Annotated in this window: 54 protein-coding genes, 1 pseudogene, 1 riboswitch and 1 other annotated feature (2 of these 57 running past the window's edge); of the genes and pseudogenes, 40 read left to right on the plus strand and 15 right to left on the minus strand. The window is 35.5% G+C overall.

The features are described from left to right. The 6 genes from JFT95_RS00495 to JFT95_RS00520 all read left to right on the plus strand — a co-directional run. A protein-coding gene (locus JFT95_RS00495; RefSeq protein WP_207192321.1) for a non-ribosomal peptide synthetase family protein crosses the window boundary here: on the plus strand, positions 1 to 2,405 show its 3' portion. The gene continues 1,168 nt to the left of window position 1, outside the view; the window shows 2,405 of its 3,573 coding nt (coding positions 1,169-3,573); the start codon falls outside the window, past its left edge; the stop codon is at positions 2,403 to 2,405. A 51-nt stretch (positions 2,406 to 2,456) separates the two neighbouring features. Continuing rightward, positions 2,457 to 2,559: riboswitch (TPP riboswitch) on the plus strand. A 101-nt stretch (positions 2,560 to 2,660) separates the two neighbouring features. After that, entirely contained in the window at positions 2,661 to 2,981 is a 321-nt protein-coding gene (locus tag JFT95_RS00500; RefSeq protein WP_000082898.1) for an MTH1187 family thiamine-binding protein, read from the plus strand. Continuing rightward, positions 2,953 to 3,726 (plus strand): ABC transporter permease, encoded by a 774-nt coding sequence (locus JFT95_RS00505; protein ID WP_002091231.1) that lies wholly within the window; start codon positions 2,953 to 2,955, stop codon positions 3,724 to 3,726. The genes JFT95_RS00500 and JFT95_RS00505 overlap by 29 nt, the downstream gene beginning before the upstream one ends. Then, positions 3,723 to 4,721 carry an ABC transporter substrate-binding protein gene (locus JFT95_RS00510; protein WP_201051115.1) on the plus strand — a complete coding sequence of 333 codons (999 nt, stop codon included), beginning with the start codon at positions 3,723 to 3,725 and terminating at the stop codon, positions 4,719 to 4,721. Before JFT95_RS00505 ends, JFT95_RS00510 begins: the two co-directional genes overlap by 4 nt. Next, positions 4,718 to 5,467, plus strand: a complete 750-nt coding sequence (locus JFT95_RS00515; protein ID WP_002139487.1) for an ABC transporter ATP-binding protein — start codon at positions 4,718 to 4,720, stop codon at positions 5,465 to 5,467. The genes JFT95_RS00510 and JFT95_RS00515 overlap by 4 nt, the downstream gene beginning before the upstream one ends. 445 nt (positions 5,468 to 5,912) lie before the next feature. Further along, positions 5,913 to 7,445, plus strand: coding sequence for an ABC-F family ATP-binding cassette domain-containing protein (locus tag JFT95_RS00520; RefSeq protein WP_002140244.1), 1,533 nt, complete (start codon positions 5,913 to 5,915; stop codon positions 7,443 to 7,445). Between the two features lie 472 nt (positions 7,446 to 7,917). Here JFT95_RS00520 and JFT95_RS00525 read toward each other — a convergent pair whose 3' ends face one another. Next, positions 7,918 to 9,942 (minus strand): glycosyl hydrolase family 18 protein, encoded by a 2,025-nt coding sequence (locus JFT95_RS00525; RefSeq protein WP_088038315.1) that lies wholly within the window; start codon positions 9,940 to 9,942, stop codon positions 7,918 to 7,920. Between the two features lie 372 nt (positions 9,943 to 10,314). Between JFT95_RS00525 and JFT95_RS00530 the strand changes: the two genes are divergently transcribed. The 7 genes and pseudogenes from JFT95_RS00530 to JFT95_RS00560 all read left to right on the plus strand — a co-directional run bounded on the left by JFT95_RS00530 (position 10,315) and on the right by JFT95_RS00560 (position 13,758). Beyond that, positions 10,315 to 10,686 carry a DnaJ family domain-containing protein gene (locus JFT95_RS00530; protein ID WP_088038317.1) on the plus strand — a complete coding sequence of 124 codons (372 nt, stop codon included), beginning with the start codon at positions 10,315 to 10,317 and terminating at the stop codon, positions 10,684 to 10,686. A gap of 10 nt (positions 10,687 to 10,696) precedes the next feature. Further along, the gene (locus tag JFT95_RS00535) at positions 10,697 to 11,011 is read left to right on the plus strand and encodes a thioredoxin family protein (RefSeq protein ID WP_201051116.1); all 315 of its coding nucleotides are present in this window, start codon (positions 10,697 to 10,699) and stop codon (positions 11,009 to 11,011) included. 13 nt (positions 11,012 to 11,024) lie between these two features. Further along, positions 11,025 to 11,276 carry a hypothetical protein gene (locus JFT95_RS00540; RefSeq protein ID WP_002029564.1) on the plus strand — a complete coding sequence of 84 codons (252 nt, stop codon included), beginning with the start codon at positions 11,025 to 11,027 and terminating at the stop codon, positions 11,274 to 11,276. A gap of 129 nt (positions 11,277 to 11,405) precedes the next feature. Further along, positions 11,406 to 11,489: pseudogene (locus JFT95_RS00545) on the plus strand (histidine kinase); the annotation flags it as partial. 79 nt (positions 11,490 to 11,568) lie between these two features. Further along, a complete protein-coding gene (locus JFT95_RS00550; RefSeq protein WP_002124986.1) occupies positions 11,569 to 12,150 on the plus strand; it encodes a TetR/AcrR family transcriptional regulator in 582 nt (193 codons plus the stop codon). 67 nt (positions 12,151 to 12,217) lie between these two features. Then, positions 12,218 to 13,435, plus strand: a complete 1,218-nt coding sequence (locus JFT95_RS00555) for an MFS transporter (protein ID WP_201051118.1) — start codon at positions 12,218 to 12,220, stop codon at positions 13,433 to 13,435. Positions 13,436 to 13,506: 71 nt separating this feature from the next. Further along, entirely contained in the window at positions 13,507 to 13,758 is a 252-nt protein-coding gene (locus JFT95_RS00560) for a helix-turn-helix transcriptional regulator (protein WP_033715363.1), read from the plus strand. Positions 13,759 to 13,782: 24 nt separating this feature from the next. Here JFT95_RS00560 and JFT95_RS00565 read toward each other — a convergent pair whose 3' ends face one another. Further along, positions 13,783 to 15,066, minus strand: coding sequence for an MFS transporter (locus tag JFT95_RS00565; protein ID WP_078204724.1), 1,284 nt, complete (start codon positions 15,064 to 15,066; stop codon positions 13,783 to 13,785). A gap of 108 nt (positions 15,067 to 15,174) precedes the next feature. Continuing rightward, entirely contained in the window at positions 15,175 to 16,488 is a 1,314-nt protein-coding gene (locus JFT95_RS00570; protein ID WP_201051120.1) for an alkaline phosphatase family protein, read from the minus strand. 154 nt (positions 16,489 to 16,642) lie between these two features. Between JFT95_RS00570 and JFT95_RS00575 the strand changes: the two genes are divergently transcribed. Both JFT95_RS00575 and proS read left to right on the plus strand, forming a co-directional pair. Continuing rightward, entirely contained in the window at positions 16,643 to 16,936 is a 294-nt protein-coding gene (locus JFT95_RS00575) for a YesK-like family protein (protein ID WP_002124993.1), read from the plus strand. Positions 16,937 to 17,029: 93 nt separating this feature from the next. Continuing rightward, positions 17,030 to 17,237: a binding site (T-box leader), on the plus strand. A 45-nt stretch (positions 17,238 to 17,282) separates the two neighbouring features. After that, positions 17,283 to 18,713: a proline--tRNA ligase gene (gene proS / locus JFT95_RS00580; protein WP_002124994.1), complete on the plus strand. Its 1,431-nt coding sequence runs from the start codon at positions 17,283 to 17,285 to the stop codon at positions 18,711 to 18,713. A 267-nt stretch (positions 18,714 to 18,980) separates the two neighbouring features. Here the strand turns inward: proS and JFT95_RS29395 are convergent, their stop codons facing one another. Then, on the minus strand, positions 18,981 to 20,090 hold the full coding sequence (locus JFT95_RS29395) for a cell wall anchor protein (RefSeq protein ID WP_242487597.1): 1,110 nt from the start codon (positions 20,088 to 20,090) through the stop codon (positions 18,981 to 18,983). Positions 20,091 to 20,297: 207 nt separating this feature from the next. Between JFT95_RS29395 and JFT95_RS00595 the strand changes: the two genes are divergently transcribed. The 7 genes from JFT95_RS00595 to JFT95_RS00625 all read left to right on the plus strand — a co-directional run bounded on the left by JFT95_RS00595 (position 20,298) and on the right by JFT95_RS00625 (position 26,876). Continuing rightward, entirely contained in the window at positions 20,298 to 21,176 is an 879-nt protein-coding gene (locus JFT95_RS00595; RefSeq protein WP_201051125.1) for an ROK family protein, read from the plus strand. Positions 21,177 to 21,304: 128 nt separating this feature from the next. Then, positions 21,305 to 21,901, plus strand: coding sequence for a TerD family protein (locus JFT95_RS00600; protein ID WP_002029589.1), 597 nt, complete (start codon positions 21,305 to 21,307; stop codon positions 21,899 to 21,901). Between the two features lie 23 nt (positions 21,902 to 21,924). Continuing rightward, entirely contained in the window at positions 21,925 to 22,509 is a 585-nt protein-coding gene (locus tag JFT95_RS00605) for a TerD family protein (protein WP_002124998.1), read from the plus strand. Positions 22,510 to 22,589: 80 nt separating this feature from the next. Further along, on the plus strand, positions 22,590 to 23,168 hold the full coding sequence (locus JFT95_RS00610; RefSeq protein ID WP_002010227.1) for a TerD family protein: 579 nt from the start codon (positions 22,590 to 22,592) through the stop codon (positions 23,166 to 23,168). Between the two features lie 73 nt (positions 23,169 to 23,241). Next, entirely contained in the window at positions 23,242 to 24,033 is a 792-nt protein-coding gene (locus JFT95_RS00615) for a TerC family protein (protein WP_087996684.1), read from the plus strand. A 110-nt stretch (positions 24,034 to 24,143) separates the two neighbouring features. Next, positions 24,144 to 25,775 (plus strand): YceG family protein, encoded by a 1,632-nt coding sequence (locus JFT95_RS00620; RefSeq protein WP_088004531.1) that lies wholly within the window; start codon positions 24,144 to 24,146, stop codon positions 25,773 to 25,775. Between the two features lie 18 nt (positions 25,776 to 25,793). After that, the gene (locus JFT95_RS00625) at positions 25,794 to 26,876 is read left to right on the plus strand and encodes a toxic anion resistance protein (RefSeq protein WP_002029585.1); all 1,083 of its coding nucleotides are present in this window, start codon (positions 25,794 to 25,796) and stop codon (positions 26,874 to 26,876) included. A 34-nt stretch (positions 26,877 to 26,910) separates the two neighbouring features. On the opposite strand, the gene JFT95_RS00630 is transcribed toward JFT95_RS00625, so the two are convergent. Beyond that, the gene (locus tag JFT95_RS00630; RefSeq protein WP_201051126.1) at positions 26,911 to 29,577 is read right to left on the minus strand and encodes a cation-translocating P-type ATPase; all 2,667 of its coding nucleotides are present in this window, start codon (positions 29,575 to 29,577) and stop codon (positions 26,911 to 26,913) included. A gap of 192 nt (positions 29,578 to 29,769) precedes the next feature. Beyond that, positions 29,770 to 29,994 carry a DUF1128 domain-containing protein gene (locus tag JFT95_RS00635; RefSeq protein ID WP_002010236.1) on the minus strand — a complete coding sequence of 75 codons (225 nt, stop codon included), beginning with the start codon at positions 29,992 to 29,994 and terminating at the stop codon, positions 29,770 to 29,772. 149 nt (positions 29,995 to 30,143) lie between these two features. Between JFT95_RS00635 and JFT95_RS00640 the strand changes: the two genes are divergently transcribed. Genes JFT95_RS00640 through JFT95_RS00650 form a run of 3 tightly spaced genes read left to right on the plus strand, consistent with a single transcriptional unit; the run spans position 30,144 to position 32,076 of the window. Further along, a complete protein-coding gene (locus JFT95_RS00640) occupies positions 30,144 to 30,632 on the plus strand; it encodes a low molecular weight protein-tyrosine-phosphatase (RefSeq protein WP_201051127.1) in 489 nt (162 codons plus the stop codon). 53 nt (positions 30,633 to 30,685) lie between these two features. After that, entirely contained in the window at positions 30,686 to 31,201 is a 516-nt protein-coding gene (locus JFT95_RS00645) for a DUF4075 domain-containing protein (RefSeq protein ID WP_002191833.1), read from the plus strand. Positions 31,202 to 31,206: 5 nt separating this feature from the next. Beyond that, a complete protein-coding gene (locus JFT95_RS00650; RefSeq protein WP_002063656.1) occupies positions 31,207 to 32,076 on the plus strand; it encodes a YihY/virulence factor BrkB family protein in 870 nt (289 codons plus the stop codon). 182 nt (positions 32,077 to 32,258) lie between these two features. Here the strand turns inward: JFT95_RS00650 and JFT95_RS00655 are convergent, their stop codons facing one another. Then, entirely contained in the window at positions 32,259 to 34,184 is a 1,926-nt protein-coding gene (locus JFT95_RS00655) for a heavy metal translocating P-type ATPase (protein WP_201051128.1), read from the minus strand. 426 nt (positions 34,185 to 34,610) lie between these two features. Here JFT95_RS00655 and JFT95_RS00660 point away from each other — a divergent pair, with 426 nt between their 5' ends. The 3 genes from JFT95_RS00660 (at position 34,611) to lepB (ending at position 37,189) form a co-directional block, all read left to right on the plus strand. After that, complete coding sequence (locus JFT95_RS00660; RefSeq protein ID WP_201051130.1) at positions 34,611 to 35,561, plus strand: DMT family transporter; 951 nt, start codon at positions 34,611 to 34,613, stop codon at positions 35,559 to 35,561. A gap of 123 nt (positions 35,562 to 35,684) precedes the next feature. Continuing rightward, positions 35,685 to 36,365 (plus strand): lysoplasmalogenase, encoded by a 681-nt coding sequence (locus JFT95_RS00665; RefSeq protein WP_201051132.1) that lies wholly within the window; start codon positions 35,685 to 35,687, stop codon positions 36,363 to 36,365. Between the two features lie 287 nt (positions 36,366 to 36,652). Then, positions 36,653 to 37,189 carry a signal peptidase I gene (gene lepB / locus JFT95_RS00670; protein ID WP_002029576.1) on the plus strand — a complete coding sequence of 179 codons (537 nt, stop codon included), beginning with the start codon at positions 36,653 to 36,655 and terminating at the stop codon, positions 37,187 to 37,189. 43 nt (positions 37,190 to 37,232) lie between these two features. Here the strand turns inward: lepB and JFT95_RS00675 are convergent, their stop codons facing one another. Continuing rightward, on the minus strand, positions 37,233 to 40,016 hold the full coding sequence (locus JFT95_RS00675; protein WP_201051135.1) for a tetratricopeptide repeat protein: 2,784 nt from the start codon (positions 40,014 to 40,016) through the stop codon (positions 37,233 to 37,235). 475 nt (positions 40,017 to 40,491) lie between these two features. Between JFT95_RS00675 and JFT95_RS00680 the strand changes: the two genes are divergently transcribed. Continuing rightward, a complete protein-coding gene (locus JFT95_RS00680; protein WP_002029574.1) occupies positions 40,492 to 41,085 on the plus strand; it encodes a DedA family protein in 594 nt (197 codons plus the stop codon). A 14-nt stretch (positions 41,086 to 41,099) separates the two neighbouring features. On the opposite strand, the gene JFT95_RS00685 is transcribed toward JFT95_RS00680, so the two are convergent. From JFT95_RS00685 to JFT95_RS00695, 3 genes are all read right to left on the minus strand, one after another. Continuing rightward, positions 41,100 to 41,528 (minus strand): EamA family transporter, encoded by a 429-nt coding sequence (locus tag JFT95_RS00685; protein WP_002029573.1) that lies wholly within the window; start codon positions 41,526 to 41,528, stop codon positions 41,100 to 41,102. 107 nt (positions 41,529 to 41,635) lie between these two features. Then, on the minus strand, positions 41,636 to 41,782 hold the full coding sequence (locus JFT95_RS00690; RefSeq protein WP_000817786.1) for a BH0509 family protein: 147 nt from the start codon (positions 41,780 to 41,782) through the stop codon (positions 41,636 to 41,638). A gap of 156 nt (positions 41,783 to 41,938) precedes the next feature. Beyond that, positions 41,939 to 42,355 carry a pyridoxamine 5'-phosphate oxidase family protein gene (locus JFT95_RS00695; RefSeq protein WP_002140268.1) on the minus strand — a complete coding sequence of 139 codons (417 nt, stop codon included), beginning with the start codon at positions 42,353 to 42,355 and terminating at the stop codon, positions 41,939 to 41,941. 179 nt (positions 42,356 to 42,534) lie between these two features. On the opposite strand from JFT95_RS00695, the gene cax reads away from it, so the two are divergent. Together cax and JFT95_RS00705 are read left to right on the plus strand one after the other, a co-directional pair. After that, entirely contained in the window at positions 42,535 to 43,590 is a 1,056-nt protein-coding gene (gene cax / locus JFT95_RS00700; RefSeq protein ID WP_016103262.1) for a calcium/proton exchanger, read from the plus strand. 81 nt (positions 43,591 to 43,671) lie between these two features. After that, entirely contained in the window at positions 43,672 to 44,469 is a 798-nt protein-coding gene (locus JFT95_RS00705) for a YfkD famly protein (protein ID WP_063219476.1), read from the plus strand. A 37-nt stretch (positions 44,470 to 44,506) separates the two neighbouring features. On the opposite strand, the gene yfkAB is transcribed toward JFT95_RS00705, so the two are convergent. After that, the gene (gene yfkAB / locus JFT95_RS00710) at positions 44,507 to 45,634 is read right to left on the minus strand and encodes a radical SAM/CxCxxxxC motif protein YfkAB (protein ID WP_002125019.1); all 1,128 of its coding nucleotides are present in this window, start codon (positions 45,632 to 45,634) and stop codon (positions 44,507 to 44,509) included. Between the two features lie 213 nt (positions 45,635 to 45,847). On the opposite strand from yfkAB, the gene JFT95_RS00715 reads away from it, so the two are divergent. From JFT95_RS00715 to truA, 6 genes are all read left to right on the plus strand, one after another. Continuing rightward, positions 45,848 to 46,030 carry an SE1561 family protein gene (locus JFT95_RS00715; RefSeq protein ID WP_002010264.1) on the plus strand — a complete coding sequence of 61 codons (183 nt, stop codon included), beginning with the start codon at positions 45,848 to 45,850 and terminating at the stop codon, positions 46,028 to 46,030. Between the two features lie 206 nt (positions 46,031 to 46,236). Continuing rightward, on the plus strand, positions 46,237 to 47,760 hold the full coding sequence (gene fumA, locus JFT95_RS00720; RefSeq protein ID WP_087973957.1) for a class I fumarate hydratase: 1,524 nt from the start codon (positions 46,237 to 46,239) through the stop codon (positions 47,758 to 47,760). Between the two features lie 126 nt (positions 47,761 to 47,886). After that, positions 47,887 to 48,669, plus strand: a complete 783-nt coding sequence (pdaA, locus tag JFT95_RS00725; protein ID WP_002029593.1) for a delta-lactam-biosynthetic de-N-acetylase — start codon at positions 47,887 to 47,889, stop codon at positions 48,667 to 48,669. A gap of 59 nt (positions 48,670 to 48,728) precedes the next feature. Beyond that, positions 48,729 to 49,592, plus strand: coding sequence for a DNA-3-methyladenine glycosylase family protein (locus tag JFT95_RS00730; protein ID WP_201051137.1), 864 nt, complete (start codon positions 48,729 to 48,731; stop codon positions 49,590 to 49,592). 10 nt (positions 49,593 to 49,602) lie between these two features. Then, positions 49,603 to 50,982: a 23S rRNA (uracil(1939)-C(5))-methyltransferase RlmD gene (gene rlmD / locus JFT95_RS00735; RefSeq protein ID WP_002029595.1), complete on the plus strand. Its 1,380-nt coding sequence runs from the start codon at positions 49,603 to 49,605 to the stop codon at positions 50,980 to 50,982. 83 nt (positions 50,983 to 51,065) lie between these two features. Next, positions 51,066 to 51,803: a tRNA pseudouridine(38-40) synthase TruA gene (gene truA, locus JFT95_RS00740; RefSeq protein ID WP_002125027.1), complete on the plus strand. Its 738-nt coding sequence runs from the start codon at positions 51,066 to 51,068 to the stop codon at positions 51,801 to 51,803. A 52-nt stretch (positions 51,804 to 51,855) separates the two neighbouring features. Here the strand turns inward: truA and JFT95_RS00745 are convergent, their stop codons facing one another. Both JFT95_RS00745 and JFT95_RS00750 read right to left on the minus strand, forming a co-directional pair. Beyond that, on the minus strand, positions 51,856 to 52,053 hold the full coding sequence (locus tag JFT95_RS00745; RefSeq protein ID WP_002140273.1) for a hypothetical protein: 198 nt from the start codon (positions 52,051 to 52,053) through the stop codon (positions 51,856 to 51,858). A gap of 81 nt (positions 52,054 to 52,134) precedes the next feature. Next, positions 52,135 to 53,538, minus strand: a complete 1,404-nt coding sequence (locus tag JFT95_RS00750) for a sigma-54 interaction domain-containing protein (RefSeq protein ID WP_002186862.1) — start codon at positions 53,536 to 53,538, stop codon at positions 52,135 to 52,137. A 301-nt stretch (positions 53,539 to 53,839) separates the two neighbouring features. Between JFT95_RS00750 and JFT95_RS00755 the strand changes: the two genes are divergently transcribed. From JFT95_RS00755 to JFT95_RS00765, 3 genes are all read left to right on the plus strand, one after another. Beyond that, positions 53,840 to 54,094: a biotin/lipoyl attachment domain-containing protein gene (locus tag JFT95_RS00755; RefSeq protein WP_085308950.1), complete on the plus strand. Its 255-nt coding sequence runs from the start codon at positions 53,840 to 53,842 to the stop codon at positions 54,092 to 54,094. Positions 54,095 to 54,200: 106 nt separating this feature from the next. Further along, a complete protein-coding gene (locus JFT95_RS00760; RefSeq protein ID WP_002125032.1) occupies positions 54,201 to 55,622 on the plus strand; it encodes an amino acid permease in 1,422 nt (473 codons plus the stop codon). A 95-nt stretch (positions 55,623 to 55,717) separates the two neighbouring features. After that, positions 55,718 to 56,992 carry an acetylornithine deacetylase gene (locus tag JFT95_RS00765; protein ID WP_201051139.1) on the plus strand — a complete coding sequence of 425 codons (1,275 nt, stop codon included), beginning with the start codon at positions 55,718 to 55,720 and terminating at the stop codon, positions 56,990 to 56,992. Positions 56,993 to 57,089: 97 nt separating this feature from the next. Here the strand turns inward: JFT95_RS00765 and JFT95_RS00770 are convergent, their stop codons facing one another. Beyond that, on the minus strand, positions 57,090 to 57,671 hold the 3' portion of the coding sequence (locus JFT95_RS00770) for a helix-turn-helix domain-containing protein (RefSeq protein ID WP_002029602.1). 72 nt of this gene lie beyond the right edge of the window; only the last 582 of its 654 coding nucleotides appear in the window; the start codon falls outside the window, past its right edge — the gene reads right to left on this strand; the stop codon is at positions 57,090 to 57,092.

Raw genomic sequence — 57,671 nt, forward strand, 5'->3', positions numbered from 1 at the left:
AAGAAGATATTTTTGCACAGTTCCCATCATTTAGTTTCGATGCGTCTATTTGGGAGTTATTTGCTTCATTGTTCTGTGGTGGAAATGTATATGTTTTATTAGATGAGCAAAGACTTTCAGTCGATGCTTTTGCAAATGCAATTTATAAAGAAAAGGCAACATCTATTTTAGGATTAGCTACAATTTTCTTACAACAAGTAGCAACATACCTTCCAGATGAAAGTAAATATAAGTTGGATTCATTAAAGAGAATTGCAGTTGGTGGAGAAATGCTTACTGCTGAAGTAGTGAAATTATGGCGACAGAGAATTGGTACTCATGTTCAATTGAATAATGCATATGGTCCGACGGAATGTACAATTACAACAACTACTTATCCAATTCCAGAGGAGTTAAATGATAAATTTGCCAGTATTCCAATTGGGAAGCCAGCGGATAATTATAAAGTTTGGATATTAAATGACAATATGAAAGTTTGTCCAATTGGTATTCCGGGAGAATTATATATAGAATCAGTAGGTATCGCGAAAGGTTACTTTAATAAGCCAGAGAAAACAGAAGAAGTGTTTATTCCACACCCCTTAAATTACGATAGTAAGATATATAAAACAGGTGATGTTGTTAAAATATTGGAAGATGGAAATATTGAATTTCTACACCGTAAAGACAATCAAGTGAAAATTAGAGGGCACCGAATTGAACTAGGTGAAATCCAAAATACAATTGCAAAATATGAAATGATAAAAGATGCCGTTGTATTTACGAAGAAAAGTGAAGAAGGTAGTCATTATTTAGTTGCTTTCTATACAACTGTTAATGAAGTTGCTATGGAAACCTTAATACACGATTTAAGAGAACAATTACCAGATTATATGGTGCCATCTAAGTTAATTTATATTAATGAACTGCCACTTACACCAAATAAAAAGGTTGATGTGAAGCGATTAGCACAACTGGAAGAAGAGTATGAGCCAGTTCGTTCACAAGAATATATCGCACCATCTACTGAAGCGGAAGAAAAAATAGCAAAAGCTTGGATTGATGTATTAGGTGTCTCAAAAGTTAGTGTCAATGACGACTTCTTTACAGTTGGTGGGCATTCATTAAAGGTATTACGAGTTTTAACTCTGTTGAAAGAGGATTTTCCGCATTTAACAATTCAAGACTTTTTCCAGGAACGCACAATATATAGGTTATCGCAAATTCAAAGGGAATTAAAAGTAGAGGAAGAAGACGTATTCCGTGAATATAAAGTAATTCATGAACCAGCAACAATTTCACATATAAAAGAAGTGAAAAGCGGTAAAGTTTCAAATATCTTTTTAACAGGAGCTACTGGTTATTTAGGTTCTCACATATTGTATGAATTACTAAAAGATACAACAGCACATATTTATTGCTTAGTAAGACCAACGCAAGATATACAACAAAGAATTGTTAATACATTAACAAATTACTTTAAAAATATAAAAAAAGAATGGCTCCAACGTATAACAGCAGTACCTGGTGATCTTGGGGCAGAGAATCTTGGTATGAGTGAGGAAGAATTTACAGTCATTCGTTCCAAGGTTGATACTGTAATTCATTGTGGTGCAGATGTAAGACACTTTGGAGATGTGGCTCAGTTTGAAAATGTGAATGTGCAAGGAACGGGTCGTATGCTAGCGTTAACTGAAGAAGGAGCGACATTACACTTTGTTTCAACAATTGGTATTCCGATAGAATTAGCGGTGGATCAATGGGATATATATGAAAAAACAGGTGATTTTAACTACGATGTGGTGTTGGAGAATGTGTATTCTAATAGTAAACTACAGGCAGAAAACCTTGTTCGTGAAGCGATAAAAGATGGTGTACGAGGAAATATTTATCGTGCGGGTAACTTAGCTTGTCATTCAAAAACAGGAAGGTTCCAACAAAATATTGAAGGAAATGCATTTTATCGTCTGATTAAAGCGATGTTACTTATTGGACAAGCTCCGAATGTAAAGTGGAAAATTGATTTTACACCAATTGATTTTGCTAGTAAATCGATTGTAAAATATGTACAAGATTCACAAATAGCTGGAGAAATGTTACACATCTGTCACCCATATCAAATTGAATTTGAACATTTTATAAAGCTAATTGAGGAATGTGGATACAATCTTGAAATGGTTCCACTTTCGGAATATGTAAATACCGGGCTTGAATTAGCGAAGGGAAATGAAGTAATAGCAGAGCTAATTGCTTCTCAAGTTGCAGGAGATGGAGCACAGCAATCTGAAATTGTAATGGGTACTCGTAGAACGAATGAATGGATTAAGAAAAAAGAACTGGTAGTGCCAGCGATTAATAAAGAATTTATTCAGCAATTATTAGCTCATGGTGAAGAAGTTGGATATTTTCCGAAAATAATGAAATGATATGTACGCTTTTGTTTGTTCAATAAAATAAATCATGCTACAATGAAAACGAATTAAGAACCGGGGAGCCAATTGGCTGAGAGGATGTAAGTATAACATCGACCCTCAACCTGATCTGGATAATGCCAGCGTAGGGAGTTACTTTAAAGTGATGTAGCATAAGTTATTATAGAATAACTTGTATACAAGGCTTTCCTACATGGTAGGAAAGCCTTTTCTTTTTTTGAAACCATATTTTGTAAGGGGGATTTTATTATGTCACAACAAGTTACAATTTCATTTTCAGTAGTACCACAAGCGAAGAACAAAGATGTGTATTCCGTTGTTGATAAAGCAATTGAAGTTGTACAACAGTCGGGAGTTCGTTATGAAGTAGGGGCAATGGAAACAACGTTGGAAGGAGAATTAGATGTACTTCTTGACGTCATTAAACGCGCGCAACAAGCTTGCGTCGATGCTGGAGCAGAAGAAGTAATCACTTCTATTAAAATTCACTATCGTCCAAGTACAGGCGTAACGATTGACGAAAAAGTTTGGAAGTACCGTGATGAATATGCAAAACCAGAAGCGATCTAAAATAATCACAACAATTTGGCTTATCCTTCTCATTGCTATATGGGAAGGATCTGTTTCATTATTTAAAATTGAGCCGTGGATTTTACCGAAGCCGTCTGCAATTGTGCAAGAGTTAATTGGAATGAAAGATTTACTATTACCGAATACAGTGCAAACGTTACAGGAAGTAATAATTGGGTTGTTTTTTGCAATTTTACTTGGGACGAGTATTGCTATCATTATGGATGTCATCCCTTTATTTCGGATTTTAATGAATCCATTGCTCGTTATTTCGCAAACAATTCCAATCGTTGTGCTCGCACCATTATTTATTATTTGGTTTGGATACGGAATGTTGCCAAAAGTAATGGTTGTTATTCTTGTTTGTTTCTTCCCAATTGCGCTTAGCATTTTAGAAGGTTTCCAAACGGTAGATAAAAATATGCTGAAACTGTTACAAACAATGAAGGCAACGAAATGGCAAGTTTACCAGAAAGTAAAGTTTCCAGCAGTACTCCCATACTTTTTCTCAGGTTTAAAAATTGCTGTTACATATAGTGTGATGGGGGCGATTATTGGGGAATGGCTTGGTGCCAGTGAAGGATTAGGAGTTATGCTTACAAGAGCAACAAAATCCTTTTTAACGGCTCGAGTATTTGGTGTTGCAGCGATTATCGTCATGGTGACATTATGTCTGTACTTTATTGTTGAATTTATGGCAAGAATAACAGCACCATGGATATACAGAAAGGGCGGCAGAAAATGAAAAAAGGTTTAAAAATTATGTTAGCTGCATTATTAGCAGTAACTGTTGCCGGATGTAATCCGGCGAAGAAAGAAGAAAGTTCAAGTAAAGATAAAAAAGTAAAAGTCGTTTTAGATTGGTTTCCAAATACGAATCATACTGGCTTATATGTAGCGCAAACGAAAGATTATTACAAAAAGCAAGGGCTTGATGTAGAAATTATCCAGCCTGGTGATAATGTAACGGCAGAGCAGATGATTGCTTCTGGGAAAGCAGACTTTGCGATAAGCGCACAAGAAAATGTAACATTAGCTCGTGTTGAAGGAATCCCAGTTGTTTCTGTTGGTGCAATTATTCAGCATAATACCTCTGCTTTTGCATCTCTAAAAAAAGATAGTATGACGTCACCGAAAGATTTTGAAGGTAAACGTTATGGCGGCTGGGGGGGACCAGCAGAAGAAGCGACGTTAAAGACGATTATGGAGAAACATCAAGCTGATTTTAATAAAGTTGAAAAAATCATTCTTGGACAAACAGATTTCTTTAAATCAATCGGTCGTGATGCAGACTTTGAATGGATTTATTATGGATGGGATGGAATTGAAGCGAAGCGTCAAGGAAAAGAGTTAAATACAATTATGGTAAAAGACTTAGATCCAGCGCTTGATTTCTATAGTCCTGTTATTATTACAAGTGAAAAACATACGAAGCAAGATAAAGATTTTGTGAAAAAATTTATGACGGCAACGACGGAAGGTTATGATTTTGCAATTAAAGAACCGAAAGAAGCTGCGGATATTTTAATTAAGGCTGTTCCAGATGTGAATAAAGAATTAGTACAAGAAAGCCAAAAGTGGTTAAGTACAAAGTATCAAGATGATGCAAAAGCGTGGGGAGTACAGAAGGAAGAGATTTGGACAAATTACATGAATTTCTTATATGACAACAAAGTTATTAAAAAGAAAATCGATGTAAAAGATGCCTTTACAAATGAATTCCTTCCAAGTGAAAAATGAGTGGATTACAAATAAAAGATATTGTAAAAGCTTTCGATGGAAAGAATGTATTAGCAAATATTAGTGCGTCTATACAAGAGGGAGAGTTTGTCTCTTTTGTAGGTCCGAGTGGTTGTGGAAAAAGTACATTATTAAATATGATTGCAAGTGTTGAAGAGCCAACGAGCGGAGAAGTGTTTTATAACGAGGAGTATGTAAAAAAACAAGATGTTGTTAGTTATATGCCGCAACAAGATTTATTACTACCGTGGCGATCGGCTTTGCAAAATATCGTGCTTCCATTGGAAATCGAAGGGAAGCCTAAAAAACAAAGGCTGACAGAAGGAATGGAAGCATTAAAGCAATTTGAGCTAGATGAATATGCAGATCATTATCCAGATGAATTATCAGGTGGAATGCGTCAAAGAATTAGTTTCCTTCGTACGTATTTATGTGAAAAGCCAATTATGCTGCTGGATGAGCCTTTTGGAAAATTAGATGCATTTACAAAAATGGAAGTACACAGTTGGCTTTTAAATTCTTGGCATCAAGAAAAGCAAACAATTGTTATGGTTACACATGACTTAGATGAGGCAATTTTACTTTCTGATCGCGTATTTATTTTATCTCAAAGACCAGCATCAATAGTTGGCGAGGTCCAAGTGGAATTACCTAGGCCGCGAACGATGGATATGTTAACATCTCTTGAGTTAAAGAAGGATAAGGAAGAAATTTTAAGAGTATTGGCTCCTTACATGAAAAAATAGAAAAAAGTCTTTTAACAGTTTTTTGTATAATTGCTGTTAAGAGGCTTTTTTTTATTGAAGGAGAAAGATGAAATCTATAGGGGAAATAGTGGGTTCATTAACATCGGATAAATTGGAAGAAGGAACAAAAGAAAAAGTAGAGAATAGAATATAACAGAGTGGTTTATACTCTTAATATAACAAATGTTAAAGGAGTGAAAGGATAAAATGACTTTATCAACTGTTCTTCAAATGGTTTTAGCTTGATATGGGAGAAGTCTGCCCATTTTTAACAAATAAGCTAAATTGAAGACAGCAGGTAAAGAACCTTAATCCTTTCTTACGATAATATGTAATGGGTAAGGTGTATTCACCTTACCCATTTTTATATGTATAACTAAATAAGGCTTTATACTGTTGTTCTCTCTATTTAGCTTATGGATCATAAGAAAAGGAGAGAAAAAAGATGAGTATATTAACAGTAGAAAATGTAAGTCATTCATATGGTGAGAAAACCATTTTATATAATGCGTGCTTTCGATTATTAAAGGGCGAACATGTTGGGCTAGTAGGGAAAAATGGAATTGGAAAATCCACATTATTACGCTTGTTAACAGGAGAACTTATACATGATGATGGAAACATTGAATGGTTTCCACATGTGAAGATTGGCTTTTTGCAACAGCATATAGATTTACAAGAAGGCATAACAATTGAAGAATACTTGCAAAGTGCGTTTTCTAACCTGTATGAGTTGGAACGTGACATGTTAAAACTTACAGAAGAGATGGCTGGAGCAGGAGAAGTAGCGAAATTGTTAGTAAGGTATGGAGAGTTACAAACTATATTGGAGAATTCTAATTTTTATCAAATTCATACAGAAATTGAGGAAGTAGCAACAGGCTTAGGCTTGTTTGAAATAGGATTGGAAAAGGATGTTTCAAAGTTAAGTGGTGGTCAGCGGACAAAGTTGTTACTTGGGAAACTCCTTTTAGAAAAAGCGGATGTTTTATTATTAGATGAGCCAACTAACTATTTAGATACAGCACATATAGAATGGTTGCAATCATATTTACAAATGTATGAAAAAGCTTATATTATCATTTCGCATGATGAAATATTTTTGAACAATATTACGAATGTTATTTATCATCTAGAAGAACGAAAGGTTAAGCGCTATGCGGGAGATTATGAAACCTTTTTGCAAAGTTATCAATTACAAAGGAAACAATTACAAGCGGCGTATGCGAAACAACAAAAAGAAATTGCACATTTAGAGGGTTTTATTCAAAAAAATAAAATTCGTAAAGCGAAACAAGCGAAAAGTCGTGAAAAAGTATTAGAGAAAATGAAAAAGGTTGAAAAGGTTAACGATGTACCTCGCGCCCGTTTTGATTTTAATGTTTATACTGAGCCAGTGAGTCGTATATTACAGGTAGAGAAACTGAAAATTGGTTATGGTGAACCGTTATTTCCAGAATTGGATTTTCAAGTGAAAAAAGGGGAAAAGATTGCGATTATTGGTCATAATGGGATTGGAAAAACAACAATGTTAAAAACATTACTAGGACAAATAAAACCGTTAGGCGGCTCAGTTTCTGTTGGGGAACGAGTAAAACCCGCTTATTTTGCACAAGAGGAATTTTCCTCAGAAATAACTGCACTAGAAAGAGTATGGGCAGGGAGACCAGATATGACAAGAAAAGAAATCCGACAAGCATTAGCAAAGTGCGGATTGAAAGAAGAACATGTATTAAAACCTATCCAGTTATTAAGTGGAGGAGAACAAACAAAAGTACGATTATGCGAACTTATCGTAACTAAAAGCAATGTTTTAATTTTAGATGAACCAACTAACCATTTGGATACAGAGACTAAGACGGATTTACAGGAAGCGTTAAAACAATATAAAGGTACAGTTTTAATTGTTTCACATGAGCCCTCTTTCTATGAAGCATGGATAACGAAAATATGGAATATCGAAAAATGGAACGTTTAACAATAATCACAAAGAAAAGGCGTTAGCTTTTATGAGCTAATGCCTTTTCTTTGTGATTAACATGATTTTCGAGAACTCTCAAATGAGAATTGTAAGAAAAAGAACTCTTATGGTGCGCTTATAAGCGCACCATAAGAGTTCTTTTTCTTTGGTTATATTTATAATAATACTAGATGCCTTTCCCTAATAGGCTACTATCTTTTTTATATATACAGATAGTTTGAAATGGAATGGAAATGATTCCTATATGTAAAGGATAATGTGATTAGTATGGGAAGACAATAGAACTTAAAGGAAATTCATGTAAAATTCAGATGAACTTCACGCGAACTTCATATTAGAAACTAAATATAATTATAATAGATTATTATAATATAAATTGTGATTTTTCATAAAATTAAAAGTTTGAATTTAGGATAGAGCACTCAAACCTAAATTCAAACTTTAGTGAAATAATTAATGGAGGTTACGTTTAGTTTTCATTAATGGATGCATTTACAAGTTCGGCGGGATTGCCTGTTCCTGCCCCTCCGATTGTAACTGATCCACCAGGAGGAATTTCACCATTCCATCCTGCATTCGTAATTACGTAATGATTATTTATTTTACTACTAATTTTAGAATCCCAAACTTGTGTTAAATTGCCGTTATAATCAAATTCTAATTTCCAGTTTTTAATAGGGGTCGTTCCGCTATTTTTAATTATAATTGAGAAGTTGTAACCACTTCCCCAATTTGAAGTGACTGAAAAGGTAGCATTGCCATTTCCAACAGGAGGTGTTGTGTTAGCATCATCTGTTTTTATAAGAATAGAAGTAGGTTGTGATTTGTTACCAGCAGCATCTTTTGCTAATACTGAAAATGTGTATTCTGTATTAGGTTTCAAGTTTTTAATTGTAATGCTATTTGTTGTTGTACTCCATTTCTCTTCTCCGGCAGTAATTTCATATTCAGTAACGCCTACGTTATCAGTAGATGCAGTCCAGTTTAATTGAACTGAGTTTGAATTTTTATTTGTAACAGCAATATTTTTTACGTTTGTTGGTGGTTCAGTATCTTTTTGAGTAATAGGTCCACCAAGTAATTCTTTTACTAGCGTATCAAGTAATTTTGGTCCACTACAACTATATTTTGGACTTGTACGGCAATCCCCGCTTAGTTCCCAAAACATTGCGCCACTTAAACCCTTTGTCTTTATATAGTCTGTTTTATATTTCATAGATTCATTGTCATCATAGCTAATAAAGGTTCCTGTAGTCGCATTATATAAATAAGGTACTTTCGCTACATCGTTCCATCCGCGAACAAAACCATTTTTATTCACATAATTAGATGCTAAATCACCATAATCGTACACACCTGTGTCACCGGTAGAATAATCATCCCAAGTGCCTTTAGAAGCGAGCTTTCCGTCACTACCTGGTTTACAAGGTTGGTATTGCCCATTATTTTCTTTTCCGCAACTTTTCCATCCACGTCCGTAAAAAGGTACACCTAATACGAGTTTATCCGCTGGAACCCCTTCATTTGTATAAATGTCTATCGCACCATCTACGTAAAATTTCGTATCCGCTGCGGGGTCATTTGGATCTTTGTATAGTGCAGCATTATGGTTAGAAGTAGCTTCCCACCCACCGTGGAAATCGTATGTCATAATATTAATCCAATCCAGTATTTGAGAAATCTTCTTTAGCTCTGTATGATCCGCATAACGTTGGCTTGCACCTGACGCGATTGTTAGTAAATATTGTTTACCATCTTCTGCACCAGCTTTCGTTAATGCATTTCGAACATCTTGAAGCAGAAGGGTGAAGTTTTGTTTATCTTCAGGACGATAACTACCACCAGGAATCGTTTCAACACCCGGGTATTCCCAGTCTAAATCAACGCCGTCAAATCCATATTCGCGAAGAAAAGCTACTGTAGATTCAGCGAATACTTTTCTGGTTTTTTCATCAGCGGCCATATCAGAAAAGCGGTTAGACCAAGTCCAGCCACCAACTGAAATAATTGTTTTTAAGTGAGGATACTTAGCTTTTAATCGTTTCAGTTCTCCGAAATTTCCACAGCGGGCATATTTATCACAATCTTCCCAAGTTGTACCCGATCCCGGATAAGATTTTGTGACATCAGCCCATGGTTCACCGAGTACGAGAGTGCCATTAGGGACCTCTTTATTTTGCAGTGGTACACCAGATTCTTTACAGTTCCACGTTTGTTTATTTGGATTATCGGGGTGAGTAGAAGGGTTTCCATGTTTTCCATTCCAGCAAATATCAGCGAAAGCATAGTTTAAATGAGTTAGCTTTGATGCATCAATGTCTGCAACTTGATAATTACGTCCGTAAACGCCCCATGAAGGAAAATACCCAACAATTTTTTGACCTTGCTTTGGTGAATCTGCTAATGCGAAATTTGGAGTAATAAAGTTTGTGAGAAAAAGAGGTAAGAAAAGTAGTAGGGATAGTAATAGTAGCGTGAATTTTTTTGATCTCATAGTCATTTCTCCTTTCAAAATAAAAGATATATTTAAAGGCATGCGCCAATAAACCAAAGTGAATCTAGACGTATGAAACGTCTAGATAAAAATGATCAGACATCACGAAGTCTATACAAGGGAGCTGGGGGTGATTAAATCGTAGCAAATGCAAGATTTGGTGTAAACGCTTTATTTGATTCGCAAAGATTTTCTCAATATTAAATGGCTCTAATACAGACTACACATGAAAATAAAATATTGATTAGGGAGGAAAAGGCTCCTTGTAATTAAATTTGAGAAAAAATTGTATAAAGTCAATTTGTAATAGCGTAGCAAGATGAGAAAATATCATGTAAAATAATAGTAAAAATATGTAAAGGAGCGAATGGTGTGGATGTCTTTTTGAACATTGCTGAAGAAAAAATTCGACAAGCAATACGGAATGGTGATCTCGATCATATTCCGGGGAAAGGAAAACCACTACAATTAGAAGACCTTTCAATGGTACCTCCAGAACTTAGAATGAGTTATAAAATCTTGAAAAATGCAGGTATGATTCCACCAGAAATGGAACTACAAAAAGATATATTAAAAATAGAAGACTTAATTGCGTGCTGTTATGATGAAATAGAGAGAAAAGAATTACAAGAAGAGTTAACAGCAAAAGCGCTGCGTTTTCAGCAGGTAATGGAAAAGAGAAAGATTAAAGATTGTTCGGCTTTTCGTATGTATCAGGATAAAGTATTTCGTAAATTACGCTAAGAGGGATAAGATGAATACATTTGAAACGATAGAAGAATTAGCGACATATATTGAAGGACAACAATTGGTACTGCTGTTTATTAAAACGGAAAATTGTGGTGTTTGTGATGTTATGTTAAGAAAAGTAAATTGCGTATTAGAGAATTATGATTACGTAGAGAAAGTAGAAATATTACTACAAGAAATGCAAGAGATTGCGGGGCGATATGCAGTATTTACAGGGCCAACAGTTTTATTATTTTATACTGGAAAAGAGATCCTTCGTGAATCGCGCTTCATTTCACTTGAAAATTTAGAGAGAACCATTCAATTATTCGAAGATTAAGGGAGGCTTTTATATGGAATTTATTATTGTCATACTATTATTTGTTGTAGTTGGAACGATCGCAACAGCAGTTCGATCAAACAAAAAGAAGGTAAATCTTACAAAACAAAATAACATTCATAATTCATCCAACAGCTCATCACCATTATTTTTCTTTGCTGGATCGGATAATGATAGCTCGCACGATGGAGGTTCACATGATTGCGGAGGTTCTTTTGGTGGAGATAGTGGAGGTAGCTGCGGTGGTGGAGGCGGCGGTGATTGATGAGAATACGCCCTATAGGGGGCGTATTTCTTTTTAAACAAACGTTGGATTAGTTGGCTTACATATGCATAAAAACAGTTAAACAAACGTTTGATTAAATATTTTTAACATGCTAGGGGAAATGAAAAGGGAACCGTATTTCTTACTAAATTAGGATTTAAATTTGGAATAATACATATGATTCGAATGTGGTTTGAAAGTACGTTTTCTTAAATAAGGAGTATAGCCTCTTGCGATAGAGGTTTTTATTTGTTATTATTAGACCGAGCGGTCGGTTTAAAGAGGTGTGAATATGAGAAGAAGCGCAGAAGAGATAAAGAAAGAAATTGCCTATAAAGCAGAAAGTCTGTTTTCACAGAAGGGCTATGCAGCTACATCTATGGAAGAGATTTGTGAGATTACAGAGAGAAGTAAAGGAAGCATTTATTATCACTTTAAAAGTAAAGAAGAATTATTTTTATTTGTAGTGAAACAGCATACGTATGATTGGCTTGAAAAATGGAATGAAAAAGAGAAGTTGTATAGTACTAGTACTGAAAAACTATATGGTCTCGCGGAATATTATGTAGAGGACATACAGCAACCCATTTCAAATGCAATAGAGGAATTCTCTATGAGCCAAGTTGTAAGTAAAGAAATTCTAGATGAACTGTTAGCTTTAACTAGAGAATCATATGTTATGGTTGAGAAATTAATTGAAGCAGGTATACAGTCTGGAGAGTTTCAAGAAGATGATACGCGTGATCTTATGTATATTGTGAATGGATTATTATCGGGGCTTGGAGTACTTTACTACGAGTTAGATTATAAAGAGCTGAAACGTATTTATAAAAAGGCAATAGATGTATTGTTAAAAGGAATGGCAGCTGAATAATAGGTCAGTTGCTTTTCTTACAAAATAAATTAGACCGAACGGTCGGTTTATGAAAGGGGGAATGAAAATGAACGCTTTATTTAAAAACCGAGCATTTATGCTCGTTATGGCATCTGATATTTTACAACAATTTGCAATTTGGATCAGAAATATGGCTCTTTTGTATTTCATAATGGAGCGAACGAATAATGATCCGGTTTCAGTTTCTTTATTATCGGTTATGGAATATGCACCAATTTTTATTTTTTCATTCATTGGTGGTGCGTTAGCAGATCGCTGGAATCCGAAGAGAACGATGGTTGCTGGAGATGTATTAAGCGTATTATCTATTATAGGAATTGTCTTTTTGCTAAAGCTTGATTATTGGCAGGCTATATTTTTTGCAACACTCGTTTCCGCAATTGTAGGTCAGTTTTCTCAGCCGTCATCTTCACGTATATTTAAGCGCTATGTAAAAGAAGAACAGGTAGCAAGTGCTATTGCATTTAACCAAACATTACAGTCGTTATTTATGATTTTTGGACCAGTTGTAGGTTCAATTGTGTATACACAACTTGGCTTATTTACCTCACTATATAGCTTGATCATTTTATTTTTGTTATCGGCTATTGTCATTTCGTTTTTACCAAAATGGGTTGAACAAGAGCAAGTGGCGAGAGGTTCATTAAAAAATGATATAAAAGAAGGTTGGAAATACGTTCTTCATACGAAAAATTTACGTATGATTACGATCACTTTCACCATTATGGGCTTAGCTGTTGGACTAACGAATCCATTAGAAGTGTTTCTTGTAATAGAACGGCTTGGAATGGAAAAAGAAGCCGTTCAATATTTAGCCGCAGCTGATGGAATCGGTATGTTAATTGGTGGTATTGTTGCTGCAGTTTTCGCTTCAAAAGTGAATCCGAAAAAGATGTTTGTATTCGGTATGAGCATATTAGCGATGTCATTTTTAGTAGAAGGGTTATCTACATCATTTTGGATTACTAGTTTCATGAGATTTGGAACAGGTATTTGTTTAGCCTGTGTCAATATCGTTGTCGGTACGCTTATGATTCAACTTGTACCAGAAAATATGATTGGCAGAGTAAATGGAACGATTTTACCACTGTTCATGGGGGCAATGTTAATTGGAACTTCACTAGCTGGAGGATTGAAGGAGATGACCTCACTAGTTACTGTATTTTGTATAGCAATGGCACTTATTTTATTAGCAATAGGTCCGGTTTTACGTATGCAAATAAAGAAAGAAGATATTGTGAATCGAGAGGAAATGACGAATTGATTAGTTTCGAAATAGCTATTGTAAGGGAGCAGAATTGCTCCCTTTTCTTGTGGCAATCTTTTGACAATGACATGCCCCAACTATATACTGATGATGTAAAAACGATTTTACAGGTTAGGAGAAACGGTGTGAAAAATCAAATCTATGAATTGCGCACTGCAAATAGTATTTCACAAGGTGCATTAGCGGATAAGTGTAACGTATCAAGACAGACGATAAATGCAATTGAGAATAATAAATATGATCCAAGCTTAGCACTAGCATTCCGGTTAGCAGAAGTATTAGGAACAACTGTCGATAAACTATTTTTGTACAAGCTTTAGAGTTTTTAATTGTAGGGCTTTCTCTTATATTGTTTTAGTTTTCGGATTAGGTGGTGTAACGGACGTATTATTTTCGGGTACTCTAGTTAATAAGAATCCACCGATAATAAATAAGACAATAATACTAAGGACACCAGCGTTTGTTTTTCCTGTTAATTGGGTTGTGACACCAACTAATACCGGACCCATAATTGCCGCGAATTTACCAAAGATATTATAAAATCCGAAGAATTCATTTGCAGATTCTTTCGGTACTAGTTTTGCGAAATAAGAACGGCTAAGTGCTTGAATTCCGCCCTGAGAAGTAGCAACTAACATTGCTAAAATCCAGAAATCAAACGTCGTTTTTAAGAAATAAGCATATGTGCAAATAATGATATAAATGATAATGCCGACATATAGCATTTTTTTACCGGTAAATGTTTCCGATAGTTTTCCATATAATAAAGCAAATGGACAAGCGACAATTTGTGTTACAAATAAGATGATTAATAGATTGGTTGCACTAATACCGAGATCTGTTCCGTAAGCAGTAGACATAGTGATAATTGTATCTACCCCATCAATGTAGAAAAAGTAAGCTATTAGGAACATAAATACAGTTTTATATTCTTTAATATTTTTAAACGTATTAGCAAGGCGCTTGAAGCTCATTGCAATTGGTCTTGGATGACGTTCAATATAGTGTGTTTGCTCTACATTTTTTAGCATTGGTATCGTAAATAGTCCCCACCAAAGAGCTGTTATTGCAAAGGAAATTTGACTAGCAATTCCGACTGATAAGGGGATAGTTCCTTTTTGAGCAAGAATAATAAGAGCAATACAACCGATAAAAGGAATTGTACTCCCAATGTAACCTAATGCAAAACCTCGCGTAGAAATTCGGTCCATTCTATCTCCAGAGGTAACATCTACTAGAAATGCATCATAAAAAATATTTGCTCCAGCAAAGCCAACTAATGCGAGCATATAGCATCCTAGTAATAAGTACCACTGAGATGTTGGAACAACTGCTAGCATACTTGTAAATACGATACCGAGTCCAAAGAAGAATGTGAAAAATCGTTTTTTAAATCCCTTATAATCAGCAACCGTGCCGAGAATAGGAGCGAGTATAGAAATTAAAAGTGTAGCGAACGAGTTTGCATATCCCCAATAGGCTGTTGAAGTTGCACCAGATAGTCCAGCTTCTTTTGCAGCTGCTTTAAAGTAAATTGGAAATAATGCAGTTGTAATGACGAGCGAATATACCGAGTTCGCCCAATCGTACAATATCCAGCTTTTTTCTTGTCTGGACATTTTTTTCATATAATGTTCCCCCTTAAATTTGTTCTACTAACAGTGTACAAAAATAAAAATTATAAAAAGAGAAACAGTGATGATTTTTACATAACTTTTACATATATACACAGTTCTTTACAATTGAAGTAAATCCTCTACAATTGCGCCGTCTGTTTCACCTAAGTGCAAACCGAGTAACCTAGCGATAGTCGGACCTTCATCAATCAGTCTCATATACGGAATTGTAACGCCGCTTTGAATGCCTTTCCCAGCAGCCATAAAAATTGTTTCATAGTTAGGTTTTGTTGGGGAATATCCATGTGTTCCAAATGTATATTTCTTACTAGAATTAACATCTTCTTTATTAACTTCTTTTATGAAATCACCTGTATAATTTTCAATGAAGTAATAACCTTCCATGGCCTCTAGCATAAATAAGCAATTACCATCAGCGCCACGTTCTTTTGCATCTTCATCGTGCAGAATAAATTCAATTCCATTTTGTTTATCCTGAAGAAGCTCTTCAAGAAGAAGTTGAATCTCTTTAATCGTTTCAGTATCATTTTTATCCTTTACATGTACGTAGGCAGATCCATCACAGCTTTGGCAATAAGCTTTCCAATCGTGTATTTTTCCACGTTTATTTACGGATATAAGCCCTTTTTGACAGAATAGGACATTTAATTGGATTGCTTTGTTTTCACTTAAAGCGCTATGGTCACCAAGTGCAATAATTGTACTTTCTTCGTATATACCACTTTCTTTTAATGTATGGATAATTTTTCCGAGGCGTTCGTCGTGTCTGTGGATTGCAGCTACTGTTTCCTCAGACTCGAAGCCATGGTAATGTCTGTGAGTATCTAAATCAGTAAAATGTACAAACATAACATTAGGCTTTTTCGTCTGAATTGTATGTACGGCAGAAGCAAGGACGAAATTATCAAGCTCAGGCTGTGACAATCCATTTCGTATATGGCCGAAACGACGATTTAAATCTAATTGATATAGCGGGCTACCGCTAAATAATGAAACTAAAATTTGATTTTGCCACGGTCTATTTGGAAAAATTTCCGGTAAATTGTAATCGATATTTGCTCTTCCAGTAACAGGCCATAGAAGGGCTGCTGTCGTTAAATTTGCTTTGCGTGCTTCATCATATAAAGTTGTTCCTTTAATGGACTTTCGGTACCAATGCCAATCTGGTGAATCACGTCCTGGTTGAAGTAATGTATTGCTGACAACGCCATGCTTATTAGGATAATTACCGGTTACGATTGTTGAGTGGCTTGGATATGTTACAGAAGGATAAATTGGCTCCACTTTTTTCGCAATCGCGCCCTTTTTTATTAAAGTTTGGAAATTAGGTAGTTTTTGTAATATAGGAAAATCTAAAGCTGATAAGCAGTCGAAAGATAAAATAATGACGTGATTTGTTAATGCTTTATCCATAAAGTTTCCCTCCTGATTATATAAAACCTATTCTTATATATTACTATTAATACCTGGTAATAAAAATATATTTTTGAATAAAATTTCGTTATTTATTTTCAGAAAAATTAAACATATAATAAGTATAAGGGAATGAATGGAAGGAGGGAATACTATGGATTGGCTAGATGGATTTGGTATCTTTTACATCATTGGTGGAGTCACCGTTCTCCTTGTATTTTTTATGTCATATTTACTAAAGAAACGTTTTCCAGATAAACAGTTTGATATTATATTTGCACTTAGTTTAGTACTTCTTTGTTTAGCTTTCTTTCCTGTAACAATGATCGCTATTGGTGGTTGGGAAGGAATGGGATACGGATTTATTTGTTTCTTCGTTTTAATTGGTACACTAATTGGTATGGTTGCTCATCAACTTGTAAAAATAGTTCGGAAAAGTTACGTATAAAACAGTGATAATTGAAAAAAATGTATAAAAATAAGAAAATTGGCTCTTGTTTTGAAATAAAATTTATATTATGATATTCAACAAATTTATTTTGTTATAACGATGAAAAAGGAATAGTACATGTCTTACCTTTTTGCAGAGAGAGAATCCTTTTGGCTGGAAGATTCTTAAAGAGGCGATATGGAACCTACCTTTGAGTTCTGCATATGCAGCGGGAAATTCCCGTTATCAAAAAGAGAGCATACTCAATTTTTTTGTGTATGAATCAGGGTGGTAACGCCGACAAAGCTCGGTCCCTATTTGGGGACGCGGGCTTTTTCTATTTTCTAAAGGAGGAAGAATAACTATGGTAAAAGAACAAGTACAAGCCATTACGAAAATGGAAGAAGACTTTGCTCAGTGGTATACCGATATTGTAAAAAAAGCGGAGCTTGTTGATTATTCAAGTGTGAAAGGTTGTATGATTTTACGTCCATACGGTTATGCATTATGGGAAAATATGCAGAAAGTGATGGATGAAAAATTAAAAGAATCTGGTCATGAAAATGTGTACATGCCAATGTTTATTCCAGAGAGTTTATTACAAAAAGAGAAAGATCATGTTGAAGGATTTGCTCCTGAAGTAGCATGGGTTACTCATGGCGGAGATGAGAAATTGGCGGAAAGACTTTGTATACGTCCTACATCTGAAACTCTATTCTGTGAGCATTTTTCAAAAATTGTTCAATCATATAATGATTTACCAAAGTTATATAACCAGTGGTGTTCAGTAGTTCGTTGGGAGAAGACGACGAGACCATTCCTTCGTACAACTGAATTTTTATGGCAAGAAGGTCATACGATTCATGAAACGGCAGAAGAATCTCAAATTGAAACATTAAATATTTTAAATCTATATGCTGCTTTTTGTGAAGAGTATTTAGCGATTCCGGTTATTAAAGGGCAAAAAACAGAAAAAGAAAAGTTTGCAGGAGCGAAGGCAACTTATACGATTGAAAGTTTAATGCATGATGGAAAAGCACTTCAAACAGGAACATCTCATAACTTTGGAACGAATTTCTCTGAAGCATTTGATATTAAGTTTTTAGACCGTAACGGTAAATGGCAATACGTACATCAAACATCTTGGGGTGTATCAACAAGAATGATAGGTGGACTTATTATGGTTCATAGCGATAATAACGGACTTGTAATGCCACCGAAAGTCGCTCCAGTACAAGTTGTTATCGTTCCTATTGCTCAGCACAAAGAAGGTGTGTTAGAAAAAGCAACAGAGTTGCAAGGACGTATTCAGAAGGTTGCACGTGTAAAAATAGATGCTAGCAATAAAACACCTGGCTGGAAATTTAATGAGTATGAAATGAAGGGTGTTCCAATTAGATTAGAAGTTGGTCCAAAGGATATTGAAAAGAATCAAGTTGTACTTGTAAGGCGAGATACGAAAGAAAAAGAGTTTATATCAATGGATCAATTAGAAGAACGCATTCCAGTACTACTTGAGGAAATTCACCATTCTTTATTTAGCAAAGCAAAAGTATTTCGCGATGAGAATACGTATAGTGTGACGAATTTCGAAGAGATGAAAAAAGCGGCTGATGAAAAGCAAGGTTTTATTAAAGCGATGTGGTGTGGAGAACTAGCTTGTGAAGAAAAATTAAAAGAAGAAGTTGGAGTATCTTCACGTTGTATTCCGTTCGAACAAGAAAGTTTAGCTGACGAATGTATTTGCTGTAGTAAAAAAGCGAAGCAGATGGTGTATTGGGGAAAAGCGTATTAATACTCTTTCTACTAGATGACAAAAAGGACTTTGATTGCATAATAAAATGCAATCAAAGTCTTTTTAGTTTTATCCCGCTATTTGCCAGGTAGTAAAACTCCCACTTCAAAATTCGGCTGGAGCTAAGAAGTTAGGTGGGAGCCCTGCTGCCCGTAAAAGCCCGATTGGTGAAGGCTAATAATCAGTGGGGGATGAACAAAATCCCCACTGATTAAAGTTTCACTTTATAATCTGTTTCATGTATTTTTAGATGGAAGGATGATTTTTTTATTTTGCGTTTTTACGACGAATAAATAGTAACACACCAATTAGGAATGTCGAAAGACCAATTAAAATAGATGCAGGATAATGCGTTGCAGTATTAGGCAATTTATTGCCTTGTTTTGTTGCATTATCTTTTGCGTTACCGCTTTGAGAGCCGCTATCGCCTTTAACACGGTTGCCGCCCTGAGAGCCATTACCACCTTGAGAACTGCTGTCGCCTTTAACACGGTTGCCGCCCTGAGAGCCACTGCCACCAGAACCACTGCCACCAGAACCACTGCCACCAGAACCACTGCCACCAGAACCACTGCCACCAGAACCACTGCCACCAGAGCCGTTACCGCCAGAGCCGTTACCGCCAGAACCGTTGCCACCAGAGCCATTGCCACCAGAGCCATTGCCACCAGAGCCATTGTCACCAGAACCACTGCCACCAGAGCCATTGTCACCAGAACCACTGCCACCAGAGCCGTTACCGCCAGAACCACTGCCACCAGAACCGTTGCCACCGGAGCCATTGCCACCAGAACCACTGCCACCAGAACCGTTGCCACCAGAGCCATTGCCACCAGAGCCATTGTCACCAGAACCACTGCCACCAGAGCCGTTACCGCCAGAACCACTGCCACCAGAGCCGTTACCGCCAGAACCACTGCCACCAGAACCGTTGCCACCGGAGCCATTGCCACCAGAACCACTGCCACCAGAACCGTTGCCACCAGAACCGTTGCCACCAGAGCCATTGTCACCAGAACCATTGCCACCAGAACCGTTGCCGTCAGAACCATTGCCGCCAGAACCACTGCCGCCAGAACCATTGCCGCCAGAACCACTGCCGTCAGAACCACTGCCGTCAGAACCACTGCCGCCAGAACCATTGCCGCCAGAACCGTTGCCACCAGAACCGTTGCCACCAGAACCACTATCGTCCTGAGAACCATTGTTTCCTGGAGGTTCATTATTATCTTTTGAATTACCTTCTGCTAAAGTATCGTTATTTTGTACAATAGCGTTTGTTATTGGATGGAAGTTTTCAGTTGCAGCATTACCAATATTTAAGCCGCTAAAAAAGGATAAAGAAAGTGTTGATGCTAGAATGAAGATTTTTGTCATTGTTTTCCTCCTGAAGAAAAAATTATTGTTCCATCTAAAATACACCCCTTTGTAATATTTCATAGGAAAAAGAGTTTTATGCAAAAAAAACTATATATAGAAAAAGGTGGTGTATTTCTAAAGGGAGAAAAGAGTTAATGTAAATTCCTTGCAAATAGTAGAGTGATGGAGAATTTACACTCATAACAGTAGAGGAAGTGGCAACGGATGAAAGAATATATTGCATTTGATATTGGTGGTACGCAAATTAAATATGGAATTGTTTCAGAAATAGGGGTAGTACTAATACATAAAAAGGTTCCAACAGAAATTCACTTGGGCGGGGAACAAATTGTTCAAAAACTTATATGTTTATCAAAAAAGTTAATGACTGAACATACTATTTCCGGAATTGGTATTAGTACAGCGGGAATTGTTGATATTGATAAAGGAGTTATAACGGGAGGTGTGGATCATATTCCGCGTTATGCTAATATTTCTATTGTTGAGAGACTACAAGAAGTATTAAAAGTTCCTGTATCTATTGAAAATGATGTTAATTGTGCGGCCTTAGGCGAGAAATGGAAAGGTACAGGGAGGGGAGAAAGCGATTTTATTATGCTTACGCTTGGAACGGGCATTGGTGGAGCAATTGTTATAAATGGGGAGTTATACCGTGGACATTCGTTTGGCGCTGGGGAATGGGGGAACATGTTAATAGAAGGGAATACTTTTGAGGAGGTTGCCTCAATTTCGGGATTAATTCATCTCGTACGAAGATATAAAGGTGAAAAGGAGTGGGATGGTAAAACAATTTTCGAATTATATGATAAGGGTGATAGCAGTGTTATTCAAGCCGTGAAGATTTTCTTTAAACATTTGGCGATTGGAATTAGTAACCTTGCTTATATTTTTAATCCGAAAATGATTATTATTGGTGGGGGAATTACTGAAAGAGGAGATGATTTTTTAAATGAAGTGAAGGAAGAGATAGGAACATACTTAAATCAAGATATTTATAGTAATTGTGAGATTAAACTTGCGCAAAGCGGCAATTGTGCAGGAATGATTGGTTCTATTTACCACTTATTACATCAGTATAAATAAATATAGTATCTGTTTTCATATAATTGAGAATTTATCCTTTTTCTCATTAGATAAATAATGCTACAATATAAGAGGAGAATACAATGTTTTCCGATTTGGAAAATGCTTTGTAGAAAGGAAGAAACTTCATGCCTATTATTTTAGAAAAAGGACAAAAGATTGATTTAACAAAAGGACAACCGAGAGTAGCGAAACTGCAGGTTGGCTTAGGCTGGGATCCAATTGGGCAATCAGGTGGGTTTCTGTCTTCTTTATTTGGAAGTAAACCAAGTGTAGATTGTGATGCATCTGTCGTTATGTTAGAAGGGGATCGTTTTTTAAACAAAAATGATCTAGTTTACTTCGGCAACAAACTTTCTACTTGTGGTAGTATCATTCATTCAGGAGATAATTTAACAGGTGAAGGCGCTGGTGACGACGAAACAATTTTCGTAGAATTACATAAAGTTCCGAGCCGTATTAATCGTTTAGTATTCGTTGTAAATATTTATGACTGTGTAAATCGTCGTCAAGACTTTGGGATGATTCGCAATGCATATATTCGTATTCAAAACCCACAAACAGGTGAAGAATTAGCACGTTATAACTTGTCAGATAATTACGCTGGCAAAATGACTTTAATTGCAGGGGAAATGTATCGAGACGGAAACGAATGGAAGTTTTCAGCAGTTGGAGAAGGAACACAAGATAAAAACTTAAGTGAGATTGTATCACGTTACCAATAAGATAAACCAAGGAGGAATTGTATATGGCATCAATTTCATTGAAAAAAGGACAAAAGGTAGACTTAACAAAAACAAATCCAGGTCTTTCGAAAGTTCTTGTAGGACTTGGTTGGGATACGAATCGTTATGACGGACAAAGCGATTTCGATTTAGATGTTAGTATCTTCTTAGTAGGTGCTAACGGTAAAGTTTCAGGAGCAGAGGATTTCGTTTTCTATAATAATCCAAAAGGTGCGAATGGTGCTGTAGAGCATTTAGGAGATAACCGTACAGGTGCAGGTGAAGGCGACGATGAAACAATTAAAATAGACTTAAAAAATGTTCCTGCACATATCGAGCGTATTTGCTTCACAATTACAATTTATGATGGAGAAGGCCGTAGCCAAAACTTCGGACAAGTTTCTAACTCTTTCGTACGCATTATGGATGAAGAAAAGAATGCAGAATTAATTCGTTACGATTTAGGAGAAGATTTCTCTATTGAAACTGCAGTAGTAGTAAGTGAATTATACCGTCACGCAGGTGAATGGAAATTCAATGCAATCGGAAGTGGATTCCAAGGTGGATTAGGTTCTCTATGTAATAACTTTGGTTTAGATGTAGAGTAATAGATTTATATATCCATCGGTGAAACGCGTATTTACTGATGGATATATTTTTTGAAATTAAAATATAGAGGTGAAAATATATGGTTATTCAATTGCAAAAAGGACAGAAAATAGATTTAGCTAAAACAAGCCCAGGTTTATCAAGAGCAGTAATTGGTCTTGGATGGGATATTAAATCTTATGATGGTGGATCTGATTTCGATTTAGATGCATCTGCCTTTTTATTAGATGCGAACGGGAAATGTACGAAGGAAACTGATTTTATTTTCTATAATAATTTACAGTCTCCTTGTGAATCAGTTTTACATACAGGAGATAACCGTACAGGTGCAGGTGACGGTGATGATGAGCAACTTGTTGTCGATTTGAAAAAGGTTCCAGCAGATGTTCATAAAATTGCTATTACAGTTACAATTTATGATGGAGAAGGCCGTAATCAAAACTTTGGACAGGTTGCAAATGCATTCGTGCGTTTAGCAAATGAAGAAACAAACGAAGAAGTTCTTCGTTTTGATTTAGGGGAAGATTTCTCCATTGAAACAGCAGTTGTCTTTTGTGAATTATATCGTCATAATGGACAGTGGAAGTTTAGTGCAGTAGGAAGTGGATTCCAAGGTGGATTAGGTGCGCTTGTAAGAGCGTATGGCTTGGATGCATAAGAAGGGAAACGGTATTCGTTTCCTTTTTTTGACCTTTCTATAAATCTAGCAAAGAATAGGGGATAAAGGTAAGATGAGTATTTTGCAAGGAATCCTTGATACGTATGCTCAGTTTTTCGACTTGGACATGTGGATTAAAGTGTTACAAGATCCAGTATCTTGGGGGTTAATAGGTACACTTGTTGTACTTGAAGGGTTATTATCTGCTGACAATGCACTTGTGTTAGCGGTAATGGTAAAACATCTTCCAGAAGAAAAACGAAAAAAAGCATTATTCTATGGACTTATTGGAGCTTATGTATTCCGTTTTATTGCAATTGGAATTGGAATGTTCTTAATTAAATTAGCATGGGTAAAAGTGTTAGGTGCACTTTACTTAGCTTGGCTTTCAGTTAAATACTTCATTGATAAAAGAAAAGGTAATGCAGAAGAAGAGGAAGCTCATGGTATGAACCAAAATAGTATTCTCTTCAGAATGTTTGGTGTCTTCTGGGGGACAGTTGCGATGGTTGAATTAATGGATATCGCATTCTCTGTAGATAGTGTACTTGCTGCATTTGGTGTATCGAATGAAGTTTGGATTTTACTATTAGGTGGAATGCTCGGTATTTTAATGATGCGCGGTATTGCTGGCGTATTCTTAAAATTGTTAGAGCGTATTCCAGAACTTGAAACGACAGCATATATTTTAATCTTAATTATTGCAGCAAAAATGCTACTGTCTGTCATTCATATTGAAGTAAGTCATACGCTGTTCTTTATTATTTTAGTTATAGCGTTTGGAGCAACATTTATACTTCACTACATGAAGAATTCTGGACAAGCTAAAGAAGAAGTTGCAGCTACTAAAAATGAACATAAATAATTGAAATGGGTTTGCTCGTTATGCGAGCGCCCATTTTTTATAACTAAAAATAGTTTATAATAGAAGAGAGACTTTATAAAAAACGTAAATGTTTTTGGAGGTGAACTGTTGTGTTTTCACGTTTTACACTTCAACCATGTGCATTAAAAGATGAATCAGATTTAAAGCAATTTGAAGCGCTTTTAGAAAAACGCCCACAATATGAACTGACAGAGAATGAGATGAAATTTAGTTATATAGCAAGTCGCATTCTTGGTGTTCCGAATGATGTAGATGAATATTTCAATGAACTATTTGATTATAGTGAAGCAAAAGGGATTGAGGTTTTGCATGAACAAAATTTAAATAAGGTGATTGATCCCGAAAAACTGCGCCATATTCAAGAAGTTTTTGCATTACATCAAGAAGCGCCGAATGGACTTACAGTAAATAGGCTTGTAGCACATTTGTCTGGAAAACAACTATTACCGCAAGTAGACAATCCTGATTTACAGCATTATATACATACAAAGTTTATTTCTGTATTGAAATTGTATGAGAAACAACATAATCAATCTTTAAAAACAGAAGGATTCCGGCGTTTCTTAATCGATATGATTAAATTAAGTGAAAATTACGTAGCGAAGTGGTTCTCTACGATTAATTATAAGAAACAAATGCCACGTATCGTTTGGTACGGTGATGCGACGGAGAGTCGTATATATTTCTTATACTTTCTTATTATGCTCGGCTGTGATGTGCTTTATTATCACCCAGAAGGAAAAGATGGATTTGAGAGTGTAGATGAGGAAGGAAAGACCTTTGTCGTATCTCATTCAGGCCGTATTTCATTGGAACCATTTCCTGATCGGCGTCGTGAACGCGTCGCAACAGTAGCTTATCAAGCTTCAAAAGAAATCGAGCAAGTACTTCACCACGATAATTCATTATTATACAAACCGTGGCAATTCCGTTCGTATACACCTGTAGCCCGTACGCTCAAAACAACGTACGATGAACTCTTTTTAATTACGAAAGAAAAGGCATTTGTACGCCCAACATTCTTTGTTGAAAATAAGCATATTTATATTCCTTCTTTATTTGCAAAAATATCAGGTGTTTCAAAGAATGATAAAGAATATTTTCAGCGACTAAAGGCTGTTACATCATTTGATAACAGTTTCTTGATTAATACATTCCCGTTCACGAAAGAACAAAAAGCGAATTTCCAATATCATTATCGAGATGCATTGGACCGCGGGGGAAAGTTACATCCGGATTTAATTATGAACAGCCATTGGTGGCCGCATAAGCGTTTACCAGAAGGATTACAACATGGTATTGCAGAAGCAATCATCCATACGTGCGAAAGTGAAATGTGTAAACCAATTGCGAAAGAGACGAAACAAGATGTAGCACTGTATGTTTTCGCACAACTCTCTCAAATACCACCGAACATTTTAGAGCAGCTTGAGAAATTTGATTATTCGCAAGAAGTACCGAAAATTGTTATATTTAATAATGAGAAGAGCGGAGAATTAAGTCGTTCTGATGCTGTGTTATTACTATTTTTAAATCAAATTGGAGTAGATGTATTCCACTTTAATCCAACGGGGAGAAACGATATTGAACCGTATATTCAATCAGGAGCATTTGATTCACATTGGCTTGAAGAAGTTAATTTCGATCTTGAATTTCATGGTTCATCAGCCTATAAAAATTTATCACAAACAATAAAAGGACTATTTCGTCCATTTTTATAAGGAAAGGGAGAATACCATATGAATAACCCAGTCGTACTAGATTCGAAAACAGAATTGAATGAGCAAACCGCACAAGATGTTCGCTTGCAACTTAGACAAGATGCAGAAGTGCAACGTATTTATAACGCAGTAGACATTAAAGATCAATTAGAATTAATTGAACTCGGAAAAGAACCTTCTATGGAAATTTCACGTTTCGCTGATCAAATTTTACATACAATGTCTTTATCGAAAGTAGAAGACTCTGGTGAATTATTAAAACAGCTTGGTAAAATTATGGACAGATTTGATAGTAAAGACTTTGCGGAAGAGAAAAGTGGTTTCTTCTCACGTATGTTCAAAAAAGCAGATAAAATGATTGAACAAATCTTTAGTAAGTATCAGACGATGGGTCGCGAAATGGATAAAGTATACGTAGAAATTACGAAGTATCAAGATGAAATGAAAAAATCAATTGGTACGTTAGATGGTTTATATGAGCAAAACTTAAAGTATTATTTAGACTTAGAAAAATACGTAGTAGCAGGGGAAATGTTATTAGAGCGTTTAAATACAGAGTTAGTTCCGATGTACGAAGAGCGCATACGTAATAATGATCAGTTAGCGGGTATTGAATTAGAATCGCTTAAAAACTCTGTTGAAATTTTAGAACAACGTATTGATGATTTAGAAAAAGCACGTATGGTTGCTCTATTAACAGCACCACAAATTCGTATGATTCAACGCGGTAACAATAAATTAATCGGTAAAATCAATACAGCATTTATTACAACGATTCCTATCTTTAAAAATGGTATCATTCAAGCGGTAAATGCGAAACGTCAAAAGCTTGTTGCGGACTCTATGGCTGAACTTGATCGCCGTACAAATGAATTACTTAAGAAAAATGCACAAAATATCGCAACTCAAAGTGTGGAAGTAGCGAGATTATCAGGTTCTTCTAGTATTAAGATGGAAACACTTGAGGAAACTTGGAACATTATTTCAAGAGGTATGCAAGAAACACAACAAATTGAAGAGCAAAATAAACGTGAGCGTGAAGAAAGTCGTAAGCGTATGGCTACATTAACAGAGAACATCAAAAAAGAATTACAAGGATAAAGAAAAGGCAATGAGGAACAGTCCTCATTGCCTTTTAGTTTCTCTTAACTAATTTAATGATTTCATTCACAACAAGCGGAATGATACTTAACAAGAGAACAAATCCCCAATCTCGCATTGTTAATGCATGCACACCGAATATATTGGCAAGAGGTGGGATGGAGATGATACACACTTGCATAAGAACACCGATTAGAAGTGAGAAGACTAAATATTTATTTGTAAATATCCCAATTGAAAAAATTGATTTCGTTCTTGAACGTAAGTTAAATGAATGAACGAGTTGAGAGAAACTAAGAACGACAAATGCCATCGTTTGAGCGTGTAATAGCGCGTCTTCATCAATTTGCTCTGGGAAGAGAGGAAATAAATTTGTATCTCCTGTATAGAGCTTTGCCCCAACGATAAAGGCTGTTAAAGTAAGAAGTCCAATTACAACCCCATTGAAAATAAGAAAAGGAACGCTGCCGCTAAATAAGCTTTCTTTCGCATGTCGTGGTTTTTCCTTCATCACATCTGGATCTTCAGGATCAACACCGAGTGATAATGCAGGCAGTGTATCTGTAATTAAATTTACCCACAAAATGTGAATAGGGCGTAGTGGTGTTGCCCAGCCGAGTAAAATAGCTAAAAAGAGAGCTATAATTTCGCCGAAGTTACAAGAAAGTAGGAAGAGAATAGACTTTTTAATATTACGATAAATATTTCTTCCTTCTTCAACAGCTTTCACAATAGATGAGAAGTTATCATCTGTTAAAACTACATCTGCTGCGCCTTTTGCGACATCTGTTCCTGTAATTCCCATTGCTACTCCAACATCTGCTTGTTTTAAAGATGGAGCATCATTTACACCGTCACCAGTCATGGAAACGATATTTCCTTTAGCACGTAATGCTTTTATAATCTTCACTTTATGTTCTGGAGAGACCCTAGCAAATACATTTAAGTGATTAATTTTACTTGCTAGTTCTGTATCTGGAATGTTATCTAATTCAGTTCCAATCATAATTTCAGATATTTCTTCAGCAATGCCAAGTTCTTTGGCAATTGCAAAGGCGGTATCCTTATGATCACCCGTAATCATAACTGTGCGAATACCAGCCTTTTTACATTCTGTAATTGAATCTTTTACTTCTGTACGTGGTGGATCAATCATACCGACAAGACCGATAAAGATGAGATTTTCTTCGAGATGATTTATATCCATATCGTTTAAATCGTATCGTTTATATGCGAATGAAAGTACTCTTAAGGCTTCTTGCGACATTGACCCGGCAGCTTCTAATATTTGATTTTTATCAGAATCTTTTAGGACCTCAAGTTTATTATTTATAAAGATATGGGTACAGTGAGGTAAAAGTTTATCAATAGCACCTTTCGTCATGCTATAGTAGCCTTCATCGTACGTATGTACAGTTGACATCATTTTACGATCAGAATCGAAAGGCAATTCGTTAACACGTTCATGTTTATTTTCTAAATGATCTTTTTGAATGTTAAAAGAGCTTCCGGCAACAAGAAGGGCAATTTCTGTAGGATCCCCTGTTTGTGAGTCGGCACCGTAAGAGGCATCGTTGCATAAAACCATATTTTCTAATAATAGACGGTGTGCATCATTATTTACATTCAAATTTTCTAGCTGGTCGTAGGTGCGATCACTATAAAAGTGAGTAACGGTCATTTTATTTTGAGTTAATGTACCTGTTTTATCTGAACAAATAATTGTGACAGAACCGAGAGCTTCAACAGCGGGTAGTTTACGAATGATAACGTTTTGTTTAATCATACGCTGAACACCAATTGCAAGAACGATGGAAACGATAGCTGGTAAGCCTTCTGGAATGGCTGCAACAGCTAAACTAATTGCGGTCATAAACATTTCTAACGTATCCCGGCCCTGTAAAAAACCGATGAGAAACATAGTAGTGCAAATAGCTACAGCGACAAATCCTAAATATTTTCCTACTTGTGCTAAGCTTTTTTGAAGTGGTGTCATATCATCGTCTGCTTCATGTAAAAGGGTAGCGATCTTGCCAATTTGTGAATGCATCCCAGTTTCAACAGCAACACCGATGCCACGTCCGTATGTTACTAACGTCGACATAAAGGCCATGTTTTTTTGATCACCTAATGGTACTTGCTCATCATTTTGCATGGAAGGGTGGTAGACTGCATCTTTATCGACAGGGACAGATTCACCAGTTAGAGCAGATTCTTCAATTTTTAAATTCGCAGTTTCGATAAGTCGTAAATCGCAGGGGATATACCGCCCAGCATCAAGCATAACGATATCACCTGGAACGACGTGCTCAGATGGAATCTCTTTTAGTTCACCATCTCGCTTTACGATAGCTTTAGGTGTTGCCATCTTTTTCAATGCTTCTAAAGCCTGTTCCGCTTTCGATTCTTGGATTACACCAATAACAGCATTTAAAACTACAACGAGCGCGATAATACTTGCATCAGCCCATTCACCTACAAAGGCGGAAATAAGGGACGCGATAATAAGGACATATACGAGGACGTCATTAATTTGGGCGAAAACGCGCTGCCATAAAGTACGTTTTTGTTTGGTAGCTAATTCATTAGAACCATATTGCTTTAAACGTTCATTTACGATTTTATCTGTTAAACCGTGTTGTTCATTTGTTTCTAGGTCGATTAATGTTTGATTTTTCGTCTTACTGTACCAATTGCTCATAAGTAAGCACCTCCAGTAAAAACAGTTAGCAATGGTAGTGTGGCAATTTTTTGAGAGTAGTATGTATGGAGAAAAAATCTAAGGTGAGGTTCTACTTTCATTGTACAGTAATTTAGAATGTGAGGAGGAAAAGAGAAGAGTTGTCATGAATTTGTTGAAATTAAAAGAGCCTCGAATACTTGAGGCTCTTTGTCATTTTTTAATTAATGTACCTAATTCCTCAGTAATAGCTTGCATTTCACTAATACTGAATGTTTCACGTTTCATAACGTGCTCATAAATGTCACGTAAGTCCTCGTACATTTCTTCGTTAAAACTAGCAGCTCTCATTGCTCCAGCATTAACCATGCGTAATTTTTCTTTAATAGCTTCTACCATATATTCAACGTTTGCTTCTGATTTTACGGATAAATCCACCGAAGTGTCCCCCTTTAAAATAACATAAGGTTATCTTAACATTTTTTTATCATTTTCGTTAATGAAACTTTTCAATCCTATTAAATTAGTAGGGATTTCCTTTATAATTAATAATTGGTTGTTTATACTATATAAGTATATAGTAAGAAATGCACCAAGAAGGGAAGAAACAAAAATATGGTCCGAGTATTGTTTGTCTTGGGAACATTTGTCGTTCTCCAATGGCAGAAGCAATTTTTCGGGATCTTGTCGTAAAAGAGGGACTCGAAGAGAAAAGTGTCATTGATTCTGCAGGAACTGGAGATTGGCATATTGGTCATCCGCCACATAAAGGAACAAAAAAAATTTTAAAAGAAAATGAAGTCTCTTTTGAAGGAATTAAAGCACGGCAAGTAGAAAAAGAAGACTTAACAAAGTTTGATTATATTATTGCCATGGACAACAAGAATATAGCGGATTTAAAAAGTTTTGGTAAAACTGAAGGCTATATTGGTAGACTGTCCGATTGTGTTCCAGACGGTGGCTGGACAGACGTTCCTGACCCTTACTTTACAGGGAACTTCCAAGAAGTGTATGACCTTGTAACAGAAGGGTGTGCAAAGCTAGTAGCTTTCATTCGAAATGAACAAGGAATATGAGGAAGCTTAGAAAGTAATACTTTCTAATATAAGAAATGAAAGGGTGAAGGAATATGGCAAAGAAAAATAATATTGCTCGAAACATTGCGATTGGTGTAGCTGCAGGTGTAGCTGTATCTATGTTAAAGAAAGAAAACCGTGAAAAAGTAAAAAACACGGCAGAAAAAGCAAAAACAAAGATGATTGAAATTGGTGAAAATTCGAAGATAAAAGAAAAAGTGCAAACTGTTACAGATAAAGGACGCGAACTTGCTGATTTCAATGTAGTAAAAGCGAAAGTAGCAGAAATCAAAAAATTGACGCCGTCTGTTGTAGAAACGTTAAAAGAGACGAAAGAAATTTTTAGTAAGAGAAAAGTTGTGCCAGTAGAAAAGCCGGAAACGATTGAAATTCAAGCTGTATCTCCAAAGGTAGATGAGCTTAAAGCAGAAGAAGAGCCAGTAGTAGCTGAAGATGGTGGTATGAAAGAAGCGCGTGAATTATTTATGAAGGACTCAAATGCAGAGGAAAAAAAAACTGAAGCATACATTGAGCTAAAGCAAAATAAAGAAGAGAAGAAAAGCGTCTAAAAAATATGAGGAAATTTCTAGAAAAAGCAAAAAGAAATCGCACCTTTTCGTTTGGGAAAGATTTATATGACCGGACGATGCGCGATGATGTAGCGGGCTTAGCAGCACAGCTCGCTTATTTCTTCTTGCTTGCGATTTTCCCTGGGCTTGTTTTCTTAATTACGCTTCTTGGCTTTATTGACCTTCAAACAGAAAGTGTGCTCAATTTATTAGAACCGTACGTACCAGAAGATGCGATGAACTTAATTGAAGTAAACGTAGATAAAGTTGTAAACGAACAAAATGGTGGTTTATTATCATTCGGTTTACTATCGATGTTATGGTTTGCTTCAAACGGGGTGAATGCGGTTATGAACGCTTTTAACCGCGCTTATGATGTAACAGAAACTCGTTCCTTTATTAAAACAAGAGCTTTATCTATCGTGTTCACGTTAGCGATAATTTTTATGATTGTGTTTGCACTAATTGTCCCAGTATTTGGACAAGTGATTGGGGCAGCCGTGTTTAAAGCAATTGGTTTATCGGATAGTTTTTCTTATGTTTGGAGTATTACGCGTTTAGTAGCAAGTTTCTTTGTCTTAATCGCTTTGTTTAGCTTTTTATATACATTTGCGCCTGATCGGAAATTAAAGCGAAGAGAAGTCATATCGGGAGCAATATTTGCTACTGTAGGATGGATTGTGGTATCGTACTCATTTGCCTATTATGTAGATAAATTTGCAAATTACGCTAATACATATGGTGGTCTCGGTGGTATCATTATTTTAATGTTATGGTTTTACTTAACTGCGTGGGTAATTTTACTTGGCGGTGAAATTAATGGTTTACTCCATCATTATAGAACGGGTGACAATAATTCCCGTAATGAAAAATGAGCTCTTGTTCCATAATAAAAGGGAACAGGGGGGATATTTCATGAGTAATAATAAAAAGAACCACAATAATAAAAGTAATAATAAACAAAAGAGCAGTTCGCATCCAAAGCATAAAACGAGCAGTAGTGCGAACGGTCACAATAGCTACCATTAAAAAAAACGGGTCCTTTATCAGGGACCCGTTACTTATTTCCTTTTAATAATCGTAAGCCATTCAAGATTACAAGAATGGTACTTCCTTCATGTCCAATAACACCGAATGGAAGAGCTAAAAACTGCAAGAAATTAGAACAAATCAGCATTGCAATGACGGCTAAAGAGAAGATAACGTTTTGCTTCACAATACGGTTCATTCGTTTTGATAAACGGATTGCTTGAGAGAGACGAGATAATTCGTTTTTCATAAGAACAACGTCTGCAGTCTCTAATGCTACGTCTGTTCCTTCACCCATTGCAACACCAATACTAGAAGTAGCGAGTGCAGGTGCATCGTTTATACCATCTCCAACCATGGCGACTATGCCGTACTTTTCTTTTAACTGCTTTATCGTTTCAACTTTTGTTTCCGGTAAACATGATGCGTAATATTCTTTTATATTACTTTCATTGGCAATTGCTTTTGCTGTTTCTTCATTATCACCAGTAATCATGATTGCTTCGACACCAATGCTTTGCAAATCACGAATAGCCGCTATCGTTTCTTGGCGAAGGGTATCTTTTAAAGCGATTAGTCCAAGAATACCATCCTCATCACTAATATAAACGACAGTTTTCCCCTCTTTTTCAAGTGAAGCAGAAATGCCATTATGAAATGTCTTTGTTTCTTCTCCAATAAAATCAGCTTTACCAATTTTATAAGATTTGTTTTCTAATATTCCTTTTAATCCAAAACCAGTTACATCTTCAACGTTTTCTGGTTTTTTTATCGTAATGTCGTAAGCATGTTTTGCATATTTAACAATCGCTTCTGCTAAAGGATGTGTAGAGTGACTTTCAATCGCTGCTGTAATAGAAAGTACTTCACTTTCTGCTATGTCTTCTCGAACATATACATCTGTTACAGTAGGTTTTCCTTGTGTTAATGTTCCTGTTTTATCAAAGGCAATCGCCTTTACTGAAGCTAGACGTTCTAAATGAATACCACCTTTAAAGAGAATACCGTTTCTCGCTCCGTTTGAAATTGCTGATAAAGTTGCCGGTGTAATGGCTGCAACTAGCGCACAAGGAGAAGCGACTACAAGTAAAATCATCGCGCGATAAAACGTTTCATTCCAACTCCAATCAAGTAAGAAATGAGGAACAAACATCATAAGCGCAACAACAAGTAGTACACCTTTTACGTATGTTCCTTCAAATTTTTCGATGAATAGTTGTGATGGGGATTTTTCGCTTTGTGCACTTTGAACGAGACGAATAATCTTTTGGAATAATGTTTGATCGCTCGGCTTCGTAATTTTAACTTCAATAGCACCACGTAAATTTACAGTGCCGGCAAATACTTCATCGCCGAATTTTTTCTCATTCGGAATGGGTTCTCCTGTAATAGCAGCTTCATCAATATTTGTTTCACCAGTATGAATAGTGCCATCAGCAGGAACACGCTCACCTGGCTTAATTAAAATAATATCGTTAATTTGTAATTGTTCAACTGGAACACGTTCCGGAGTTCCGTTTGAAATACGTAATGCTTCTTCAGGTTGTAGATCAAGAAGCGCTGAAATTTCTTTTTGGCTTTTACTTAATGTATAAGATTCCATTGCTCCGCTTAATGCAAAGATGAAGATTAAAATAGCACCCTCTGCCCAGTAACCAATAACTGCGGCACCGATAGCTGCAAAAATCATGAGCATTTCAACATTTAGCTCTTTCTCTTCAATTGTGTCTTCAATACCTTCTTTCGCTTTTGCAAATCCTCCAATTACATAAGCAAGGATATATAAAGTAATACCTGCACTTATTACATCATTTTTTGTGAATAACCAACCAGCTAAAATAAAAATACCAGATGCGATTGCAAATATAAGTTCATAATGTTTCTTTAATGTATCCCATAAAGAGGGATTAGAAATATCTTTTTGTGCTTGTAATGTTTTTACTTCTGCGTTCATTAATACTCGCTCCTTCCGAATTCTTATTGAGAAAAAGAATCAAAATCGAAACCCCTATAAAACGACGAAAGCTGCCATCCATAATGGATAGCAGCATTTCTGTTGAATCTGATTTTAATAGTTATTATATTGTAATTATTCTATAGTATAGCATATGTTTTTCTTAGATGATATGTTTTTGTTTTAGTATAACGTGAAACTTTAATTAGTGGGGGTTTTGTTCATCCCACGCTGATTATTAGCCCTCGCCAATCGGGCTTTTACGGGCAGCAGGGCTCCCAGCTAATTTCTTTGCCCCATTCGAATTTGGAGGTGGGAGTTTTACTGCCCGGCGAATAGCGGGATAAACTGAAAACTTGTGTTTTCGCATTTCCTTTGGTATATATGAATATTGTTCATAAAAAGGTCGGAAAGGAAGACATCAAGTTGAAGACAGAGAAATTTTTTACCCATCCGATTGGCGTGTTTATTGCTGCAATAGTAGCAACATTTTTATGGGGAAGCGCATTTCCCTTTATTAAATTAAGTTATGTTGAACTTGGAATTCAGCCACAAGAAGCCGGGGAACAAATATTATTTGCTGGCTATCGCTTTTTCTTATCTGGTGTAATGCTCTTATTATTTTTTAAAGCGTTAGGAAAAGATATGAAGTTCAAAAAAGGAACAGGAAAGCAGTTAGTTCAAATTGGCTTGTTTCAAACTTTTCTTCAATATATATGTTTTTATATTGGAATGAGTTACAGCTCAGGAATTGAAGGGGCGATTATTTCAGGAACATCATCATTCTTTCAAATTCTACTCGCACACTTTTTATATAAAGATGATGCTCTAAATAGGCGAAAAGTAATTGGAGTAGCTATCGGTTTTTGCGGTGTGATTTTAGTGAATGTACCGAGTGATGGAAGTTTATCATTTCATTTTGGAATAGGTAGCTTATTACTTCTTGGGGCAGCCATGATGTATTCGTATGGAAACATATTAGCGAAAGAAGGTAGTAAAACATTAGATATTGGGTATATGACAGCATATCAGATGATTTTCGGATCAATTGGGTTGCTATGTATAGGTGCATTTCAAGTTGGAATGATGCCATTCACATTTAATCTACATGCAATACTTATGCTCATATATTTATCGTTCTTATCAGCAGCCGGATTCTGTATATGGAATACAATTATGAAGTATAACAAAGTAGGGAAAGTCTCGATGTATATGTTCTTTATACCAGTGTTTGGTGTGCTACTATCAAGTCTAATTTTAGGGGAAGCAATCCATTCCTTTGTACTATTTGGTTTAGCATGTGTCGCAGCGGGAATTATTGTAGTAAATCGTAACCCGGTTAAAAAGAAAGTTGAGCAAGAAAAACAAGTAGCATAGAGAACAGAAAAACGATTAAAATGGAAGAACAGTATTGTTCTTCTTTTTTTACATAGAAAAAGGAGAACGTGATATATGTAACGAAAAAAGATAGAATAAAGCATTTATTGAGGAGAACATATTATGAATGTACTTTACATTGTGTTAGTCGGGCAAATTATTCTTTTTTTAATGGGAGCAATTTATGCAATAGGACAGACGAAGAGAACGAGAAATAATATGCCGTTACCTTTAGCAGTTCGTCTTATTCTTAGTTTTTCTTTAACAGGAAGTGCAATTTGGATATGGTTACAAGATCCATCGGCTGAGTACAGTACGTGGGTTGCACTCGGTATGACTTTATCAACTGTAGGGGATTTATTTATGGCAGGATTAATTCCAATTGTTCATCGATTAATTGGAGGAATGGTTACTTTCGCTCTTGCACATTGTTTCTATGTGAAAGCATTTTTACAAACAGGTATTTCATGGAATGGTTTTTGGATCGGTTTATTCGTATACGGACTCTTTCTAATTATAGGGTGGTTTTTCTTTATTCGAAATGAAAAACAAGACAAACTTTTTACAATAGGCGCTCTAATTTACGGTTTGTGGGTTGGAGGAATGGCATGTTTTGCATTCGCCTTATATTACGAGAATATAGGAATATGGTGGATACCAGCACTTGGTGGTTTACTGTTTGTGATTTCTGATTTTATTATCGGCGTGACAGATATCGGAGGGCGCAAACTGAAGTATGAACCGCTTTGGATTTGGTTTACATATGTCGCAGCGCAGATGTGTATTGTATATGTAGGATTATAAAAAGATACTCTCAAAAATAGTTGATAGACTATTTTGAGAGTATCTTTTTTATTGCTATGCTATTATATTTGTTTGTTTAATTTGTGCAGTATCTTATACTTTCTAAGCATAAATTTCATAGGAAAAGTCCTGTTTGATAGATGGAAAACATAGTATATAAAAATAGTGAATTTATAGGGAATATTATTTTTATATTTGTAATATTCTAATGTTGTAATTCAGAATTTTGTGGAAATTAACCAGTCGAAGTACTTATAATAAAAATAAAAAGATGATGAGATGGTGGAATGATGCAAAAGAAAAAATGTTTGCGTGAATTCTTTGAAATAATTGCAATTGCATGTTTATTAGTGTTTTTGGCAAAAATCTTTTTGTTTTTCCCTACGACTGTAAAAGGAGCATCGATGAGGCCGACGTTACAAGATGGAGATAAAGTAATTATTAATAAACTTGCAAAGAGATTTGAAAGTTATGAGAGAGAGGATATTATTGTCGTGAAGACAGATAATTTCTATGTGAAGAGAGTTATTGGATTACCAGGAGATGTAATTGAGATGAAGAATGATCAATTATATGTTAATCATCAAGTGAAAAATGAGGAGTATTTAAAGAATAATAAAAAACAGGCAGAAAAATTACTTATCAATTTAACTGAAGATTTTGGACCGATTACAATTCCTAAAAATAAAATTTTTGTGATGGGAGATAATCGTTTAGTTAGTAGGGATAGTAGGAACGGCTTAGGGCTCATTGATAGAACAGAAGTATTAGGAAAGTTCATGGCGATATATTATCCATTTGAACATGTGAAAATTGTAGATTGAAAATAAGAAAAACCAAGCGAATTAGTTGCTTGGTTTTTCTTATTTAAACAGTTGGTGTTTTATTTATTGTTTCTTGTGAAGCAATATGTTCATTATTTTGGTCGATATTTAACATGAATTTTCGTTGTAACAATTGCAATTTAAAGAGTGTTAAAGGATCATGATAAGTTTCTGGGTTTGTTCTTAGCTTTGTTAATGTTTGCTCATCTTCTTGTATTTCAAGTTGGGCCGCTTCTACGGTTTGTTTCAATATGCTAAGAGGGTCTTTAAAGAACATCATGATATCCCGTTCTAGCGCACCTTCAAATACTTCAAATTGAAGGAAGAATTGTTTTGAAATCATCTGAGCAACTTCTGTATAATCTTCTGTTTCAATATATTGTTTATATTTATTTGATAGCATAGATTGATTTTTTTGCATATTACCGAATAATTTCCCTGCACTCTTTAAGAAGAATTGTGTCGGTGTAAAGCGTAATAAAATATTGATGTTAGCTACTGTAATTCTATTCGTCATTCTTGCAACATCTCTATCCCAGTCATCTAGTAATTTGAAATCACAAGGAAGTTTAATACGCTCTTCCTCATAGAGCTTATTAAAGGTATCGCTCATTTCATCTAAATAAGCCTGAGCTTGAATGAATTCATTATGAGCAGTTTCAATCCATTCTTGAATAGACCCAGTAAATTTAGGAAGAAGCACTTGCTGTACATGTTTTTGAATTCTTTCATTCATTGCTACATTTAGTTCTTCATGGACCAGTTTGAAATCACTATCTTCTTGAACGAGGTCAGAGCAACTCTGCAATAATTCAGGAATTTGAGAATGTATATCCTGCGTAATCTCTTCTTTCGTTAAGAGATAAGATTCTGTAATAGAACGAATTTTATCTTTTTGAATGGCAGTAAGATTATTAATAAAACCATCAAGTTTTACTAAAATATGTTTATTCCAGCGAACGGATTTCACTAACGTATTTTCTAATTCCACACGTTCATTTACAAGGTATGCAATTGTTTTTTGGATAAACCATAATAATTTTTCAATGCGTTCTTTTTCCACGTTACGCTTAGTAAGGTTAGAAAGAATAGAGTCTGTTACGTTACCTAGCTGTTCACTACTCTCTTGTGAAGGAGAGTAAGGGAAAAAGTGTGCTTCTGGGAAATGTACGAGTATTTTCTTTTTAATGCTGTTCGTGATATTTTCACTAGTATTCGTATCAATTGTTTGTAAGACGAATTTAATTTGTAAATTTGGTACTTGCTCACGAATATATAATAATGTATCGAGCTCTTCATCATGTAATGGTAAAGCTGAATTTAGGACATAGATGAGACTATCTGCTGCCTGTAAGTATTCAAAGTGAGAGCTGTTTTTGTCAAGTTGTCCATGCACAGTAGGTGTGACAAGGAATGAAAACTTATTTTTTCGTAAAAATCTACTTGGTAATTTAACTTCAATACATTTTCTTTCTAGTTTTGACTGAGAAGGTACCGCTAGTATGTTATGAAGTTCGTCAAAGTTTGGTATATTTCGTATATCTAGTTCTGTAAGCTCAGTTATTTCAGTTTGACTATCATCTTTAAATGTAATTGAAGTTGTTATAGCCTCATTTAATATATTTTCTCCTAGTATAGAGTTAATAAAGGCTGATTTATCATAATCGCTAGCTCCTGCTACTAGAAGTTGTGTAACAGTTAAATCGTATAACTCACGAACAAGTAGTGTGAATTGATGACCTAAATCTACATCATTCTTCTCAGCCCATACAGCAATCGTTTCAAATAATGCTGATACGTCTGCCATATCAACATTTGCATGAGCTGATGCATTTGAAAGTAAGGCACCTGCGCTTTTTACGAGTAATGATTCTAGAGTTGTCGGTGAAACTTCATTCCATGCTAATACTGCTGCGGAGACAAGTAAAGAATCTTCCGCTCTCATTAAACTAAACCAATTTGTTAATAAATCTGGTACAAGTCCTTGTAATTCGTGCATGAAATGTTGTCCAGTAATCAATTCGAAGTACGTCTCTTGATAGCGAGTAGAAATTTCATTCCAATCGTCATGAGCATCTACTTCAACATGTAAGAATAGGTGATTTATTGTTTGAATCCAAGGGAGATGGAATGATTCATTTTCATAGCTGTTCCAAAGTGAGATAACAAGCTCTTTAAATTGAACTTGATCAATTGTATATAAGGCTTTTAAAGATTCATAGAAATACTCAGGTTTAATTTTTTTAGTAAATCCTCTGTTCACATAATTGATTAAAGTATCGAACCAGTGTAATGATTTTGTTCGAATTCCTTCTTGAACAGCGAGTTCAATAGCATTATTCCAATCTTCTTGTTTTTCATAGAACGATCGAGCGATTGCAGTAATATTTGGATAGTCTGGTTGAAATGCAACAGCCTCGCTAATCGTCTTAAATGCTAGTCCTAAACGATTTTGCTCTATATAAAGAGAAAGAAGTTGTAGGGAGACTTCCATTGTAAGAGTTGTATCTTCTGTTTGGATAGATGTATAAATTTCTTCTGCTTTTGGCAAGAAATCTAATTCGAAATAAGCATCTGCAATATTCTTCATAGCCCAGAGAGCAAGTTCATTATTTACTTTCTCCCATTTGAATATAGCGGCTTCAAAGTCGTTAGTTTGAAAATAAACTTCACCTTGTGCAAAGCGAATATTAGATATATTGGAGAATTCATTTTTTGATTCATTTATATATGCTTCCCCGAGTACTTCCGCTACCGGAATGGAAGAGTCTTCTGTTAAAAATGTTTTATAGTAAATCTTTTGGATAAATTGTTTTTCAATGGTCATGTTCGTTCCCCCTGTATAATTTAGAAAAATGATGTTGTATGTAAAAGGGTGCATGTTACTCTAATAGGTAGAAGTTGCATTATATAGACCAAACTATGTTTTTGCTAGATATATCATTTTTCTTGAGAGTTAAACCGTTGCAAAAAGTAACTTCCCTTTATTGTAACAAAAAAATAAGCCTATGAATTTTTATTTTTTATCTCGCTATTTATAGGCAGTAAGACTCCTACTCCAAAATTGAGCGAATGCAAGGAAGTTAAGTGGGAGACCTGCTGCCCGTAAAATCCCGATTGGTTCAGGCTAATAATCAGTGGGGATGGATAAAAAACCACCGATTAAATCTCTATTTAAGGAATGGAATAGAAGTAGAGTTCATTATAAAAACAATGTATAGTGAATATGTATACCATGTTTGTCTTAAAGATAGAATGGGCACAATATGGGATAACGATCGTGTATAGGATGTGTCTTCCGAATGGAACAACATATTGGCGAGTTAATCGCACATTATGGATATTTTGGAATTATTATAGCTTTAGCTGGCGGGATTGTTGGATTACCTATACCGGATGAGTTTTTATTGACTTTTATTGGATATAACATTTCAAAAGGAGTTATGTCAGGAACAGCTGCTTTTTTAAGTGGAATGGCAGGTGCAATGCTTGGCATTACATTAAGTTACATATTAGGTTTAAAACTTGGGCTCCCTGTTTTAAAAAAATATGGTCCGAAAGTTAGAATTAAGGAACATCATATTGAAAAAACACATATTTTATTTGAAAAATACGGTCCATTTCTTTTAATGATTGGCTACTTTATACCGGGAGTACGTCATTTAACAGCATATTTTGCTGGAGTTTCAAATTTAACATTGTGGCGATTTTGTTTGTATGCTTACGGTGGTGCACTAATTTGGATAAGTGTTTTTATTGGCTTAGGTTGGAAACTGGGAGAGAAGTGGCGCTTTGTTGAATATAGTTTACATCATTATGGAATATGGATTTTATTAGTTTCGGCAATTGTAATATTGATTGTGTGGATTTACATAAGGAAAAGAAAAAACCGCTAATAATAGCGGTTTTTTTAGCTGAAAGCAATAAATAATACACCAGCTGTAATAAAGACTACACCAATACCGGTCATAAAGTTTAACTTTTCACCTAATATAATCATCGCGAGAATAATGGAAAATACTACACTTAATTTATCGATAGGTGCTACTTGTGAAACTTTTCCTGTTTTTAACGCAAGAAAATAAAATAGCCATGACGAAGCACCAGCGATTCCACTTAATGTGATAAATAGCAGTGCTTTTTTATTTAGGAGGACATCACCGATATTTTGAAATTTACCTTGTATAATAATAACTCCTACCATAAATAATGCCATAATAATAGAGCGAACCGTTGTTGCGACGTTGGCATCGATTCCATCTAAGCCAATCTTTCCGAAAATAGATACGAGGGCAGCAGCAATTGCTGATAATAGTGCGAATAATAGCCATGAACTCATAGTGAAACTCCTCCAATCTTACATTATTATACATGAAAATCATTCTCATGTATAAAAACGAAATAAACCCCCGCCCTATATATTTAATAAGGTGGGGGTTTATTATACTACTCTGCTATTTCTTCATATAAAAAGTACGTTACATTATAAATATGCTCTACTTCATCATCCGTCATAAATAATAATTCGTCACGTTCAATCCCTTTTTTCTTTTCAATAAACTCAATCATGTTTTTTCGTTCTTCTCTTTTGATCAATTTTAATTTCTCCCCTCAATCTGTTTTAATACAGTTTATTTAAGTTACTGCTATTGTATAACAGAATCTTTAGAAAGTTCCACCTATTTTATTGTTTTTTTCAGAAGAACCTTTCGACAAAACAAGCCCACCTAAGGGGGGCTTGTTTTTATTTTATAGTCGTAAAAACTCGGGCTCGGTCGTACCAGCACTATCGATGTAATAAATTGTATCGGGATTGATTTTTATTAGTACGTAATTAGGGTCTTCCGCACCGAGTAACCAGCGTTTTAAGCTATTAGTCCAAAATTTGTTTTTTAATGTTTGATCTTCTTCGATGGAAGCTATGCCTTCAACTTCAATGTAATCCTCATCTAATTTCTTTCCTTCACGTCCAAGTAGTACATGTACATTGGGGTTTTTTTCAATATCTGTTATCTTTTTTGAATTTCGATCTGTTGCAACATATAGTACAAAATCTTCGTGGAAAAACATCATAAAGGCGCTATGTGGCTTATCGTTACGTACAGTAGATAATACACCAGTGCGTTGACCTTGAATAATAGTTGCGATTTTTTCTTTTAAGTGCATATTTTTAGCCTCTTTTCATAATTCATAATTTTTTCTGTCTGGACAAGATAATTTAAATATCTTTCATACTGTTTTCTTCAATCCGATTTTTTAAACGTAATTGTGATGAAATCGGACAAGTTAGGAGATGAATAATAATAATATCGAGGAGAAATACATACGATGGAAGGATGAAAAGCATGTTTAATAAAATATTTCTCATAGTAGCGCTTATAGGTGTACCACTTTCTGTAATCGGAAAAACACTTCATTGGCCACAAACTATTATGTTTGCTGTATACTGCATTACTATTATTGCATTAGCTGGTTTTATGGGGAGGGCGACAGAAAGTTTAGCAATTGTTTCTGGGCCTCGGATAGGTGGTTTATTAAATGCAACTTTCGGTAATGCCGTGGAACTTATCATTTCAATTTTTGCACTCCAGGCAGGATTAACAGAAGTTGTTTTAGCTTCCTTAACTGGTTCTGTACTTGGAAACTTATTACTGGTAGGAGGGTTATCCTTCTTTATAGGTGGCCTTAAGTATAAAAGACAAAGTTTCAATGTTTATGATGCAAGACATAATTCAGCTTTATTAATATTTGCTGTTGTCGTAGCCTTTGTTATTCCAGAGATTTTTTCAATGAAGATGGATGCTGGAAAGACGTATCAATTAAGTATTGGTGTTTCTATTATCATGATCATTATGTACCTTGCTGCATTGCTATTTAAGTTAGTTACGCACCGCGGTGTATATCAACATAAGAGCGATGAAGAAGTACATGAGGAGGAGCCTGAGTGGTCGAAAGGTAAAGCGCTACTCGTTTTAGCGATAGCAACAATTGCGGTAGCTTATGTTTCAGAGGCACTCGTACATACTTTTGAAACGGTTGCAAAGTCATTTGGCTGGTCAGAGTTATTTATAGGGGTTATTATCGTTGCGATTGTTGGTAATGCAGCAGAACATGCATCTGCAATTATTATGGCGTATAAAAACAAAGTGAATATCGCCGTTGAAATTGCAGTAGGTTCTACATTACAAATCGCCATGTTTGTTGCTCCTGTGTTAGTACTTCTTTCGATGCTTTTTGCACAAAAGATGCCTCTAGTATTTACAATACCAGAACTTGTTTCTATGATTACAGCTGTTTTCTTAACTATTGCTATTTCAAATGATGGGGATACAAACTGGTTTGAAGGAGGCACTTTATTAGCTGCGTATGTCATTATGGGAATTGGTTTTTATTTATTATGAAAAATAGGGATAACAATGCTTCAGAGGGAAAACACTAAATACAGTAATTTATATACCTTTACATAGGAAGGAGCCAGACAGGTGAAACGAATATACAGCATATGTCTTTCAACCATGGTCTCGTTTATTTTATTATTTCCTAACAGTAGTTTTGCAAAGACAACGGTAGAAGTAAAAATGCCTTCATCTGTTTTAAATATTTCAAAGGATAATACATTTCCAAATGATGCACAAGATTTACCGCGTTTACAGCCAAGTAAGTTTGCGCAAGAACTATTGAAAACAGCAAATATCAAAATTGAAAACCCAGATTTAATTCGAATGTTTAATGAAACGACAATTTCGAATGCACCGCTTGCAGTAGGGTACCGAGCGAAAATTTATTTAGGGCAATGGGCATTAAATTATGAGTCAATAGACACATCGATTAATTGGGAATATAAGCAAGTAAATCGAAATGTATATGATAATCGCGGAGGGGATCGCTTATACCCACTTCGCTATAAGCAAGAAACCCAAAAGACAATCGAAGGTGATTTAACAGCAGATATGAAAGATACTACAGATGTGAAAAAAATGATGCTTCTAAAAGCGCTTGAAAAAGTACAATTGCCACTTTCATTTAAAACAACCATTGGTTATGGTACCGGACATGAGCGTGTTTATAATATTAGTCCAAGTCAACTTGGATATTTATATGCGTATACACCAGCAGTAAATGAAAAAGGAAAAGTAACATTTGGAGAAGTCTACCTTGTGTTAAAAGGGAATCAAAAAAAGCTTGTCGTGAAAAATATTACATCACAAGGAATCGGAGCCGCTATTCCAATTCATGATCATTTATTTTTTAAATTTGTTTCTTCATCGCATGCACAATGAAATAAAAAACGTCAGCCTATAAGCTGACGTTTTTTATTTATAACATAATGTTTGATGTTTTTGATAAGAAATCTTCTTTTGGATAGTAGCTATTTTTTACAAGAACATTCGGTCCAAGGCATTTCACGGCAGGACAATGGCAACTTAATGATTTTGCTGTTTTTGAGTCACACCATTTGTCGTAAGCTTCTTGTAGTGTATTTGTTTGTACATTACCTAGAAGCGGGACATCACCGAAGTCGGTCACGATAATATTTCCATCGAAAATATTTACGTTCAAACGAGAACGACCATCTGGATCATTGCGGACAGTTACATTTTTACTTTCATGTAATTTCTTTAGTGTAGCTAAATCGTGTTCATTATCACTACATGCATAGAAAGGTAATGTTCCGAATAACATCCACACATTTTCATCACGGATCTCCAATAAATGTTCAACTGCATTTCGAATTTCTTCTTTTGTTAAAATTTCAAGTGTGCTAGCGAAGTCACTCGGATACATCGGGTGAACTTCATGACGTTTACAGCCCATTTCTTCAACGATTTGACGGTGAATATGTTCAATATGTGGTAGAGTTCGTTTGTTTAACATAGTTTCGGCTGATACGAGTACACCTGCCTCTGATAGAGCTTTACTATTTGTAATCATTCTTTCAAATAATTTAGCGCGCTGTTCATAAGTAGGCTTACGCTCCATCATTGCAAATCCGCCTTCAACGAAGTCATCGATTGTTCCCCAGTTATGTGAAATGTGCAATACATCTAAGTAGGGAATAATTTGTTCGTAACGTGCTAAATCTATAGTTAAGTTTGAGTTAATTTGAGTACGAACGCCTCGTTCATGGGCGTATTTTAAGAGTGGTGTTACATAGTTGTCGACGGATTTTTTTGAAAGCATAGGTTCTCCGCCTGTAATACTTAAAGAACGTAAATGAGGAATCTCATCTAATCGTTTTAATAAAAGCTCCATCGGAAGCGGGTTTGGATCTTTCGGCTGTAATGTGTAACCAACAGCGCAATGCTCGCAACGCATATTGCATAACGTCGTCGTTGTAAACTCAACGTTTGTTAATAGTAGTTTGCCGTACTCTTCAAGGTCCATATACGCTTCCCATGGATCGTAAGAAGGAGTAATCGGCTTCATTATTTGTGATATCGTCATATGAAATACTCCTTTGACTATTGAAATAACAATTTGTCCATTCTCTATAATAGAAGAATATGAGCTTTTTATAAAGTGAAACTTTTTTGTGAAAAAAGAGAGAGGGTTTACATTATAATGAATTACTGTGATGAAATTGATGAAATTACATGCCCATAGCAATCATTTTTGCGGTATAATAAAAGCAACTCGAATTAAAAGGAGAGTGCCTTCATGGGAAAAGCAATTCAAGGTAAAGATTCACAACTAGTATATTTGAAAGAACGTTTAAATATGTTCATTGAAGTAATTGATACGATTGAACCAGAAGAGGTAGAATTAGAAGATGTAGATCGCCTTCTTGCAATGTTAGATGAATTAGAACTGAAATGTGAGCAATTTAAAAAAGACGAATAATATATTAAAAAGGCTGCCACTACAAAATTGGCAGCCTTTTTCTGTACGGATAATAGAAGGAATATAGAAAAAAAGGTATAATCAAGTTGTGAAAAATTTCATTTAACCTTTAATGGCGTGAAATAAATAAACAGCTGAAGAGTATAACAATGGAATTTTCATTTCATAACGTTTTGGTAGCGTTCACAATTGAGGGGGAAGTAACAATGGAAAAGCTTCAAGAAAGCATGTATCAACTAATTGTTGAAACGTCAACGAACTTACCGAAAGATGTTCGTCGCGCAATTCAACAAGCGAAAGAACGAGAAAATGCAGGAACTCGTTCGGCGATGGCACTTGGCACAATTACGAATAACATTAAAATGGCAGATGATAATATCTCGCCAATTTGCCAAGATACAGGGATGCCAACGTTTAAAATTTATACACCAGTTGGTGTGAATCAATTAAAACTGAAGGAAGCTATCTATAGTGCGCTTGAGCGGGCGACAAAAGATGGTAAACTTCGTCCAAACTCTGTTGATTCTCTTTTTGGAGACAATAGCGGAAATAATTTAGGACCAGGTACACCTGTTATTAAGTTTGAACAATGGGAAAAAGATTACATTGATGCACGTTTAATTTTAAAGGGCGGCGGTTGTGAAAATAAAAATATTCAATATAGCCTGCCTTGTGAAATAGAAGGACTTGGACGAGCTGGGCGTGATTTAGAAGGAATTCGTAAATGCCTTCTTCATGCAGTATATCAAGCGCAAGGGCAAGGGTGTAGCGCAGGAGTAATCGGCGTCGGTATCGGGGGAGACCGCACATCAGGTTACGAATTAGCAAAAAATCAATTATTCCGTACATTAGATGATGTAAATCCAGTTCCAGAATTACACAAGCTTGAAGAGTATGTATTAGAGAATGCGAATAAGCTTGGCATTGGTACGATGGGATTTGGCGGAGAAACAACTTTATTAGGTTGCAAAATTGGAGTATATAATCGTTTGCCAGCGAGCTTTTACGTATCTGTTGCGTATAATTGTTGGGCATATCGTCGTCTTGGTGTAACAATTCATCCTGAAACAGGTGAAATTATGGATTGGTTGTACCAGGAAGGTGAAGATACACTTCAACAAGAAACTGCGCAAGAACAAACAGAGCAGCGTGAAATCGTATTACAAGCTCCAATTACAGAAGAGCAAATTCGTGAACTTCGTGTTGGTGATGTTGTTACAATTAACGGCATGATGTATACAGGACGTGATGCGATTCATAAACATTTAATGGATAACGATTGTCCAGTAGATTTAAAGGGACAAATTATTTATCATTGTGGTCCAGTTGTAGTGAAAGATGAAAATGATAATTGGCAAATTAAAGCGGCAGGTCCAACGACAAGTATTCGTGAAGAGCCATATCAAGGCGATATTATGAAAAAGTTCGGTATTCGTGCTGTAATTGGTAAAGGTGGTATGGGTGCTAAAACATTAGCAGCTTTAGAAGAACACGGTGGTGTGTACTTAAATGCAATTGGTGGTGCAGCGCAATATTATGCTGAATGTATTAAAGAAGTGAAAGATGTTGATTTCTTACAATTCGGTATCCCAGAGGCAATGTGGCATTTACGTATCGATGGTTTTAAAGCAGTTGTAACGATGGATTCTCATGGTAAAAGTCTACATGCTGATGTTGATAAAACATCACTTGAAAAATTGGCGAGCTTTAAAGAACCTGTATTTAAGTAAAGAGAAGTGCATCTCGAATTATTCGAGGTGCATTTTTTTGGTATATATAGAAAAACATGTTCAGCATGAAAGAAAGCAGGGAAACAGAAACTACAGGTACGATTATATATGGAAAGGAGACTATTTATGAAATATAAATGGTTATATATAGGTCTCATTTTTTCAATTATGATGGCACTTGTTCCAGTTTCAACATTTGCTTATACGAATACACCACATAACTGGGGAATCCCACGTCCTAAAAATGAAACGGTGCCAGATGCAGGGAAACTATATACAGAATTACTACAAAAAAATGGTGGGTTTTATTTAGGAGATACGAAGAAAAAAGATATTTATTTAACATTTGATAATGGATACGAAAATGGATATACAGGAAAGATTTTAGATGTACTGAAGGAGAAAAAAGTACCAGCAACTTTCTTTGTGACGGGACATTATATAAAAACACAAAAAGATTTATTATTAAGAATGAAAAATGAAGGACATATTATTGGTAATCATTCTTGGAGTCATCCAGATTTTACAACAGTAAATGATGCAAAACTTCGTGAAGAATTAACGAGCGTAACGGAAGAGATTAAAAAAGTTACTGGGCAAAAAGAAGTGAAATATGTACGCCCTCCGCGAGGCGTGTTTAGTGAAAGAACGCTAGCGCTTACGAAAGACATGGGATATTATAACGTGTTTTGGTCGCTTGCATTTCTTGATTGGAAAGTAGATCAGCAAAGAGGATGGCAATACGCTCATAATAATGTAATGACTATGATTCATCCAGGATCTGTTTTGTTACTTCATGCAATATCAAAAGATAATGCAGAAGCACTTGCGAAAATCATTGATGATTTGCGCGAGAAAGGGTATCATTTTAAAAGCCTAGATGATTTAGTAAAAAGCAATCAACCGTAAGCATGTATGCTTGCGGTTTTCTCATGCTATAATGATGTGTAAAAAGGATGGGGAAACGTATGTGGAGCGAACATGTTACGTTAGAATATCCGTACCATTTTGAGGAAGTACTAAAGCGTTTATCTTTCGACCCGTTAAACGTTATTCAATTAGACGAGAAAGTAATTTATGTCCCGCTTTTTATAGACGAAGAACAGATTGTTGTTCGTTTGCAAGGGATTGGTACTGTTCAAAATCCACAGTTTTGGATCTCTAGTCAGGCAGGAGATCAAGAGAAAGTAATGAAACGAATGAGATCCATTTTTCACTGGAATGAACCGTTTCAAAATATACAAAATCATTTTTTAAACACATCATTACGTCCACTATTTGAAACATATGCTTATACTCCAATTATTTTAGAATTTGATTATTTCGCTTGTCTTCTTCGCTGTATTATTCATCAACAAATAAATTTGAAATTTGCTACTGTGCTAACAGATCAATTTGTAAAACGATATGGGACAGAAAAGAACGGCGTTTTCTTTTTCCCAACACCAGAAAGAGTAGCAAACATTTCAATAGAAGAATTGAGAGAGCAGAAGTTTAGTCAGCGAAAAGCCGAATATATAGTAGGATTAGCAAAAAATATTGTAGGCGGTAAATTAGATTTAGCAAGGATACAAAACGAAACAGAAGAAGAAGTATCGGCACAATTGTTACCAATAAGGGGTATTGGAGCATGGACAGTGCAAAACTTTTTAATGTTTGGGCTTGGTCGGAAAAATATGTTTCCAAAAGCAGACATTGGAATTCAGCGCGCAGTGCAAGGTGTATTTCAATTAGATAATAAGCCTGATGATGCATTTTTAGAAAAAGTGAAACAAGAGTGTGAACCATATTGCAGTTATGCAGCGTTATATTTATGGAAAAGTATAGAGTAGAGGTGTAATAATGATACAAAAGCAACAAGAGAGTAAGTTGGAAGTTGGTCAAACGTTTCCTGTGACAATTAAACGTCTTGGGATTAACGGAGAAGGCGTTGGTTATTTTAAGAGACAAGTTGTTTTCATTCCAGGGGCATTACCAGGAGAAGAAGTTGTTGCTGAAGCAACGAAAATTCAGCGTGGCTTCGCTGAAGCGAAAGTGAAAAAAGTTCGTAAATCCTCACCACATCGTGTGAAAGCACCATGTTCAGTATATGAGGAGTGTGGTGGCTGTCAATTGCAGCATTTAGATTATAAAGAACAATTAAATCAAAAGCGTGATATCGTTGTACAAGCATTTGAGAAGTACATGAATAACAGTCTGGAAGAGAAAATTCGTCCGACGCTTGGTATGGAAAATCCATGGCATTATCGTAATAAAAGTCAATTGCAAGTGGGGCGTAAAGACGAAAAGGTTATTACAGGGTTATATAAGCAAAACTCACATCAGTTAATTGATATTTCTCATTGCATGATTCAGCATAAAGCAACGAATGAAGCGACAAAAGTTGTAAGACGTATATTAGAAAAATTAAATGTTTCTATTTACAATGAGAAAAAACAAAAAGGTTTAGTACGCACAATTGTGACACGTACTGCAGTTCAAACAGGGGAAGTGCAAGTCACACTTATTACAACAAAAGAAGAATTACCAAATAAAGATCAATTTATCGCAGAAGTGCAAAAACAAATGCCAAGTGTTAAATCAATTATGCAAAACGTAAACTGGCGTAAAACATCTGTTATTTTCGGTGATAAAACATTTAAATTAGCTGGAAAAGAAGTAATTCAAGAAACACTAGGTGATTTATCATTTGAATTATCAGCACGCGCATTCTTCCAATTAAATCCAGAACAAACAGTTGTTTTATACGATGAAGCGAAAAAAGCAGCTGCTTTAACAGGAAACGAGAAGATTGTGGATGCGTATTGTGGTGTCGGTACGATTGGACTTTGGCTTGCGAATGATGCAGCGGAAGTACGTGGTATGGATGTAATTCCAGAAGCGATTGAAGATGCAAAGAAAAATGCAAAACGCCACGGATTCACAAATGCAAAGTATGAAGCTGGTAAAGCGGAACAATGGTTACCAAAGTGGGTAAAAGAAGGCTGGCGTCCAGATGTCATTGTTGTCGACCCACCGCGTACAGGTTGTGATGATAAATTACTTGAAACGATTTTAAAAGTGAAACCGAAACAAGTTGTTTACGTGTCTTGTAACCCTTCCTCATTAGCACGTGATGTGGAAACATTAATGGAGAGCTATGAAGTGGAGTATGTACAACCAGTTGATATGTTCCCGCATACTGCGCATGTAGAAAATGTAGTGAAACTTGTTAGAAAGTAACATTCAATAAGGATATGTCCCTCACAAAGCAGGAGCTATGTGAGGGTATATTTTATTTAGCGAATGGAAGTAAGGAGAATATAATGAACAATTATAAATTGACGATTCAATATGATGGTGCGCGTTATAAAGGGTGGCAACGTCTTGGTAATAATGACAATACGATTCAGGGGAAAATCGAAAGTATAATATCTGAAATGGTCGGAAAAGAAATTGAAATTATCGGCTGTAGTAGAACGGATGCTGGTGTACACGCTTTGAATCAAGTAGCTAACTTTCAAAGTGATGAGAAGTTAGTAGAACATAAAGTAAAAAAGTATTTAAATCAATATTTACCAAATGATATTAGTATTACGAGTGTAGAAGAAGTACCAGATCGTTTCCATGCTCGTTACAATTCTAAAGCAAAAACATATCTTTATAAAATTTGGAATGAAGAGCATACGAACCCATTTATGCGTAAATACAGCATGCACGTGAATAAACAATTAAATGTGAAAAGCATGAAAGAAGCTGCGAAACATTTAGTTGGTTCACATGACTTCACTGCCTTTTCAAATGCAAAGTCTAAGAAAAAATCTATGGTTCGAGAAGTGTATACACTTGATGTTTCCGAAGAATCAGGATTTGTACAAATTAGAGTAAGTGGTAACGGATTCCTTCATAACATGGTGCGGAAAATTGTTGGAGCATTAATTGAAGTTGGATTAGGGCAATTAGAGGCGGACGCAATTCCAAACATTTTAGAGGAAAAACAACGTAATCAAATTAATTGTCTTGCTGAGGCGAGTGGATTGTATTTGGAGAATGTTGAATTTTAATAATAAGTAAAAAAATCGAGCTGATAAGGCTCGATTTTTTTGCACTCTGAAATTAAGAAGATTTCTCTTTCTTCATACGTAGCTTCAAATTCCAAAAAGCAGCAAGCATAATAGCTGCAAAGGAGCCGCTAATTGTGCCTAAGAGCTTTGCATGAGGAAAGCTGCTCATATCAATGAATAGCATTATACATAGAATGGTAGGGAAAAGACCTAAGTAGTGTAATAACTTCAACTTCTTATCATTACTCATATACATTGCCCCTTTCTAGCATATTATACGTTTATTATAACATATTTTACCAGTTTCTTTGCACTTGGAGAAAGATTCATTTCATATGTGTAAGTGCAATTTTTTAATTCGGTATTGTAAGTTTTGTCTACTCAATCCTAAAAATTTTGCGGCTTGTGAGATATTACCTTTATTTTCTTTAAGAATTTGATGGATATATTTCTTTTCCACTTCTTCGATTATACGTTTTAAAGTTTGTGGCGTATCAGTATTGTGACTAGTTAGCGGAGTCTGCATATTCAGTTCCTTTTTTGCTAGTTCGCGAAAGTGCGTTGGCATATGGAACGCTGTAATGATATCTTCATCTTCTATTAAGTTCATGGAGCCTTCAATTATATGTTCTAGTTCTCTCACATTACCAGGCCAATCGTATTTATAGAAGAAGTTATTTACGTTTAAATCTACATCTTTTACGCTAAGATCAAATTGGATATTGTATTTTTCAATAAAGTGTTGAACAAGATATGCAATATCTTCTTTTCGTTCCCGTAAAGGTGGAAGACATAAAGTAACAACGCTTAATCGGTAATATAAGTCTTGTCTTAATCGATTGTGTGCTATGGCTTCAAGAGGATCTTCATTAATAGTTGCTATAATACGAACATCAATTTCTTTTTCTTGTGTGCCTCCGATTCTTCGTATTGTTTTTTCTTGTATAGCCCGCAGCAATTTAGCTTGAAGTGCTGGGCTTAATGAGTTGATTTCATCTAATAACAAAGTTCCCCCATTTGCCTCTTCAAATAAACCAGGTTTATCTATTGCTCCTGTAAAAGCACCTCGATTTGTACCAAATAGTAAACTTTCCATTAAGGTTTCTGGTATAGCGGCACAGTTTTGCGAAATAAATGGTTTTGTTGAACGCTGGCTTTCATTATGGATGCTTTGCGCAAATAGCTCTTTACCGGTCCCTGTTTCCCCGATGATAAGTATGGAGGATGGCGTACGTATTACTCTCTTTGCTTCTGTAATGACCGATTGAATAGCTCTAGAATCACCAATTATGTGATCAAAGGTAAACTTAGTATTTTGTTTTCGAGAAAGGTTCGTTTTCATTGTTTGCTTTAAATGACTAATCTCTTTTGAAATTTCAATAGCGCCTTTAATTTTTCCATTTTCTATTATAGGAAAAGTATCGTTAATCGTCGTAATCTCTTGTCCTTTATTGTTAAAATACGTTTGTTTTATATTTTTGTTTGTTTTTCCAAGTTTTAAAGCCTCTATAAGAGTACTATTTTTATTTTCTTCAAATGCAAATACTTCTAAAGGATTTTTATCTAGCACATCTAAGCGATCCATTGATTCAATTTCCATCATTTTACGGTTATAGATAATCGTTTTACTTTCCTCATTAATAATATGGATCCCAATATCTAGTTCATTGAGTAAAGTTTCGTATAGCACATTCATTTCAATAATCTTTTTAAAATTGATTTCTTCTGTATGCATGTATTATCTTCTCCTCGTTATACCCTATGAAGACTGACTTTTTATAATTTTATTAAAATTCTCATAAAATCGCAAAATTTTTTTGCTATTTTCTCTTAAAAATTTTCAAATGATAGAAAATTTTTGCGGTTATGCAGATTTTTTTCGTAAGAAATACTAATTTTACATAGGTATTGAGGTTGGTACGTATTTTGCATGAATAGTAGTTAAGATCTCTAAATTTAAAGAGTAGGGGGATTATGAATCTTTATAGTGTATGCAACGTTTCAGTTTCAATTAATAAGAGGGAGGAATTTATAAAGTGAAGACGGTTATAGAAGGCGTGTATAGTCCTTGTTACGGGAAAGTAGAGAAATTATTTGTTACTGAAAGTTCTTACGTATATGAGTGGGAAAAATTAGCGTTAATTGAAACAATAGATAAGCAGCAGGTGGAAATTAAAGTGGGAATCAGTGGTTATATCGAATCATTAGAAGTGGTAGAAGGACAAGCTATCGCTAATCAAAAACTATTAATAACAGTGAGGGATGACCTTTTAATAACAGGTAGTGATTAATATAAGTAGTATGTATTTTTGCTCTTTTAAATAATTATTTTTACTATGAAGAATTTTAAAAACGCTTACATTAAATGGGTTTGCAAAGTGAAAAGGGGGGATTTATATGATGGATCAAAACCAGGGATTAAAAAGAGAATTGAAAAGTCGGCACATATTTATGATTGCACTCGGAGGGGTTATTGGTACTGGGCTTTTTTTAGGATCCAGTTATACAATTCATGAAGCTGGACCTGGAGGAGCGATTGTAGCGTATCTTGTCGGTGGATTTGTTATGTATTTAACGATGCTCTGTCTTGGAGAGTTAGCGGTTGCGATGCCTGATGCAGGATCGTATCAAACATATGCTACAAAACATATTTCACCTGCAGCGGGTTATGTAGTGGGATGGATGTCGTGGCTAAACTGGACGGCTACGATAGGCATTGAATTAATTGCAGTTAGTATATTAATGAAACGTTGGTTTCCAGATGTATCATCATGGATTTGGTGCGTAGTGTTTGCCGTATTGCTCTTTGTTATTAATGCGTTATCTTCAAGAAGTTTTGCGGAGGTTGAATTCTGGTTTGCAAGTATTAAAGTAATTACAATTATTGCATTTATCATTTTGGGCGGGGCAGCAATGTTTGGTTTTTTAGATATGAAAGGAAATGAACCAGCGCCGATGTTTTCTAGCTTTACTGATTATGGTGGATTGTTCCCAAATGGGTTATCAGCCATTTTAATTACGATGATTGCAGTTAATTTTTCCTTCCAAGGAACAGAACTAGTTGGTATTGCAGCTGGTGAGAGTGAAAATCCAGAGAAAACTATCCCGAAGGCAATTAATAATACAGTTTGGCGCATACTTATTTTCTTTGTACTATCTATTTTTATTCTTGCGGGACTATTTCCTTGGCAGCAAGCAGGAGTGATAGAAAGTCCATTCGTAGTTGTATTTGATAAAATTGGTATTCCTTATGCGGCTGATATTATAAATTTCGTTATTATTACAGCTGTACTATCAGTTGCGAATTCAGGATTATATGCAACTTCCCGTATGCTATGGTCTATGTCTAATCAAGGAATGATTAGCCCGATTTTTGGTAAGTTATCTAAAAACGGTGTTCCTATTTATGCATTGATTGTAAGTACGTTTGTAGGGTGTCTCTCATTACTATCAGGTATTTATGCGGAAGATACAGTTTATTTATGGCTTCTTTCTATTGCTGGGTTTGGAGCGATATTAGTTTGGGCATCTATTGCTTTATCTAACCTATTAGCTAGAAGGACATACGTGAAGCAAGGGGGAGATATTAAGGATTTGAAATTTAAAACACCACTGTATCCATTTGTTCCAATTCTTGCTTTAGTGTTAAATTTAACAGTAATTGTAGCTATGGCTTTTATTCCAGAACAAAGAATGGCATTGTATTGTGGTATTCCATTTATGATTGTTTGTTTACTGTTTTATCGTGCTACTAGAAATAAGAGAAGTAAAGTAGAACATACTGAAAAGACAAATACAACCGAATTAGAAAGTTTATAATAGTGATTAATTTGGAGACTGTAAGATTGTAAACAGTCTCTTTTTTTGTAAAAATAAAGCTGGAAACATACTACGTATGCAAAGGGGAATTAGCAATGAATCGAGAAGTTTCACAGCTATTAGAACAGATTGATTTACGAAAAGAGGAGCTACTAGAACTTACAAAAACTTTAATTCGTTTTGAAACACCAGCACCACCAGCAAGAAATACAAATGGGGCGCAAGAATTTGTTGCGGAGTTTCTAAAAAAACGAAATTTTAGTATTGATAAATGGGATGTATATCCAAATGATCCGAATGTTGTTGGAGTGAAAAAGGGGACAGCAAGTGAGTCACATAAAAGTCTCATTATTAATGGACATATAGATGTTGCAGAAGTATCAAAGGACGAACCGTGGGAAACAAAGCCGTTTGAGCCGTTTATAAAAGATGGTTGGTTAGTTGGGAGAGGCGCGGCAGATATGAAAGGTGGACTAGCTGGAGCCTTATTTGCTATTCAGCTTTTAGAAGAAGTGGGGATTGAATTCCCTGGAGATTTAATTTTTCAATCGGTAATTGGCGAAGAAGTAGGAGAAGCAGGGACACTTCAATGTTGTAAGCGTGGTTATGATGCTGATTTTGCAGTAGTAGTTGATACAAGTAATTTACATATGCAAGGGCAGGGCGGCGTAATTACTGGATGGATTACAGTGAAAAGCCCGCAAACGTTTCATGATGCAACACGTAGACAAATGATCCATGCTGGAGGACGTCTATTTGGAGCGAGTGCGATTGAGAAAATGATGAAGATTGTCCAAAGCTTACAAGAATTAGAGCGTCATTGGGCAGTCATGAAAACATATGAAGGCTATCCATCTGGAACAACAACAATTAATCCAGCTGTTATTGAAGGAGGACGTCATGCGGCATTTATTGCGGATGAGTGCCGATTGTGGATAACCGTACATTTTTATCCAAATGAAACGCATGAACAAATAATAGAAGAAATAGAAGAGTATTTAGGAAAAGTGGCAGCAGCAGATCCCTGGTTAAGAGAGAACCCACCACAATTTAAGTGGGGCGGAGAATCAATGATTGTGGATCGTGGCGAAATTTTTCCTTCTTTAGAAGTAGATAGCGAACATGTTGCTGTCAAAACGCTAAGTTCAGTACATGAATCTATTTTATCTAAAAATGCAATTTTAGATATGTCAGCAACGGTAACTGATGGCGGATGGTTTAGTGAGTTTAACATTCCAGCTGTTATTTACGGACCAGGTACATTAGAAGAAGCTCATTCAATAAATGAGAAAGTTGAAGTTGAGCAGTTAATTGAATTTACAAAAGTAATAACAGCGTTCATATATGAATGGTGTCATACAAAAAAATAGATTAGTATATTGAAATTGTACAGGTATGTACTTGTACGCTTTTTTAGTGAACTATTTCAGAGTTGAACATAAACAACTGAAATAGTTCTTTATTTTTCTATGTTTTTCGTTTTATTTCAATTAATTTCTCTTTAGCTAATTCAACGGCAATCGCATCATCTAAATAGCCGATTGGAAAAAGATAATCGGGGATAATGTCTGTTGATAAAATGAAATATAGTAAGGCACCCCCAATAATTGCACGCTCTTCGGTTGAAATGGTTTCTGTACAAAATTGTTGGTACATATTTGTTAATTGCTCAATGAAAGGACCAGCACTATCAATTTGTTCTATTTTACTTTTGAAACTCTCGTGAATACGTTTTTCGCCTTCAGTAGTTTGAGCATAGCGCTCGTAATTTTCAAGTTCTTGTTTTACACGAGTTGTTGTGTATTCGAAGTCGAATAGGTTAGAGGATTGTAATGTTTGTTGAATTGTATCGAGAGATGTGTACATATCTGCTTTTTCCTTATTTATGTGTGGAGAGTTAGGGTACATTTCATCAAGTAATAATTGCGGTGGAACTTGTAGACAGTTTGCGAATTTTTGTAAATGGTTTTGCTTCGGTTGTTGTTTGCCATTAATTATTCTTGAAATTGTTGCAGGATCAATATTTGTAAGTGTTCCTAGTTGGCGCAT

The organism is Bacillus sp. TH17 (assembly GCF_016651125.1).
GTDB lineage: Bacteria > Bacillota > Bacilli > Bacillales > Bacillaceae_G > Bacillus_A > Bacillus_A mycoides.

Excerpts from the sequence above, each read along its gene's own strand:
- JFT95_RS00500 (WP_000082898.1), top strand. The coding sequence starts at position 2,661 with ATGTCACAACAAGTTACAATTTCATTTTCAGTAGTACCACAAGCGAAG.
- JFT95_RS00505 (WP_002091231.1), top strand. The coding sequence starts at position 2,953 with ATGAATATGCAAAACCAGAAGCGATCTAAAATAATCACAACAATTTGG.
- JFT95_RS00510 (WP_201051115.1), top strand. The coding sequence starts at position 3,723 with ATGAAAAAAGGTTTAAAAATTATGTTAGCTGCATTATTAGCAGTAACT.
- JFT95_RS00515 (WP_002139487.1), top strand. The coding sequence starts at position 4,718 with ATGAGTGGATTACAAATAAAAGATATTGTAAAAGCTTTCGATGGAAAG.
- JFT95_RS00520 (WP_002140244.1), top strand. The coding sequence starts at position 5,913 with ATGAGTATATTAACAGTAGAAAATGTAAGTCATTCATATGGTGAGAAA.
- JFT95_RS00525 (WP_088038315.1), bottom strand. The coding sequence starts at position 9,942 with ATGAGATCAAAAAAATTCACGCTACTATTACTATCCCTACTACTTTTC.
- JFT95_RS00535 (WP_201051116.1), top strand. The coding sequence starts at position 10,697 with ATGAATACATTTGAAACGATAGAAGAATTAGCGACATATATTGAAGGA.
- JFT95_RS00540 (WP_002029564.1), top strand. The coding sequence starts at position 11,025 with ATGGAATTTATTATTGTCATACTATTATTTGTTGTAGTTGGAACGATC.
- JFT95_RS00550 (WP_002124986.1), top strand. The coding sequence starts at position 11,569 with ATGAGAAGAAGCGCAGAAGAGATAAAGAAAGAAATTGCCTATAAAGCA.
- JFT95_RS00555 (WP_201051118.1), top strand. The coding sequence starts at position 12,218 with ATGAACGCTTTATTTAAAAACCGAGCATTTATGCTCGTTATGGCATCT.
- JFT95_RS00560 (WP_033715363.1), top strand. The coding sequence starts at position 13,507 with ATGCCCCAACTATATACTGATGATGTAAAAACGATTTTACAGGTTAGG.
- JFT95_RS00565 (WP_078204724.1), bottom strand. The coding sequence starts at position 15,066 with ATGAAAAAAATGTCCAGACAAGAAAAAAGCTGGATATTGTACGATTGG.
- JFT95_RS00570 (WP_201051120.1), bottom strand. The coding sequence starts at position 16,488 with ATGGATAAAGCATTAACAAATCACGTCATTATTTTATCTTTCGACTGC.
- JFT95_RS00575 (WP_002124993.1), top strand. The coding sequence starts at position 16,643 with ATGGATTGGCTAGATGGATTTGGTATCTTTTACATCATTGGTGGAGTC.
- proS (WP_002124994.1), top strand. The coding sequence starts at position 17,283 with ATGGTAAAAGAACAAGTACAAGCCATTACGAAAATGGAAGAAGACTTT.
- JFT95_RS29395 (WP_242487597.1), bottom strand. The coding sequence starts at position 20,090 with ATGACAAAAATCTTCATTCTAGCATCAACACTTTCTTTATCCTTTTTT.
- JFT95_RS00595 (WP_201051125.1), top strand. The coding sequence starts at position 20,298 with ATGAAAGAATATATTGCATTTGATATTGGTGGTACGCAAATTAAATAT.
- JFT95_RS00600 (WP_002029589.1), top strand. The coding sequence starts at position 21,305 with ATGCCTATTATTTTAGAAAAAGGACAAAAGATTGATTTAACAAAAGGA.
- JFT95_RS00605 (WP_002124998.1), top strand. The coding sequence starts at position 21,925 with ATGGCATCAATTTCATTGAAAAAAGGACAAAAGGTAGACTTAACAAAA.
- JFT95_RS00610 (WP_002010227.1), top strand. The coding sequence starts at position 22,590 with ATGGTTATTCAATTGCAAAAAGGACAGAAAATAGATTTAGCTAAAACA.
- JFT95_RS00615 (WP_087996684.1), top strand. The coding sequence starts at position 23,242 with ATGAGTATTTTGCAAGGAATCCTTGATACGTATGCTCAGTTTTTCGAC.
- JFT95_RS00625 (WP_002029585.1), top strand. The coding sequence starts at position 25,794 with ATGAATAACCCAGTCGTACTAGATTCGAAAACAGAATTGAATGAGCAA.
- JFT95_RS00630 (WP_201051126.1), bottom strand. The coding sequence starts at position 29,577 with ATGAGCAATTGGTACAGTAAGACGAAAAATCAAACATTAATCGACCTA.
- JFT95_RS00640 (WP_201051127.1), top strand. The coding sequence starts at position 30,144 with ATGCACCAAGAAGGGAAGAAACAAAAATATGGTCCGAGTATTGTTTGT.
- JFT95_RS00645 (WP_002191833.1), top strand. The coding sequence starts at position 30,686 with ATGGCAAAGAAAAATAATATTGCTCGAAACATTGCGATTGGTGTAGCT.
- JFT95_RS00650 (WP_002063656.1), top strand. The coding sequence starts at position 31,207 with ATGAGGAAATTTCTAGAAAAAGCAAAAAGAAATCGCACCTTTTCGTTT.
- JFT95_RS00655 (WP_201051128.1), bottom strand. The coding sequence starts at position 34,184 with ATGAACGCAGAAGTAAAAACATTACAAGCACAAAAAGATATTTCTAAT.
- JFT95_RS00665 (WP_201051132.1), top strand. The coding sequence starts at position 35,685 with ATGAATGTACTTTACATTGTGTTAGTCGGGCAAATTATTCTTTTTTTA.
- lepB (WP_002029576.1), top strand. The coding sequence starts at position 36,653 with ATGATGCAAAAGAAAAAATGTTTGCGTGAATTCTTTGAAATAATTGCA.
- JFT95_RS00675 (WP_201051135.1), bottom strand. The coding sequence starts at position 40,016 with ATGACCATTGAAAAACAATTTATCCAAAAGATTTACTATAAAACATTT.
- JFT95_RS00680 (WP_002029574.1), top strand. The coding sequence starts at position 40,492 with ATGGAACAACATATTGGCGAGTTAATCGCACATTATGGATATTTTGGA.
- JFT95_RS00685 (WP_002029573.1), bottom strand. The coding sequence starts at position 41,528 with ATGAGTTCATGGCTATTATTCGCACTATTATCAGCAATTGCTGCTGCC.
- JFT95_RS00695 (WP_002140268.1), bottom strand. The coding sequence starts at position 42,355 with ATGCACTTAAAAGAAAAAATCGCAACTATTATTCAAGGTCAACGCACT.
- cax (WP_016103262.1), top strand. The coding sequence starts at position 42,535 with ATGTTTAATAAAATATTTCTCATAGTAGCGCTTATAGGTGTACCACTT.
- yfkAB (WP_002125019.1), bottom strand. The coding sequence starts at position 45,634 with ATGACGATATCACAAATAATGAAGCCGATTACTCCTTCTTACGATCCA.
- JFT95_RS00715 (WP_002010264.1), top strand. The coding sequence starts at position 45,848 with ATGGGAAAAGCAATTCAAGGTAAAGATTCACAACTAGTATATTTGAAA.
- fumA (WP_087973957.1), top strand. The coding sequence starts at position 46,237 with ATGGAAAAGCTTCAAGAAAGCATGTATCAACTAATTGTTGAAACGTCA.
- pdaA (WP_002029593.1), top strand. The coding sequence starts at position 47,887 with ATGAAATATAAATGGTTATATATAGGTCTCATTTTTTCAATTATGATG.
- JFT95_RS00730 (WP_201051137.1), top strand. The coding sequence starts at position 48,729 with ATGTGGAGCGAACATGTTACGTTAGAATATCCGTACCATTTTGAGGAA.
- rlmD (WP_002029595.1), top strand. The coding sequence starts at position 49,603 with ATGATACAAAAGCAACAAGAGAGTAAGTTGGAAGTTGGTCAAACGTTT.
- truA (WP_002125027.1), top strand. The coding sequence starts at position 51,066 with ATGAACAATTATAAATTGACGATTCAATATGATGGTGCGCGTTATAAA.
- JFT95_RS00745 (WP_002140273.1), bottom strand. The coding sequence starts at position 52,053 with ATGAGTAATGATAAGAAGTTGAAGTTATTACACTACTTAGGTCTTTTC.
- JFT95_RS00750 (WP_002186862.1), bottom strand. The coding sequence starts at position 53,538 with ATGCATACAGAAGAAATCAATTTTAAAAAGATTATTGAAATGAATGTG.
- JFT95_RS00760 (WP_002125032.1), top strand. The coding sequence starts at position 54,201 with ATGATGGATCAAAACCAGGGATTAAAAAGAGAATTGAAAAGTCGGCAC.
- JFT95_RS00765 (WP_201051139.1), top strand. The coding sequence starts at position 55,718 with ATGAATCGAGAAGTTTCACAGCTATTAGAACAGATTGATTTACGAAAA.